The organism is Sphingobacterium faecale (genome assembly GCF_016746095.1).
Taxonomy (GTDB): Bacteria; Bacteroidota; Bacteroidia; order Sphingobacteriales; family Sphingobacteriaceae; genus Sphingobacterium; species Sphingobacterium faecale.
On the sequence record NZ_JAERTY010000008.1, the window covers coordinates 115,344 to 171,469 of the forward strand.

64 protein-coding genes and 4 tRNA genes (2 of these 68 cut by a window edge) are annotated in these 56,126 nt (G+C 38.7%); 24 read left to right on the forward strand and 44 right to left on the reverse strand.

Features of this window, described 5'->3' with window-relative positions:
- The 8 genes from JKG61_RS14290 to JKG61_RS14325 all read right to left on the reverse strand — a co-directional run.
- On the reverse strand, window positions 1-593 hold the beginning of the coding sequence (locus tag JKG61_RS14290; RefSeq protein ID WP_202103637.1) for an MFS transporter. 610 nt of this gene lie to the left of the window's left edge; 593 of the gene's 1,203 nt are visible here — the first part of the coding sequence; it begins with the start codon at window positions 591-593; its stop codon lies beyond the left edge, outside the window.
- Between the two features lie 81 nt (window positions 594-674).
- Window positions 675-1,595, reverse strand: a complete 921-nt coding sequence (locus tag JKG61_RS14295; RefSeq protein ID WP_202103638.1) for a helix-turn-helix domain-containing protein — start codon at window positions 1,593-1,595, stop codon at window positions 675-677.
- A 21-nt stretch (window positions 1,596-1,616) separates the two neighbouring features.
- Window positions 1,617-2,456: a GNAT family N-acetyltransferase gene (locus JKG61_RS14300; RefSeq protein WP_202103639.1), complete on the reverse strand. Its 840-nt coding sequence runs from the start codon at window positions 2,454-2,456 to the stop codon at window positions 1,617-1,619.
- A gap of 95 nt (window positions 2,457-2,551) precedes the next feature.
- Window positions 2,552-3,133, reverse strand: a complete 582-nt coding sequence (locus JKG61_RS14305; protein ID WP_202103640.1) for a TetR/AcrR family transcriptional regulator — start codon at window positions 3,131-3,133, stop codon at window positions 2,552-2,554.
- Window positions 3,134-3,206: 73 nt separating this feature from the next.
- The gene (locus JKG61_RS14310) at window positions 3,207-3,800 is read right to left on the reverse strand and encodes a flavodoxin family protein (protein ID WP_202103641.1); all 594 of its coding nucleotides are present in this window, start codon (window positions 3,798-3,800) and stop codon (window positions 3,207-3,209) included.
- A 143-nt stretch (window positions 3,801-3,943) separates the two neighbouring features.
- A complete protein-coding gene (locus JKG61_RS14315; RefSeq protein ID WP_202103642.1) occupies window positions 3,944-4,549 on the reverse strand; it encodes an NAD(P)H-dependent oxidoreductase in 606 nt (201 codons plus the stop codon).
- Window positions 4,550-4,631: 82 nt separating this feature from the next.
- Window positions 4,632-5,498 (reverse strand): alpha/beta fold hydrolase, encoded by an 867-nt coding sequence (locus JKG61_RS14320; protein ID WP_202103643.1) that lies wholly within the window; start codon window positions 5,496-5,498, stop codon window positions 4,632-4,634.
- A gap of 86 nt (window positions 5,499-5,584) precedes the next feature.
- Entirely contained in the window at window positions 5,585-6,142 is a 558-nt protein-coding gene (locus tag JKG61_RS14325) for a TetR/AcrR family transcriptional regulator (RefSeq protein ID WP_202103644.1), read from the reverse strand.
- Between the two features lie 104 nt (window positions 6,143-6,246).
- On the opposite strand from JKG61_RS14325, the gene JKG61_RS14330 reads away from it, so the two are divergent.
- The 6 genes from JKG61_RS14330 (at window position 6,247) to JKG61_RS14355 (ending at window position 10,548) form a co-directional block, all read left to right on the forward strand.
- Entirely contained in the window at window positions 6,247-6,810 is a 564-nt protein-coding gene (locus tag JKG61_RS14330) for a carboxymuconolactone decarboxylase family protein (protein ID WP_202103645.1), read from the forward strand.
- Between the two features lie 39 nt (window positions 6,811-6,849).
- Entirely contained in the window at window positions 6,850-8,136 is a 1,287-nt protein-coding gene (locus tag JKG61_RS14335; protein ID WP_202103646.1) for a pepsin/retropepsin-like aspartic protease family protein, read from the forward strand.
- Between the two features lie 64 nt (window positions 8,137-8,200).
- Window positions 8,201-8,638: a carboxymuconolactone decarboxylase family protein gene (locus JKG61_RS14340; RefSeq protein ID WP_202103647.1), complete on the forward strand. Its 438-nt coding sequence runs from the start codon at window positions 8,201-8,203 to the stop codon at window positions 8,636-8,638.
- Window positions 8,639-8,663: 25 nt separating this feature from the next.
- Entirely contained in the window at window positions 8,664-9,377 is a 714-nt protein-coding gene (locus JKG61_RS14345; RefSeq protein WP_202103648.1) for a cyclase family protein, read from the forward strand.
- A 32-nt stretch (window positions 9,378-9,409) separates the two neighbouring features.
- Window positions 9,410-9,889 carry a DinB family protein gene (locus JKG61_RS14350; RefSeq protein ID WP_202103649.1) on the forward strand — a complete coding sequence of 160 codons (480 nt, stop codon included), beginning with the start codon at window positions 9,410-9,412 and terminating at the stop codon, window positions 9,887-9,889.
- A gap of 104 nt (window positions 9,890-9,993) precedes the next feature.
- Window positions 9,994-10,548, forward strand: coding sequence for an HXXEE domain-containing protein (locus JKG61_RS14355; RefSeq protein ID WP_202103650.1), 555 nt, complete (start codon window positions 9,994-9,996; stop codon window positions 10,546-10,548).
- Here JKG61_RS14355 and JKG61_RS14360 read toward each other — a convergent pair.
- The 4 genes from JKG61_RS14360 to JKG61_RS14375 are packed head-to-tail and all read right to left on the reverse strand — an operon-like array spanning window position 10,545 to window position 12,213.
- Window positions 10,545-10,829: an acyl-CoA thioesterase family protein gene (locus JKG61_RS14360; RefSeq protein ID WP_202103651.1), complete on the reverse strand. Its 285-nt coding sequence runs from the start codon at window positions 10,827-10,829 to the stop codon at window positions 10,545-10,547. The genes JKG61_RS14355 and JKG61_RS14360 overlap by 4 nt on opposite strands.
- 3 nt (window positions 10,830-10,832) lie before the next feature.
- Complete coding sequence (locus tag JKG61_RS14365; protein ID WP_202103652.1) at window positions 10,833-11,063, reverse strand: acyl-CoA thioesterase; 231 nt, start codon at window positions 11,061-11,063, stop codon at window positions 10,833-10,835.
- 11 nt (window positions 11,064-11,074) lie between these two features.
- Window positions 11,075-11,848 carry an MBL fold metallo-hydrolase gene (locus tag JKG61_RS14370; protein ID WP_202103653.1) on the reverse strand — a complete coding sequence of 258 codons (774 nt, stop codon included), beginning with the start codon at window positions 11,846-11,848 and terminating at the stop codon, window positions 11,075-11,077.
- An 11-nt stretch (window positions 11,849-11,859) separates the two neighbouring features.
- Window positions 11,860-12,213, reverse strand: a complete 354-nt coding sequence (locus tag JKG61_RS14375; RefSeq protein WP_202103654.1) for a YciI family protein — start codon at window positions 12,211-12,213, stop codon at window positions 11,860-11,862.
- Between the two features lie 169 nt (window positions 12,214-12,382).
- On the opposite strand from JKG61_RS14375, the gene JKG61_RS14380 reads away from it, so the two are divergent.
- Complete coding sequence (locus JKG61_RS14380; protein WP_202103655.1) at window positions 12,383-12,706, forward strand: winged helix-turn-helix transcriptional regulator; 324 nt, start codon at window positions 12,383-12,385, stop codon at window positions 12,704-12,706.
- A 36-nt stretch (window positions 12,707-12,742) separates the two neighbouring features.
- Here the strand turns inward: JKG61_RS14380 and JKG61_RS14385 are convergent, their stop codons facing one another.
- The 9 genes from JKG61_RS14385 to JKG61_RS14425 all read right to left on the reverse strand — a co-directional run bounded on the left by JKG61_RS14385 (window position 12,743) and on the right by JKG61_RS14425 (window position 19,260).
- Window positions 12,743-13,192 carry a YybH family protein gene (locus JKG61_RS14385; protein ID WP_202103656.1) on the reverse strand — a complete coding sequence of 150 codons (450 nt, stop codon included), beginning with the start codon at window positions 13,190-13,192 and terminating at the stop codon, window positions 12,743-12,745.
- Window positions 13,193-13,345: 153 nt separating this feature from the next.
- On the reverse strand, window positions 13,346-14,350 hold the full coding sequence (locus JKG61_RS14390; RefSeq protein ID WP_202103657.1) for a quinone oxidoreductase family protein: 1,005 nt from the start codon (window positions 14,348-14,350) through the stop codon (window positions 13,346-13,348).
- Window positions 14,351-14,427: 77 nt separating this feature from the next.
- Window positions 14,428-15,078 (reverse strand): SDR family NAD(P)-dependent oxidoreductase, encoded by a 651-nt coding sequence (locus JKG61_RS14395; protein ID WP_202103658.1) that lies wholly within the window; start codon window positions 15,076-15,078, stop codon window positions 14,428-14,430.
- Between the two features lie 12 nt (window positions 15,079-15,090).
- Window positions 15,091-15,720, reverse strand: coding sequence for an NAD(P)H-dependent oxidoreductase (locus tag JKG61_RS14400; RefSeq protein ID WP_202103659.1), 630 nt, complete (start codon window positions 15,718-15,720; stop codon window positions 15,091-15,093).
- An 11-nt stretch (window positions 15,721-15,731) separates the two neighbouring features.
- Complete coding sequence (locus JKG61_RS14405) at window positions 15,732-16,466, reverse strand: GNAT family N-acetyltransferase (RefSeq protein ID WP_202103660.1); 735 nt, start codon at window positions 16,464-16,466, stop codon at window positions 15,732-15,734.
- 6 nt (window positions 16,467-16,472) lie between these two features.
- Window positions 16,473-16,925 carry a DMT family transporter gene (locus tag JKG61_RS14410; RefSeq protein WP_202103661.1) on the reverse strand — a complete coding sequence of 151 codons (453 nt, stop codon included), beginning with the start codon at window positions 16,923-16,925 and terminating at the stop codon, window positions 16,473-16,475.
- Between the two features lie 54 nt (window positions 16,926-16,979).
- Window positions 16,980-17,579: a Crp/Fnr family transcriptional regulator gene (locus JKG61_RS14415; RefSeq protein ID WP_202103662.1), complete on the reverse strand. Its 600-nt coding sequence runs from the start codon at window positions 17,577-17,579 to the stop codon at window positions 16,980-16,982.
- Window positions 17,580-17,597: 18 nt separating this feature from the next.
- On the reverse strand, window positions 17,598-18,092 hold the full coding sequence (locus JKG61_RS14420) for a hypothetical protein (RefSeq protein ID WP_202103663.1): 495 nt from the start codon (window positions 18,090-18,092) through the stop codon (window positions 17,598-17,600).
- Complete coding sequence (locus JKG61_RS14425) at window positions 18,082-19,260, reverse strand: FAD-dependent monooxygenase (protein WP_202103664.1); 1,179 nt, start codon at window positions 19,258-19,260, stop codon at window positions 18,082-18,084. Before JKG61_RS14425 ends, JKG61_RS14420 begins: the two co-directional genes overlap by 11 nt.
- Window positions 19,261-19,494: 234 nt before the next feature.
- On the opposite strand from JKG61_RS14425, the gene JKG61_RS14430 reads away from it, so the two are divergent.
- The 3 genes from JKG61_RS14430 (at window position 19,495) to JKG61_RS14435 (ending at window position 21,152) form a co-directional block, all read left to right on the forward strand.
- Entirely contained in the window at window positions 19,495-20,205 is a 711-nt protein-coding gene (locus JKG61_RS14430; RefSeq protein ID WP_202103665.1) for a hypothetical protein, read from the forward strand.
- Window positions 20,206-20,429: 224 nt separating this feature from the next.
- Window positions 20,430-20,636 carry a phosphotransferase gene (locus JKG61_RS23330; RefSeq protein ID WP_394371090.1) on the forward strand — a complete coding sequence of 69 codons (207 nt, stop codon included), beginning with the start codon at window positions 20,430-20,432 and terminating at the stop codon, window positions 20,634-20,636.
- Window positions 20,637-20,960: 324 nt separating this feature from the next.
- Window positions 20,961-21,152 carry a quinol oxidase subunit 4 gene (locus JKG61_RS14435; protein ID WP_202103666.1) on the forward strand — a complete coding sequence of 64 codons (192 nt, stop codon included), beginning with the start codon at window positions 20,961-20,963 and terminating at the stop codon, window positions 21,150-21,152.
- A gap of 71 nt (window positions 21,153-21,223) precedes the next feature.
- On the opposite strand, the gene JKG61_RS14440 is transcribed toward JKG61_RS14435, so the two are convergent.
- From JKG61_RS14440 to JKG61_RS14460, 5 genes are all read right to left on the reverse strand, one after another.
- Window positions 21,224-21,634, reverse strand: coding sequence for a BrxA/BrxB family bacilliredoxin (locus JKG61_RS14440; RefSeq protein WP_202103667.1), 411 nt, complete (start codon window positions 21,632-21,634; stop codon window positions 21,224-21,226).
- Window positions 21,635-21,780: 146 nt separating this feature from the next.
- Window positions 21,781-22,002 carry a hypothetical protein gene (locus JKG61_RS14445; protein WP_202103668.1) on the reverse strand — a complete coding sequence of 74 codons (222 nt, stop codon included), beginning with the start codon at window positions 22,000-22,002 and terminating at the stop codon, window positions 21,781-21,783.
- 100 nt (window positions 22,003-22,102) lie between these two features.
- Window positions 22,103-23,239 (reverse strand): clostripain-related cysteine peptidase, encoded by a 1,137-nt coding sequence (locus JKG61_RS14450; RefSeq protein ID WP_202103669.1) that lies wholly within the window; start codon window positions 23,237-23,239, stop codon window positions 22,103-22,105.
- Between the two features lie 263 nt (window positions 23,240-23,502).
- On the reverse strand, window positions 23,503-26,697 hold the full coding sequence (locus tag JKG61_RS14455; protein ID WP_202103670.1) for a collagen-like triple helix repeat-containing protein: 3,195 nt from the start codon (window positions 26,695-26,697) through the stop codon (window positions 23,503-23,505).
- 140 nt (window positions 26,698-26,837) lie between these two features.
- Window positions 26,838-27,077, reverse strand: a complete 240-nt coding sequence (locus JKG61_RS14460) for a hypothetical protein (RefSeq protein WP_202103671.1) — start codon at window positions 27,075-27,077, stop codon at window positions 26,838-26,840.
- Window positions 27,078-27,406: 329 nt separating this feature from the next.
- Here JKG61_RS14460 and JKG61_RS14465 point away from each other — a divergent pair, with 329 nt between their 5' ends.
- On the forward strand, window positions 27,407-28,021 hold the full coding sequence (locus JKG61_RS14465; RefSeq protein WP_202103672.1) for a S24 family peptidase: 615 nt from the start codon (window positions 27,407-27,409) through the stop codon (window positions 28,019-28,021).
- Between the two features lie 120 nt (window positions 28,022-28,141).
- Here JKG61_RS14465 and JKG61_RS14470 read toward each other — a convergent pair whose 3' ends face one another.
- The 3 genes from JKG61_RS14470 to upp form a co-directional block, all read right to left on the reverse strand.
- Window positions 28,142-28,693, reverse strand: a complete 552-nt coding sequence (locus tag JKG61_RS14470) for an AAA family ATPase (RefSeq protein ID WP_202103673.1) — start codon at window positions 28,691-28,693, stop codon at window positions 28,142-28,144.
- A 69-nt stretch (window positions 28,694-28,762) separates the two neighbouring features.
- A complete protein-coding gene (locus JKG61_RS14475) occupies window positions 28,763-29,236 on the reverse strand; it encodes a ribonuclease H-like YkuK family protein (protein ID WP_202103674.1) in 474 nt (157 codons plus the stop codon).
- Window positions 29,237-29,390: 154 nt separating this feature from the next.
- Window positions 29,391-30,038 carry a uracil phosphoribosyltransferase gene (gene upp, locus JKG61_RS14480; protein ID WP_202103675.1) on the reverse strand — a complete coding sequence of 216 codons (648 nt, stop codon included), beginning with the start codon at window positions 30,036-30,038 and terminating at the stop codon, window positions 29,391-29,393.
- A 144-nt stretch (window positions 30,039-30,182) separates the two neighbouring features.
- On the opposite strand from upp, the gene uvrB reads away from it, so the two are divergent.
- Window positions 30,183-32,210, forward strand: coding sequence for an excinuclease ABC subunit UvrB (uvrB, locus tag JKG61_RS14485; protein ID WP_202103676.1), 2,028 nt, complete (start codon window positions 30,183-30,185; stop codon window positions 32,208-32,210).
- Window positions 32,211-32,235: 25 nt separating this feature from the next.
- Here uvrB and JKG61_RS14490 read toward each other — a convergent pair whose 3' ends face one another.
- Window positions 32,236-32,667, reverse strand: a complete 432-nt coding sequence (locus JKG61_RS14490) for a hypothetical protein (protein WP_202103677.1) — start codon at window positions 32,665-32,667, stop codon at window positions 32,236-32,238.
- A gap of 398 nt (window positions 32,668-33,065) precedes the next feature.
- Between JKG61_RS14490 and proB the strand changes: the two genes are divergently transcribed.
- The 3 genes from proB to JKG61_RS14505 are packed head-to-tail and all read left to right on the forward strand — an operon-like array spanning window position 33,066 to window position 35,783.
- Window positions 33,066-34,097, forward strand: a complete 1,032-nt coding sequence (gene proB / locus JKG61_RS14495; protein WP_202103678.1) for a glutamate 5-kinase — start codon at window positions 33,066-33,068, stop codon at window positions 34,095-34,097.
- A 45-nt stretch (window positions 34,098-34,142) separates the two neighbouring features.
- Entirely contained in the window at window positions 34,143-35,390 is a 1,248-nt protein-coding gene (locus JKG61_RS14500; RefSeq protein WP_202103679.1) for a glutamate-5-semialdehyde dehydrogenase, read from the forward strand.
- Window positions 35,391-35,396: 6 nt separating this feature from the next.
- Complete coding sequence (locus JKG61_RS14505) at window positions 35,397-35,783, forward strand: hypothetical protein (protein ID WP_202103680.1); 387 nt, start codon at window positions 35,397-35,399, stop codon at window positions 35,781-35,783.
- Between the two features lie 10 nt (window positions 35,784-35,793).
- Here JKG61_RS14505 and JKG61_RS14510 read toward each other — a convergent pair whose 3' ends face one another.
- Window positions 35,794-36,930: an acyl-CoA dehydrogenase gene (locus tag JKG61_RS14510; RefSeq protein WP_202103681.1), complete on the reverse strand. Its 1,137-nt coding sequence runs from the start codon at window positions 36,928-36,930 to the stop codon at window positions 35,794-35,796.
- A gap of 146 nt (window positions 36,931-37,076) precedes the next feature.
- Between JKG61_RS14510 and JKG61_RS14515 the strand changes: the two genes are divergently transcribed.
- On the forward strand, window positions 37,077-37,712 hold the full coding sequence (locus JKG61_RS14515; protein WP_202103682.1) for a peroxiredoxin: 636 nt from the start codon (window positions 37,077-37,079) through the stop codon (window positions 37,710-37,712).
- Between the two features lie 173 nt (window positions 37,713-37,885).
- Here the strand turns inward: JKG61_RS14515 and JKG61_RS14520 are convergent, their stop codons facing one another.
- The 9 genes from JKG61_RS14520 to JKG61_RS14560 form a co-directional block, all read right to left on the reverse strand.
- On the reverse strand, window positions 37,886-38,974 hold the full coding sequence (locus tag JKG61_RS14520) for a S1C family serine protease (protein WP_237249486.1): 1,089 nt from the start codon (window positions 38,972-38,974) through the stop codon (window positions 37,886-37,888).
- Window positions 38,975-38,979: 5 nt separating this feature from the next.
- The gene (locus JKG61_RS14525; RefSeq protein WP_202103684.1) at window positions 38,980-39,570 is read right to left on the reverse strand and encodes an RNA polymerase sigma factor; all 591 of its coding nucleotides are present in this window, start codon (window positions 39,568-39,570) and stop codon (window positions 38,980-38,982) included.
- A 334-nt stretch (window positions 39,571-39,904) separates the two neighbouring features.
- Window positions 39,905-39,978, reverse strand: a tRNA-Asp gene (locus JKG61_RS14530).
- 32 nt (window positions 39,979-40,010) lie between these two features.
- Window positions 40,011-40,084 (reverse strand) — tRNA-Asp (locus JKG61_RS14535).
- Window positions 40,085-40,147: 63 nt separating this feature from the next.
- Window positions 40,148-40,221 (reverse strand) — tRNA-Asp (locus tag JKG61_RS14540).
- A 73-nt stretch (window positions 40,222-40,294) separates the two neighbouring features.
- Entirely contained in the window at window positions 40,295-41,368 is a 1,074-nt protein-coding gene (gene prfA / locus JKG61_RS14545; RefSeq protein ID WP_021069838.1) for a peptide chain release factor 1, read from the reverse strand.
- A gap of 168 nt (window positions 41,369-41,536) precedes the next feature.
- The gene (locus JKG61_RS14550) at window positions 41,537-41,866 is read right to left on the reverse strand and encodes a DMT family transporter (RefSeq protein WP_021069839.1); all 330 of its coding nucleotides are present in this window, start codon (window positions 41,864-41,866) and stop codon (window positions 41,537-41,539) included.
- Window positions 41,867-41,957: 91 nt separating this feature from the next.
- Window positions 41,958-42,521: a Crp/Fnr family transcriptional regulator gene (locus tag JKG61_RS14555; protein ID WP_202103685.1), complete on the reverse strand. Its 564-nt coding sequence runs from the start codon at window positions 42,519-42,521 to the stop codon at window positions 41,958-41,960.
- Complete coding sequence (locus JKG61_RS14560; RefSeq protein ID WP_202103686.1) at window positions 42,509-43,258, reverse strand: UDP-2,3-diacylglucosamine diphosphatase; 750 nt, start codon at window positions 43,256-43,258, stop codon at window positions 42,509-42,511. The genes JKG61_RS14555 and JKG61_RS14560 overlap by 13 nt, the downstream gene beginning before the upstream one ends.
- 173 nt (window positions 43,259-43,431) lie before the next feature.
- Here JKG61_RS14560 and JKG61_RS14565 point away from each other — a divergent pair, with 173 nt between their 5' ends.
- From JKG61_RS14565 to JKG61_RS14580, 4 genes are all read left to right on the forward strand, one after another.
- Window positions 43,432-45,579 (forward strand): prolyl oligopeptidase family serine peptidase, encoded by a 2,148-nt coding sequence (locus JKG61_RS14565; protein ID WP_202103687.1) that lies wholly within the window; start codon window positions 43,432-43,434, stop codon window positions 45,577-45,579.
- A gap of 5 nt (window positions 45,580-45,584) precedes the next feature.
- A complete protein-coding gene (locus JKG61_RS14570) occupies window positions 45,585-46,154 on the forward strand; it encodes a Crp/Fnr family transcriptional regulator (RefSeq protein ID WP_202103688.1) in 570 nt (189 codons plus the stop codon).
- Between the two features lie 182 nt (window positions 46,155-46,336).
- Window positions 46,337-47,050, forward strand: a complete 714-nt coding sequence (locus tag JKG61_RS14575) for a pirin family protein (protein WP_021069844.1) — start codon at window positions 46,337-46,339, stop codon at window positions 47,048-47,050.
- 218 nt (window positions 47,051-47,268) lie between these two features.
- Window positions 47,269-48,738 (forward strand): DUF3943 domain-containing protein, encoded by a 1,470-nt coding sequence (locus tag JKG61_RS14580; protein WP_202103689.1) that lies wholly within the window; start codon window positions 47,269-47,271, stop codon window positions 48,736-48,738.
- Here the strand turns inward: JKG61_RS14580 and JKG61_RS14585 are convergent.
- From JKG61_RS14585 to JKG61_RS14595, 3 genes are all read right to left on the reverse strand, one after another.
- The gene (locus JKG61_RS14585; protein WP_202103690.1) at window positions 48,735-49,295 is read right to left on the reverse strand and encodes a GNAT family N-acetyltransferase; all 561 of its coding nucleotides are present in this window, start codon (window positions 49,293-49,295) and stop codon (window positions 48,735-48,737) included. The genes JKG61_RS14580 and JKG61_RS14585 overlap by 4 nt on opposite strands.
- Window positions 49,296-49,371: 76 nt before the next feature.
- Window positions 49,372-50,709 (reverse strand): trigger factor, encoded by a 1,338-nt coding sequence (locus tag JKG61_RS14590; protein WP_202103691.1) that lies wholly within the window; start codon window positions 50,707-50,709, stop codon window positions 49,372-49,374.
- A 73-nt stretch (window positions 50,710-50,782) separates the two neighbouring features.
- Window positions 50,783-50,864: transfer RNA gene (locus tag JKG61_RS14595), tRNA-Leu, on the reverse strand.
- Window positions 50,865-51,144: 280 nt separating this feature from the next.
- Between JKG61_RS14595 and JKG61_RS14600 the strand changes: the two genes are divergently transcribed.
- The 3 genes from JKG61_RS14600 to creD all read left to right on the forward strand — a co-directional run bounded on the left by JKG61_RS14600 (window position 51,145) and on the right by creD (window position 53,658).
- On the forward strand, window positions 51,145-51,765 hold the full coding sequence (locus JKG61_RS14600) for a hypothetical protein (protein ID WP_202103692.1): 621 nt from the start codon (window positions 51,145-51,147) through the stop codon (window positions 51,763-51,765).
- A complete protein-coding gene (locus tag JKG61_RS14605; protein ID WP_202103693.1) occupies window positions 51,762-52,064 on the forward strand; it encodes a winged helix-turn-helix domain-containing protein in 303 nt (100 codons plus the stop codon). The genes JKG61_RS14600 and JKG61_RS14605 overlap by 4 nt, the downstream gene beginning before the upstream one ends.
- 115 nt (window positions 52,065-52,179) lie before the next feature.
- Window positions 52,180-53,658, forward strand: a complete 1,479-nt coding sequence (creD, locus tag JKG61_RS14610; RefSeq protein WP_237249487.1) for a cell envelope integrity protein CreD — start codon at window positions 52,180-52,182, stop codon at window positions 53,656-53,658.
- A 75-nt stretch (window positions 53,659-53,733) separates the two neighbouring features.
- Here creD and JKG61_RS14615 read toward each other — a convergent pair whose 3' ends face one another.
- Entirely contained in the window at window positions 53,734-54,369 is a 636-nt protein-coding gene (locus tag JKG61_RS14615; RefSeq protein WP_202103694.1) for a DUF6266 family protein, read from the reverse strand.
- Between the two features lie 484 nt (window positions 54,370-54,853).
- Here JKG61_RS14615 and JKG61_RS14620 point away from each other — a divergent pair, with 484 nt between their 5' ends.
- Window positions 54,854-56,126 carry the 5' end (the start) of a M16 family metallopeptidase gene (locus JKG61_RS14620; RefSeq protein WP_202103695.1) on the forward strand. Its footprint extends 1,667 nt past the window's final position, so 1,273 of the gene's 2,940 nt are visible here — the first part of the coding sequence; its start codon is at window positions 54,854-54,856; the stop codon falls past the right edge of the window.

Genomic DNA, 56,126 nt, shown 5'->3' on the forward strand with positions numbered 1-56,126 from the left:
TCTTTCATGGTCTCGCCCCCGGAGATTAGTTCAATTACGAATATTAGAAAGCCGTATCCTCCTAAAAATATAAAATTGGACTCCCAGCCCCAACGTGTCTGAAAAAATCCTCCTAAGAAAGGAGCGACAATGGGAGCAAGTGCCCACACGACTGAAAACATACTGGTATATTTCTTTAAACGGGTACCACTAAATAAGTCTACGAAATAAGCCCGTTTACTCACGGCGATCACACCGGATGCTATCCCCTGAATAATGCGCATGGCATAAATAAAGTAAATATGATCGCTATATGCGATACCCAGACTTGCCATACTGAATAGAAAAAGGGAGAATAGGCATGGTAGATATCTTCCATACCGATCTATCAATCCACCGATCATAAATTGGGTGATGCCATAACTTATAATGAAAATAGGTAGGGTTAACTGGATAGCTGAAGGTGAAACATTTAGCTGTAAGGCCATATCAGGTAACGAGGGGATGTAGATATCCATAGCCAGTCCTGATATCGGAAGCAGACTGAATGCGATAAATGTATTCCAGCGCTCATTGCTCTGGTCTACTCTTCTGAGGGTAAATGAATTTTTCATTTAGCAAAATTAAATCCCCATTGATTTTTTCGCTAAAACACAACAAATAGATCATTATACAAATCAAATATTTTGTGAGATTTATCTATCTACTCTGAATTCCCTAGGTGTAGAGGCTGTGAGGCGTTTGAAATATTTGTTGAAGTGAGAAGGATAGTCAAATCCCAATGCATAGGCTATCTCCGAAATATTCCAATTTGTATTGCGGAGCAATGTCTTTGCTTCCCTGATGATTTGTTCATTGATTATCACTGTCGTTGTTTTTCCGGTATTTTTTTTTAGAACACTGTTCAGATGATTTACATGTACATGGAGCTTCTCTGCAAAATATTTTGGAGTTAGTAGTTTCAATGGTTGATCTGTTAGGTCTACCGGAAACTTCTTATGAAGTAACATAAAAAAACCTTCTACAGTTCTATCATGTATTTTTAAGACCGATGAATATTGTGGCTGTTGTAAACGTGCGGCTTCATGAATTATCAATTGCAGTAATGTACGGGCCATATCCCATTTAAAAGAATAGTCACTCGTTACTAGTTCTTGGATTGTTTTGAAATAATGAAGCATTCGTTCCTGCTGGTCCAAGGAAAGTGTTACTACAGGGTGTATTGCAGTATTAAACAAGGAACTGGCGTATTGCAGATCGGGCAATAATACTCCTGAAATAAAATGATGATCAAAAACGCAAGAAAACCGACCTGTTTCGGTAGCACTAAATTCGACAGAAGCAGAAACCCAGGGATTGGAAAGAATAAGGCAAGGCCCATCGATTGGGATTTCTTCATTATTGTAAATAAGTAATCCTTTTCCGGGGTTTAAACCTGTAGTTAGGCATATTTTGTAATAATCTCTCCGGCTATAAGGTGTTCTTGCCGTCTTTGCGTATGTTTCCTTTACATTTATGTGTTCTTGCCTGGAAAATACTTGGAGCTTTTTAGAAAGGGAATCTTCTTTCTGTTCATAAAGTTTGGGAAGCTTTTCTTTAGGAATATGTCCATCCATAAAAAGTTGTCATTATAGAGGTTACAGTTCTTTTATCATTTCATATTGTTTACCGCTGATCGCTATACTTTTTGCTTTCAAAAAATCGACAATCGAATCGCAAGCGGTATCTGCATTTATCAATTTTGTCTTTGTATTATGATTCAGTTTCTGCATTTCTTGAAGTAAAAGGGAGCCTATGCCTCTTCTCCTGCAGGTTTTATCAACTGCGATATGCGCGATATCTCCAGAAATAGCATCGAAAACACAATAGCCGACCAGTTTTTTTGCTTTAAAAACACCAAGGTTGGTAAAATGTTCCTTAGCCCGATTAATGGATTCAAGACTGTTTTGCCAAGATGGATTAAAGTCCCATAATTGTTCAAGGGAATCGTAGTTAACATCATTAAGGAGTGTAATTTGGAAGTCCTTATTCTCTTCAATTACTTTATTTGTATCCCATACAAAATAGTTAAACTCTCGGGTTATCGTAAAACCTAGTTTTTGATAAATAGAAAGAGCCTTTGTATTGTGCTGTAAAACTTCCAATAGATAGTTTTTTATCTTCTCCATTCTTAGATAAGGGATGGAGTATTCGAATATTTTTGTAGCTAAACCTTGTCCTCTATAATTTTTTGAAGTTCCTGTACCTGTATCATAAGCCGTCTTTAAGCCGTTAAACATTCCGATACCATTTAATGTAAATGAAACCAGTTCCTCTCCATCGAATGCGCCAAATGAAAGTTTAGGGTTAAAACCTCTTCTTTTTAACATGTTTTCAAACTCAATGGCGTTCAGTTGCATGTCATAATCGAAAAATGCGGTATCAAACGATTTATAAAGTGTATTAATGTCTAAATTTTCCAGTGATGTAATGTTCATTTCTTAATAAATTAAAATGAATTAATTTTATTCTTATGCATATGTCCTTATATCAACGAAAGTAATTGTGTATTACAATAGCTCATCTTTGACTGCTAATTGAGAATCTTTAATACAATCTCAATTGTACTTTTCAACAGATTGTCAGATATGCCAGACCTGATGCTTACTCTTATACCTATAATATTATTGTATATAAACAATGCCAATTGATTTGATGGCGTTTTGTTTGAAATTAAGTTCTTGATTTGACTTCGCGCAATCAGATCAGATAAAGCTTCTATAATCATTTTATTGTTTTTATCAATAACATATTGAATCTCTCTGTCGTAATTAGAGAATTCAACATTTGTATTGATAATAAAGCAACCGTAAGGTTTTGTTTTTAGTGATTTTGGTGTAATTAAACTTCTTAAAAAATTACCGATTGTGGTTTTAGCATCATTTGATGAATCAAGTGTGGACACGAAGGAGGCTGTGTCTGTGTCAACATACCTTTTTAATGCTTTTAAAAAGAGAGATTTCTTGTCGCCATAAGTATTATATAAACTTGATCGACTAATTCCCATTGCTCCTACAAGTTCTTGAGGTGAAGTGGCTGAATATCCTTGTTTCCAAAATAATTCAACTGCTTTTTGCAAAATCTCCGATTCGTCAAATGTCTTTATCCTTGCCATAAACAATAAATACCTTTTTTATATAAAAGTATAAGTTATTCTGGAATTTTAGTTCCAGAATAACGTAAAAAAATTATTCGCCTTTTCCATATTTAAACTGCAGAGCAGCCGTTGCTACACGAGTTCCTAACCATGCACCTGTTTCCAGGTCGGCTTCTGGCGGCGCAAACTCAGCGCTAACATCATAATCTGATTGGGCTGCGGCTCCTGTATGAAATCCATGTCTATTTAAGCTGTTTTCAGTTGTGAACGATCCATTATGACCACTTTTGATACCTAAATTGATCCAGTGCATGTGATGTTGTGCAGCAAAATTTGCGAGGTACTGCAATGTAAATTGCTTATCACCTGATCTTGAAGCAGCGTTTGTAAATCCTGCAGCCAGTTTATCTTGCCAAGCAGACTTTCTGAAAACATTTGGTGAGGTTGCATCCATGAACGCTTTGAATTCAGCAGAAACAGATCCCATATAAGTAGGCGATCCAAATATAATACCATCTACTTTTTCAAGTTCTTCCCATTTTGTCTGAGCTTCTTCTACGTTTAATAATAGTGATGAAGCATCATCAACCCTATTTACACCTTCGGCAACAGCTAAAGCAAGTTTTTTCGTGTGCCCATTACCACTATGGTAAATCACTGCGATCTTTACATTTTTAGTTCCCATACTATTTGCGAATTTTAAGATTAAAAAATTATTTATTTTCAATTTATAGTCTATTTTGTTCTGCCTCTTATTGTTTTAGAATAATAGATGTCTACTAATTTTAACTTGTTTTATTATTACGAATTGATTCGTGTTTGTATATCTTATTTTTTCTTGATAAAAGTGCCTGATCCAATGTCTAAGGATGCAGCTATGGCTGTTTTTTCTAAGGTATTTATTCTATCATCTTCACTAAACTCATATAGAGGTCCTATGAAATCATTTTTTATATCCGATACACCACAATATTCTAAAATTCCCTTTTGTAATTGTGTCAGTCCACTCGATTGATATACATCTTCATATGCAGCAAGGGATAAATCACCGGCTGTCGTAATGATTCTTGCAGTTTTTGAATTTAACAGGCCATGGTTTTCCCCGTCTTTGTTACTTTTAAAAGTAATGCCAGGTAAGAATGCTCTATCAAAAAAACCTTTCATTAATGCTGGCATACCAAGCCACCAAAGGGGATGAATCCAGACTTGGTGTTCGCTCCATTTTATATCTTCTATGGCTCTTATCAAATCTGGTTCTAGGTCCATTCGTTGCCGATAACCATATTGTAAATTGGGATTGAACTTTAGATCGCTGATAGGGATATACCTGACTTCTGCACCCTTGTTAATTGCTGAATTGATATAGGATTGTGCCAAAGCCGTATTAAAGCTTTTTTTGTCTGGATGTCCATTGATAACTAGTATTTTTTTCATTTACTTATTTTCACTAATGATTATTACTGAATTGTATGACTTACTGTTACGATAAATTTCTATATCATTTTATAGTGACATCTTATTCTAATATTTTTTTTCTTAAAAAATCATCTATCCGTTTTCCTATTTCATGATGAAACTCTTCCAGTGGAAAATGTCCCGTGGGGTAGAACACATATTCTACGTTTTTGAGATCGTCTTTGTATTTTAAAGCCCCTTTCTTAGAGAAAAAAGTGTCATTTTCACCCCAGATAATCAGAGTTTCCGGTTGTATTTTCCGAAATAGCATCTGCCATTTTGGATACTTGGGTACATTGTTCTGGTAATCGTATAAAAGTGTCAATTGTATTTCTTTATTCCCTTTACGGTCTAAAAAATACTGATCGGTATAAACAATAGCGGGATCAATAAGCAAACTGTCTGTTACTCCGTTGTAGTATTGAAATTTTGTTCCTTCTAACGTGAGTAACTGTTCTAAATTTGCTTTATTCTTCACTGTGGGGTTTTTCCAATAGTCAAAAAGTGGCCGTGAACTTTCTGTAAGACCCTCTATGTATGCATTTGCATTCATTACGATCATTTTTTCCAATAATTCAGGTCGTTTTTCAATAATTCTAAATCCAACAGGTCCTCCGTAATCGTGCATCAGAAAGCTTGCTTTTTCGATAGCTAAAGTATCTATAAACCTTTCCATTACTTCGGCAAGATGATCAAAACTATAATTGAACTCCTTGGCAGAGGGCATACCACTCAGACCAAACCCTGGATAAGTGGGAGCAATTAAGTGATATTTTTCCTTTAGGTTATCAATCAGATTTCTAAACATAAACGAAGAAGACGGAAATCCATGTAACAATACTATACTGGGGTAATCCGGATCCCCGGCCTCGATATAAAATATATTTACACCGTCTACTAAGACGTTCTTATAAGTGATTGAATTCATTTTATCATCCGTTGAGATATGCTGAGATTGGCTATTTGTCGAAAAAAACAGCAGCAAAATACATGCATATACCATTACTCCGTGTGTCATTCCTGTCCATATTGTTTTAACAGTTTAATCATCATTTCAAGTGCGTTATCAATAGGCCAGACATCCTGTTGCACCTGAGTCTGGATAATAGCTCCTTCATAAAGTACGAATGCAAAGTCTGCAAAGGAGCTATCTGTAGCTTCATCTAATAGTTGGTGAAATATATTCCGGGCACTTTCTTTATTTTTTTTTATAATAGGAAGTAGGTCCTTATCATCGCTGGATATTTCGGATAATAGATTGTGAAAATGGCATCCTCTGAATTCATTTTTAATCACGTCATTACGTAGTCTTTCATAAATTTTGGTAATCTTCATACGCACGCTCGAATCATCTGCAATTAATTCTAAATGGTTGGACACATATTCTTCTGTCAATTCTTCCAGATAAGTGCTGCATAATTCTTTTTTGGTAGAGAAATGCTGAAATAAAGTTGACTTAGCTACATCAGCTTCTTCAATAATCTGATTGATACCCGTTGAATTATAACCCTGTTTGTAAAAAAGTCGCTTGGTTGTATCCAATATCCTGTCTCTCGCTTTTTGCTTTTTCATATCAAAATAATTTATGTCAAAGATACAAATAAAACAGACAAGTCTGTATTGTTTTTGGTTTTTATTTTTTACCTTTGGTTTCAAATTAATTTAATATTCAGATTATGGAGGGTACACAAACTTATCTCACATCGATCGAAAAGCCTCGAAGCATCTTAATGAAATTGGTTTATTACTTTACGAAAAAACAATTGGGTAAAGTGATTACACCGATTAAAGTGCTTTACGCTCGCTTGCCCATCTCTTTTGTTCAGGTGAATAACCAAATGAATAAACTGGACAGAAAAATATCCATACCACAATCATTAATATATCTCATCCGCAATCAGGTAGCACGGATTAATGTATGCGAATTTTGTATGGATATCAGTGCCTATCAAATTCTGAAAGAGAATCTGGGACTGGAAAAAGTGGAGGCCTTGTATGAATACGAGACCAGTCATTTATTTACCGGTGCTGAAAAAGCCGCACTTAATTATGTTTCTGAATTAACAAGAAATAAAAGTCTTCAGCAAGAAACGGTTGAGGAACTCAAAAAGCACTTTACTGAAAGAGAAATTTGCGAAATTGTTTTTTTGGTATCAAGCGAACATTTTTACAATATGACCAATTTAGGCCTTAACATACATTCGGACAGCATGTGTGATATTACAAAACGCAGATCCTAGTTATTAAGTATAGATTTCCATAACATTTACACTATTTCAATGAAAACCATAAGTCTTAATTTAAAATCGGTTAATTGTATTTTAATCACACTGTTATTGTTCTGTCAACATACATTAGGACAATCAAAAACTCCAGTGTTTAATAATATTTATATGCTGATTGAGCAGAAAAATTTTTTTTCAGCGAGAGATCTTTACAAGAGTCAACAATCAACCCTGACAGAACCTAATCAAAAAATAATAGAAGCCATACTTGATAATGCTTTTAATAACTTATCAGAATCTAATATAAAAATAGATAAACTAAATGATCAATATCGGAATCTGCCGGATTCTATTCAGCTTAAACTTGACCGTGTGCAGACTGATAATTATATAAAATTATTTCAATATAAGAATGCGGAAAATGCCTTTTCAAAAATTTTAAACAAGCATGCAAAGTTGCTTTCAGGTGAAGAATTGGACGATGTAAAAAACAGTCATTCTATCTGGACAACCTTAGCAAACGAAAATCCACAACGGGTATTTATCTCGGAAACAAACATTTTAAAACTATTTAAAGATAAAGTGGGATTGAATAATCTACGCATATCTACGGCAAATAATGCTTTTGATTTTGTTTTTGATACAGGAGCTAATTTATCTACAATTTCAAAGTCAATAGCGGATTCACTGGGTGTAAAACTTTTCCCTTCGTTTATTTCTGTAAAGGCAATTACAGGACATGAGGTACAGGCGCAATTAGGTATATGCCCGGAAGTATCATTGGGGACCATCAAAATAGAGAATATTATTTTCTTGGTTATGGACGATGAGGCTTTGTCCTTTCCGACAATTAATTATCATATAAAAGGTATTCTAGGTTTTCCAGTCATTACAGCACTTCGTGAAATTAAAATTACGAACGATGACTTTTTAATAGTTCCTAAGACTGCTGACGATAGGAATGTCGTTTCAAATATGGCTTTTGATGAACTTACACCTTTGATTTTTATTGATGGAATGCACTTTTCTTTTGATACTGGAGCAAGCGGTAGTATTTTATACAGCAATTTCTTTAGAAAATTTCAAAAAGAAATAGACATGAAATATACGTCGGGGAAGATCAATCTAGGTGGTGCCGGTGGAACCAGAGAGTTTGAGGGTTATATGGTTTCTTTGGATTCATTATATGACAACGGAGTTCTCTTTCTTAATAATGTACCGGTACTGAAAGAGAAAATAATCGATAGAGAAACGGTGTATGGGAATATCGGACAGGATTTTATTAAAAACTTTTCTGCTATAACTATCAATTTTCAAAATATGAATATAGAATTCAACTAAAATACAATATACGGAGCTTTATAAAACTAATAATAATTTTTTTAAATGGTTAAAAACTAGAAAAATGGATCAACGATTAAATTTACCGGAATTAGACCCAAAAGCTTTTCAAGTGATGCTGGGAATTGAAAAATATCTTGCTGAAAGTGGGCTGGATAAAAAACTACAGGAACTTATTAAAATCAGGGCATCGCAGATAAACGGCTGTGCTTTTTGCCTCAATATGCACACGCGGGATGCGTTGAAAATCGGAGAAACAGCGCAACGAATATTTTTATTAAATGCCTGGAAAGAAACGGATTTATTTACCGAAAATGAAAAAGCTGTATTAGCCCTTACGGAAGCGATAACACTTATTGCAAAAGGCCCCGTCTCGGATGAAGTTTACAATTCGGCGAAAGTATATTTTACAGATAAGGAATTAGCAGTTATTATGATGGCTATTGTGGCAATAAACAGCTGGAATAGGATTACGATAACAAGTAGAACACCATTAGATTAGCCCAAAATAGAAATAACATGATATTATGGATAAAAAAGAAAAAATTGATAGGAACGAAAATAAAGGAGCTAGTTTTCTAGTCGATCTTAGCCATACGATTGAAGATGGACTCGTAACCTATAAAGGCCTGCCTGCGCCTGTTATTTGTGATTATTTAAGTAGAGAAGAGTCGAGAACACGTTATGAACCCGGAACGGAATTCCAGATAGCAAAAATTGAAATGATATCAAATACCGGAACATATATAGACTGTCCGTTCCATAGATTTGAAAATGGAAAAGATCTTTCAGAAGTAGAATTGGAACGGTTTGTTGATCTCGATGCTATTGTAATAAGTATTCCGTTCTCACAGACTAAAGAAATAAAGAAGGAGCATTTTATTAATTACGACATCAAAAAACGGGCTGTGCTGATTCGTACGGGCTGGGACGAAAATTGGAATACCGAACAATACTATGAAAATCACCCTTATTTAACCGCTGAAGCTGCAACATATTTAAAAGAATGCAAGGTTCAACTGGTCGGAATTGATTCTCATAATATTGATGATTCTTCTGGAAATTCCAGACCTGTACATACCATACTTTTGGGGGCTGAAATTTTAATAGTAGAACATCTGTGTAATTTATCGCTTTTACCTCGGGATGGATTTACATTTAGTGCCGTTCCGCCAAAATTTAAGGGTGTTGGCACTTTCCCCGTAAGAGCGATGGCAAAAGTAAATACGGTAAGACTTTGAAATCAGGATATTCATAAAAAAGCGCTTGAAAAATGAGAAACAACATCATAAAGGGTATTATTCGGCAGTTACAGGATAATCTGGACGGAAATAATTGGCTTGACGAAAGTTTTAAGAAAAAAATAGAAGGCATCGATGAAAAGTTGGTATTCTACCGACCTATTCCGGAAGTTCACAGCGTTGCAGAACTGATTGGACATATTACAATCTGGCGTACAGAAAGTATGCAAAAACTTCAAGGTATAGCATCTTCGTTAACTATGGAGAGCTCGGAAAATTGGAGAACGAATGAAGAACTGAGAAAAATAGGATGGCAAAAACTGAAATCAGACCTATTTTCCAGCCAGATAGACCTGATCAATTTGATTAAGAATAAAACGGATGAATATCTGGAGCAAAAACATTACGCTCCGGGATATTCATACCACTATATTATCGAAGGATTGATCCATCACGATATATATCATCTAGGGCAGATAGGAGTTACCCTTAAATTACTTGGCAGAACTTAACGGCTTAGCTTTCAATACTGGCATGTTTTTTATATGCCATAGTTTCTCTATTTTTCAACAGATAATTGATTAACCGAATGAAACAATTTCAAACCATTAAGTATATGGATAAAAATAAAATAATTCCCTGGATAATTGCCATCGTTATGGTGATTGTTTTTTCTGTAATATCAGAGGGATACTCACTGATTTTTACATTTGTACCCGCAGTACCAATTGCATTGTGGCTTTATTTCAAAACCTGTTATAAATCGACAAGCAATGTTTCTATCTTGCCTTATTATCTGTTGGGAGTAGGCTTTCAGTTTATCCATTTTGCAGAAGAACATGCCTTTGGTTTTGAAAGACAATTTGGGGTACTTTTTGGAGGTAGCCCTTACGATCACAATACTTTTGTAACCTTTAATATGTTTGCCTACCTTCTGTTTATTTTAGGCGGCATTGCATTCTATAAAAACTGGAAACCCTTACAGATGTTTGCGATGTTTTTTATTGTTTACGGAATGGCTGGTAATGCAATAGGTCATATCGTTTTCTGTGTTATGGCAAAAGGATATTTTCCTGGGATTTATACGTCATTTCTTAATCTAATACTATTTCCCTTTCTTTTGGCCGAACTCATTAAGACCAAAAAAAGAGCATTGGAGGAATTTAGTTAATAGGCTGGTGGCTGTCTGTTTTCTATCGATTCTTGTCGTAGGAATATTGCTCTTTCGTCAAAACTAACCTCTTGAGGCAAGGGACAGACGATGCTGTTGAAAAATTGGAGTAATTCCTCGGAGTGTTGATGGCTCTTTTTTGTCCTTAGATTATAGTGGGTAAATCTACTCCATAATACGGCTTTGATGGTCGTTTTATCTTCATCCCACATAATTGCTTCAACAAACAGACTTTTGTTTGTTACAGAAAGTAGTTTTGTTTGAATGGTAACCCTTTCCATAAGTTAGGCGACCGAAAAATAGCTGATCATATTCTGCGATACAACCCAGGATATACCTGTTTCTTTTGCCATTTTATAAATGTCAAACTCATAGTATTTTAGCAGCTGATCTTCCCAGGCATTGATGATGTAATCAATATAACGGGAATTGTTTAGGTGATTAAAAGGATCACAATCAGAAAAGCGGACTAGCATCTGGCTTTCTAATATTTTTTCGTTTTTATTTAATTCCATTTTTTATGGTGTTACTGATTTATAGTTAATACTTCTCCGTCATCCGGTATATGTACTTTTTGGGAAAGAGCCATTGTGCTAAATTCTTTCCTGAGCTGCTCTCTGCTCATGGGGCAGTGGTTTACAGCTTCTAAATGATTGATTATAACTTCATATGGTGCGTTCTGTACAAAACTTTCAATTTCATCCTTGCGCATGAGAACCGGTTTGAAAATATCGAATTGCGCTGCGCCACCAGCCACAACAGCAATATCTGGTTTTAAATCAGTCAAAACATGATGAACATCTTTTGTGTAAATTGTATCCGCACTTAGATAAATTGTTTTTTCATTTGGCAGTTCAATATAAAATCCCATTACATTTCCCATAAGTTTAGACACATAGCCATACCCATGAACTGCAGGAATACCTTGTATTTTTCCACCTAAAAAAGCTGATTCTTTCCAATATTCTACGTTCTGAATAATGTTCAATCCTTTTTTGCGCAATACGTTCTCATCTTTTGCACTGCATATTGTTGGGATTTTTTTGTCTCGAAGGAATTTAATCGCAGCACCATCCAAATGATCGGGGTGGAGGTGTGTGAGCAAACAGTGGGTCGTTTTTTGAATGATGCCCATTGCACCGTCGGGTAGATCCACAATTGGATTTCTTCGGGCTTTTGATCGGAAAAAGACAAATGAGGGAGCTGATTCCCCCTTTTTACCCAACATAGGATCGACAAGAATAACCCTGTTTGCTGTTTCTATGACTAATGTAGCATTTCGGATATGATGAATTTTCATGGTTGTCTTTTTTAAACCTTATACAAAACAGACTCTACTACCTGTGGAATTTCACGAACTTCTACCGTCCCTCCATATAGAAGAACAGGACAGGATTTTGCTAGCACTAAAGCATCTTGCATAGTATATGCCTGAAGAATAACGTTACTAACAGTCTTTAATACATCAGATTGAGTAAATTCTTGTTTCATCGCTTTATCAACGCCTGAAATAGTATAGCCTGATTCTGGAAAGGAATAGCTTCTAACGCAAATACCTTCCCATTTCCATTGTTGTACCAACTCATCCCATTGTGGATTTATTTCTTTTGCATGTTCTGTATCATAGGATTCCGGAACGCTGACCAATAAACTAAATTGTTTCATGATAAAATATTTTTATTGTTATACGTATGCTTTTCTTAAATAAGATTAGGGTTCATGTTTACATCTTTCTGATACAAAGGTATTTGTAATAATATACTTTTGAAAGTAGTATATCTAAAGTATATTAGTTTACTTTTGTATAGCTTTTTGAAATCAAAGGAATTAAGAGATGAAAAAAAATGAAATAATTTGTCCGGTTGAATATTCCTTCCAACTTTTAGGAGGAAAATGGAAATTGCCTATCATTAATGTATTAGCAAAAAGTGGAGTTATCCGATTTAAAGAACTGGAAAGAACGGTAGTCGGTATAACTCCGAAAATGCTGACCATACAACTAAGGAGCTTAGAAGCAGATGGTTTGGTCGAGCGCAAAATTTATGCAACTGTACCACCAACCGTTGAATACAAATTATCAACTGTTGGGAAATCCATCAAACCTATGATAGAAGAAATGGAAAAATGGGGTTTATACCATCAAAGCTTAAAGGGATAAGCTCTGACTCATTTTCTAGTTTTCGTCCAATCCGGATTATTTTAAATAAACTTCTCTTCTGTCAGGTACATGTTGTGCTGCTGCCAGCCACCATTGTTCGTTTTCTTTTACCAAAACAAATAAAGCCAGTTCATCAAAACTTCCGGGCTTTATGTTCTGGTTTGATATATTTGGTATTTTAGATATTCTTCTTACATAAGCTATTGCCACTTGCTCTGACACGAAACGTATATTTTCTGCTTCGTATTTGGCTGCTCCTTTGACAGGGGTTACAGAGGAGAACATCTGTTTGTGAATGGAATGGATTTGGTCGTATCCATTTGCAATGGCTGCAAAAGGACTTCCCCATAGAATATCTTGGGCAAAGCGCTGGTTGAATAACGCTACATTACCGTTTTCAATTGCTTCTTGTAATTCAGATATGAAAGTCTCAATTTCTGAAGTGTCATGAGACTTAAAAATATTTGGCCTAGTTTGATTTTGCATAGTTTTTAATTTTAAATTATTTTTTCTCGTTAGTGTTATATGTAACCGGAATATGCATTTATAATGGGGGGCTATTAAATTATAGATTCTAAGCTTCTTTTGTTTCTTTTCTTTGATCGGAGATGGCGTATAAAGAAGAGGTAATAAAAATTTTTAATCAATCGTCATTATCAATTTCTTTCCATTTGTTTGGTTATTTTCCATCATTAAATGGGCTTTTTGGACAGTTTCTATACTTAGTTTTCCAACAATATTTATTTCTGTTGGACTTATTATATCTTTCTCAATTTTATCAAAAAGCTCTTGTAAAGCATTTCCGTAATATTCAAATTTTTCATCGCTATTTTTTAAAGCTGGAGCATAATTGGCAATATTTAGAATAGTTGTAGCTTTATCAAATAATTGCTCCTTAGCTTTTTCTGTCGCAAGAAAGGTTACGTCTATATATGTACCGAACACGGTAATAAGTTCGACACATATTTCAGACATTGTACCTCCAACCAGATCTATTACGTATTCGAATTGTCCGTTCTTTTTACTTAATACATCAATTACATCTTCATTTTTATAATTGATGATGTTTTTTTTTCTGATCCCAATGCTTTTCAAATGACTGATGCTTTTATTGTTACCGGCAGTTGTGTAGATGTTCATATTTCCGTTAGCTAATAATAGCTTAATAAAAATTGTTCCCACACCACCTGCTCCTCCTGCTATAAAAATTGGCTTTTCTCTCGGAATAGTTACGCGTTTGAAACTTTGCAAAGCCGTCATGCCTACCATCGGTATTGCCGCAGCTTCTTCAAAGCTTATTTTATCGGGATTTTTTGCTAAAAGCTTTGCTGGAACACTGATAAACTCCGCATAAGTACCATTGGAAGCCAAGCTACCCACATAAGCAGAAACTTTGTCACCAATATTAAAGTAATTCACGTCTTTACCAAGCTTTACTATTTCTCCAGAAAATTCTCTTCCCAAAATCGGTGATTTTAGCAGTTTACTTTCCGTAGAACCTTGTCGCATTTGGTAGTCAATAGGATTAAATGCCGTTGCTCTTATTTTTACAAGGACTTCATGAGCTTGAATTTGAGGCTGTTCCAGTTCCTGAAACTCGAAATTTTCAACGCTTCCAAAATTTTTAAGGGTAATTGCTTTCAATTATAGGGTCTTTATATAGTCTTTGATGTTAATCAAATATTGAATTAAAAAACAGACGTTATTTTGCTTATTATTACTTACAGTATGATCTCATTCACACTTCTATCTAGATATAATTCCCAGAATATTTTCGCTATTATATCCGGGTTATGTAAATGCTTCTCTTTAGAAACATACCCTTGAACCAAAATGGTTCCAATAAAAATGCCTGTGCTGGAAAGTGTTTTAACGATACTTTGTGTCAAGTTTCTCAATGCTGATTTTCCTAATGATAAAGAAACGAAATCCTGATTAGACTCAATCGCTATTCCGCCACCAGTCACCAATATTGCTCCGCCCGAAGACGCTAAAGTTTTTTTAAATATTTGCACAATAGGAATAAGTGGTGCTACATTCACTTTGAAGTCTTCAACCAAATTGGCAATTGTTTCCTGAAAAATATTTCCCTGTATTATATGTGCCGCATTATAGAGGATGCAATCTATGTTTGGATTACTTTCCAAAATGTTCTGCATTGAACTGCTTAATTTTTCTGCATCCGCTATATCGCAAGCAATAATCTGAACATGATCATCAGTCCCATTTAATTTTTTCTTTATTTTTAGAAGACTTTCCATACTTCTGCTGACCAGAACAACTTTAAAATTATTCCTAAGAAATCTTTCAGCAACACTGAGGCTAATACCTTCTCCAGCGCCAAAAATGACAAGTACTTTTTTTGCATTCATATACACGCTCCTTTATATGATATCAAAAAGTAATTCGACAGATTTTCTTACTTTATTTTCATGCTGTGTATTGTCTGTGATATCTCTATATCCTGTGGTTGCAATCACACAAGCGTTCAAATTTTTCTTCTCCAGATTCAGGATCCTGTTGTAGGCATCCGGTTCAAATCCCTCCATCGGGCAGGAATCTATTTTCAGATCCGCACAGATTGACAATAACATTCCAAGTGCCAGATAAGTCTGGTTTTTAAGCCAAGTCGTTGTTTCCTCAGTAGATTTTTCCGCAATTTTAGATTTTATAAACGCACCATATCCTTCGATACTTTCAAATGCTGTTTCCTGAATTATTGATTTGCGTTCTATATAGTCGTCTACTAACTGATCTGTGACAGATTGATAATTGCAGAATACAAATAAATGAGAGCAGTCTATTATTTGCTCTTGATTCCATGAATGGGGCATTAATTGTTCTTTTAATTTCTGATCTTCAATAATCAGTACTTTATAAAACTGTAGCCCATAAGAAGAAGGTGCCAATTGAATGCTCTTTTTTATAAACTCTAAATTTTGTTGAGTTATTTTTCGATTTCTGTCAAATTTCTTGGTGGCATATCGCCAGGCTGCATTTTTTAAAAATTCCATTTTTCTCTTCTTTATTGTTTTAATATATAATTGGTCATTATAAAATCTTCGGAGAATCCCATCCGTAGGTATATCGCTTTGCCCATAGGAGAAGACTGTAGTGTAATTAGACTTATGTTTTCATCAATTGCCTGATTAATCAGGTTTGCCATGACTTCTTCCGCAAAACCTTGTTTTCTGAATTCCGGAACAATGCCCAACCCATGAATTCCGAGTGTATTCTGGGTCGGATAAGTGAATACTGTACCGATAATGCTGTCGCCATAATGAACCAGATAGTAATTTATCAGGTGGTTTGTTTTTTTTATGATAGCCGCTGGAATTCTATATCCAAAGCTCATAGGGTATATAACTTGCCATTCGGCAGCCTGTTTCTCTGTCGATATTTTAGCTAAGGTTATCCTATTGTGATGATTTATCTTTTGCAGATGCGCAAGAGACATCCCGATCTGTTGGGATTTTATTTTGAAACCAAAGGCTTCAAACAATAGGTCGCCCTCCTTGTTTTGAAAGTCACTCCAATAACTAAGCGTAGGAAGAACCGGTATATTTTTAATAACCTGACTAGCTCTGCTTAGTATTTCTTCATTTACATTGTTGGAGAACCATATCCTATTGGGCCATTCTGCACTGCCTATCTGACATCGGTTAAGGAAATCACGGGATTCCAAAGCGTGAAAAGTATTTCCTACAAGCTCCCATACTGCGGTTAAATTATCAATATTCTTTTCTTGTCTTTCTTTCATTATACTTTATTTTGAATTGATGAAAAATATCCCAACTACCATAGCTATCGCTCCTAATATTTTTTGAAGAGTGATAGATTCCATCGGAAGGTTGAACCATCCGAAGTGCCCTGCCAGCATAGAAAAAGCTAACTGTCCGCACAAGCCCAGGGAGATCATCTTTGAAACACCTAATTTTGGAATGGTAAAATAATAAGCTGTGATTCCGATCACACTAAATAATCCTCCGACAAACCACATATACCAAGGGATTACTCTTATTGTCTGGTTACCAGGTAGGTTTTTCGAGAAAAACAGAAATAAGAACACCAATCCAAAAATCAGACTGGAAAAGGAAGTAGAGATCGAGGCGAGAATCGGTTTTTTTAGATCATGCCCCAATTGTGTATTGAACCCCGCCTGTATTGCTAAGCAGACTCCTCCTAAAAATGCCGTTGCTTGTAAAATCTGTAGTTTCATAGGGCAAAGTTATTTTAAACAATTCACGGGATTCTTTACATATGTTGAGAGTCGTTATTTTTCTTTCAGATCTTTGCGTATTCTGCTTAACTGCGTAGGAGAAATTCCTAAATTAGATGCGATATGCTGTAACGGAATTCGTTTATCAATGTTGGGATGAAGGGCTAGAAATTTTAAATATCTGGCGGTTGAATTTTCCATTACTAAAGAAATTTCTCTCTGTTCCTTATCAATTATCCAGTTTTTTTCGAGGTATGCGATATAGAAATTTTTAAACTCAATATTGTGGTCAATAAGCGCCCTATAACTATCATAGTGAATACTTATCAATGCTGTTTCTTCAATGGCCTCGAGTGTAAATTCTGACGGAGTATTAAGAAGCGCAGACACAGTGGAACCGGCAAACTCATTCTCTAAAAAGATATTTTTATTATAAGTGTTTCCCTCTTCATCTACATAATAGGCTATCACCGCACCTTTGCAAATAAAGTACAGCTGTTTTGATACTGTTCCAATTTGAAGAAGTATTTCGTTTTTCTTTACTAGCTTAAACTTTATAATACTTTCAAACATAGCAATCGCCTCCTCAGTTAATGGATGATACCCCAAGACTACTTGTTTAAAATCATCAAAATATTTTTTTAATTCATCCATAAGCAATAGGCTGTCATTTCAACTTCTAGTTTTGCATTGTTTTTTTCTGTATGAAATTGTAAGGGCAATCCCATTGACGAGGATAAGTCCAAATAAGGTATTTCCTATAGGTGCCCATCCGTTTTCACCTGTTAAAAAAAGCGTAAGAACAACTTTACCAATTAGCGTTACATTCACTATTAGAAGCCCCCATTTTAAAGAGTGATGCCAGAAAGCAATCAGAATTGCTATTACAAATAATAACATAAAAGATATAGTTGCTATTGCTGATTTGGGGTGTGCTAATAATTCCTTTTCTAATTCAAGAATTTTTTGCATTTGAGGATTTATTTCTTTGGGAGAAGGAAACCATACCATGCTGCTCATCATCACCAAGAATAAAATTAAAATCCAAAACAACCTTCGTTTATAAGCTACATAACATAGTAGGATCAAAAAAATTGGTCTTATATACCAGCTTAGTGGGTTGAGGTGTCTTTGGAATGCCCATTCTAATAATTCATTAAAATCCATTCTTCAATATATTGCGGTTGCTTATTGATTTTTTGGAAAAATTGTCTATGTAAGATATATCAAACATTTTGTCCATCTGTTTCATACGGATTGATTCGGGCATTAGCTTTATAAGTTTGTTTCTAAACCAAATACCAAGGTCGTTCTCCATATGTGCCATATTGCCAAGTTTCCAACTTGTGTTTACAATAGTATGTGCTTTATTTATTCTTAATGCTTCATATTGTAAAAATGTCTCAGTAATAGTTTTGCTTCGTTCTAATAGTTTTCCGATTGCGTAAGCATCTTCTATAGCTTGACAGGCACCTTGTCCCATATTAGGGGTTGTTGCGTGCGCCGCATCACCAATAAGACAAGCATTTCCTTTTGTCCATTGCTTAAAGGGAGATAGATCTATAATGTCATTAAATATAATATCACTGATCGCTGTTTTTGAAATTATATGAATAATGTCTGGGTGGAATTCACGAAATAGGCTTGTAATGTCTGGTTCTTTATCTAACAAAGATTGATTCACAACAGCATACCAATAAACTTTTTTATCGGTTATTTTTGCGAAACCAAAGCGTTTACCTTTTCCCCATGATTCAAATGCTTCATGTCTGTATTTTAAGTCCCAATCCAGCTCTACTACACCTCTCCAGCACCTTTGCCCCGTGTCTCTTATATTTCCGGAATCGAATAATTGATTCCTAACTACCGATTTTATACCGTCTGCGCCAATAATAGCCTCTGCATTCACCGTTGTTTCATCTTCAAAAATCAGTTTGAAACCATCCTTTTTTTCAATTTTATTTAATCTTTTTGATAAATGAATATTTTGAAAGCCTACTTGACTTGTAAGTATATTTAATAAATCCGCCCGATGAATAGCAACGTTATATACACCATATTTATCTTCAAATCTGTCTAGGTTAGTTTCAGAAAGGGTAATAAGCTGGGAATCCGTAATCTTGACATTAGATATTTTCATGCCAGCATCTTCAATCTCCTTGTGAATACCCAGTTTTTTGAAAACTTGCATTGCATTATTGGCCAGTAAAATACCTGCGCCAAGATGTTTAATGTTGTCCGCACTTTCATAAATTGTAGGTTCTATACCTTGATTCCGTAAGACTATAGCTGTTGTTAAACCCGCTATACCTCCTCCTATAATGGCTATTTTCATAATACTTTTTTTATTCATCTTATACTCCAGCCGATTCGTTAAAATGTAATTTATCGATAAAGAGTATACATGACCAGACTGTAAAAGCAAATGTATGAAACAAAACAGACAAGTCTGTATTGTTTTTGATTTTATTTTATACATTTGTACGAAATTGATTATACCGGTCTGTGAAGTCTAGAACTAAACAAGAATATTTTATTTACACATTTTTAATGATTAAAGAACTGTTTTATGGAACAAAAAGTATTTAAAGAAATTCGCTTCTTGAAAATTTATGCAATAGTCACCACGTTGGCATTTGTTGCTTTATTTGGTTTTTCGTTTACCAAACCTGAGAAAGACGATGTAACAGTATTCAAGGAAATTTCTGCTCAGCGGATTAATATTGTAAGTCCACAAGGGAAACTGAGGATGGTTTTAAGTAATGCTGAATTACAGACTCCAGGAAAAATGGATGGCGTACAATTAACGGATAGAGAAAGACAACAGGGAATTATCTTTTTTAATAAAGACGAGGACGAAGTCGGCGGGTTAGTCTTTGATAATGGAGGATTAGTGCTTTCTGTTGATAAATGGAAACGCGACCAAATTATGCAATTACAGTATTTTGAAGGGGAAAATGAAGCTGCAAAATATGGCCTTCAGTTTTGGGATCAGGGAGGAGATTTAGGTTTCATAAAGAGAATTGCGATACGTGATTCTTTGACTAAATTAAATTATGATGACAATAAGATTGAAGAGATTTTGACTAGTATGAATGGACGCCTTTTAATGCCGCAAAGAATGTTTGTAGGAAAGTCGACAAAAGACGAGATAGGATTGTTCATAAAAGATAAACTAGGAAATAACAGAATAAGGATATACGTGGATAAAGACGGCCGAGCTCGCTTTCAAGCCTATGATAGAGATGGTAAATCAATACCATTTAATCATCTCTATTAAGTCCTATTACAAAAATACCGTTGCCTAGATAACCTCCTTATCTGGTTAATAGAGTTTTCTAGCTTAATACGGACTCATCAGTGGTTGAAAATTCAACTTTTGTACCTAATACTCGGTGAGTGAAAAATAAAAGATATAAATAGATGAAATATATAATTACAAAAGATCTACTAAAGCGTTTACTTCATAGTCAATTTCCTTAATGAGCACATCTACCTGTTGAGTTGGTTACACCTGAAGGGAATGATAATTCCACTTTTCGTTTAGGGGATACAATACTAGTAAGATTGCCTAATGCAGAACTTTTTGCATCTCAAATTGAAAAAGAAGCAAAATGGTTGCCTTTTTTAGCTCAAAAGCTATCCACACCTATTCCCCATCCGCTAGGGATGGGGAAATCAGAATATCCGTATTCCAATAAAGAATCGTAAAGAAGTGGTCCTTCATCGTAAGGGCAAACCCCAGTTCATGCTGGAGAGCTTGGTATTATTCTTAAGTAGTATGTCACGCTACCTTATCTCGTGTCACGAAAAGCACGTGCAGATGCCTTATTCTCCACATCGTAGGGAGCAGGTAGGGCTATGAGTAGAAAAAAAGCAAAAGACAGTATGACTTCATTGGCGATGAAGAAGCTGATAGCGCAATCTGGAGTGATTTTGATTGGAGGCACCGTCTAAGAAAACCCGTCAGCGTATAAAGACATTGATTTAGTTGGTCTGATATTTGCCATGCTGTGTCGTAGAAAATGTAAACGTATGATGAAGATAAAAATAAGTGTAGTATTAGCTGTATTGATTGCGTTTGGGGTTAGTTCTTGTTATGTCAATAAGCACCCTCATGGGCATGTTCCTCCTGGGCAGATAAAGAAAGCGCATGGTGACAAATCTGCTAAAGCCCACGCGCCTGGGCAACAAAAACACAAACGCGGAAAAGGGCATAACCGATAATAAAGATATAAAAAAGGTTCCGCCATATAGCGGAACCTTTTAGTATTTAAAAATCAAAATAAAGCGTTCGCTTAGCAATACTCATCAAATGCAGCAACAAGATTGTCTGCAATCATTTGAGCAGGCCTTCCTTCAATCATGTGTCTTTCGATCATGTGTACCAGTTTTCCGTCTTTGAAAAGTGCCATAGCCGGAGATGATGGAGGAAATGGAAGCATGTATTCACGAGCCTTGTCTACAGCATCTTTTTCCATGCCAGCAAATACGGTTACTAATTTAGTAGGGTGTTTTTCGTTTTTTACAGCTGCTTTGGCTGCGGGACGGGCGTTAGCTGCAGCACAGCCACATACAGAGTTGACAACAACGAATACAGTACCTTCTGCAGGTATTGCAGCATCAACCTCTTCTACTGTTTTCAATTCTTGAAAACCTGCGTCTACCAATTCTTGGCGCATTGGGGCAACTAAATATTCTGGATACATCGGGATATAAATTAAATTAAAACTGAACTATAGAATATTGTTGTTTTAATCAATATGCAACATAATACTCTTATGTACAAAGATAAGTTATTATACTGCACCCAGCAAGAGGTTATCCTCAGGATAATGTCAGATTATGTTGTAGTCTATTGGTAAAGCTTTAATTCAAACTGGATTTTTGTTTTTTTGTTATTTGTTAAAATCAAAGTATGCTTCGTAGAGACGGGTGTTTCTTGTCCCGCTACGAAGTACTTTAGTGGTTTGCTCAGTTTAAAACCTTTTTGTTTTAATGCCGACAGCATCATTTCCAGACGAGCTAGCTGGTTTCCTTCTTCTGTTTCCAGTTGTTGTAATATTGCCCCTCTCATAAAATCTTTATTTAAGTTCTTTAATAATTGTGCTTAGTACAAAATTAAAGCTTGAGAGCGCACATTCCTATACCCAATTGTGAGTATTTTTCAGTCAATTTTAGTCAAAAAGGGTGTTGAAGCCACTGTCTTTGTACCATTTTAGCGATTTGTAAAAGTCATGAGCAGGACCTTCGTTTTCTGTTGATGGAATATAGCAGGTCAGGCCCGAGTTTTTCTTTATTTCTATATTGTTAAACAATGGAGTGTTAGCTTTAAAAATTACCACTTTTTCTAAGGCACTTTGAATAGTGACCAGAGCGTCTGTATTGTAGTTCTGTGCGATAAAGTCTAAGAAATCAAAGGCGATCAAAGGATTGCCTATTCTGTCGAAGTCCATACGCTGTATATTGGCACGGTTGAAATCCGTGTGTGTTGGTGTCTGTGTTTGTAGTGTAGCTTTTGTTTTTGAGGCAAGTGCTACTAGTTGGGCCGCATCTATAATGGATACTGTAGCTGATCGGTATGCTCCCGATTGTGCGTTGTAATGGTCGAAGTATTTTGTAGCAATGGTTTTGTAGTGTTCCGGTCCTGGTAAAAATAGATCGTTTGTTATTTTGTCGTACGGCATACCGTTGGATACGACTTCGCCAGGAGATGCAATGAAGTATTTTGCTTTATCTTTTATTTCATAGAGCACTTCTACACTTGCCATGGAACATGCGTCGAACATAATAAAGTCAAAATTGTTAGGCAGAGCATTATTCAGATCTGTAATGTCCATAACGTGACCGTTGTCGTCACCAAAAGACTTGAGTTTGATTCCCCCTTGGCTTGCAGGTACCCATCCTGTGGCGTGTGACCACAGTATAAGTCCATAGGATGTAGCTGGATATAGTTCTTGCGTTTCTCTAATGACGGATTTCATCACTGTAGGGTCTGAGGAACTATACGGGGGGTAGTCTTTAATTTTTACTAATTCACCTTTTGCTTGACTGTTCCTTTTTACTTCATAAAGTGCCGGTGAGCCGTTTTTTAGTTTGGCATAGATGATTAGGTTGCCGTCAATATCGCCAATAGCATCTTCCATCTGTGCAATGTTGATTCCAGCTTCTGGGTTTAAGCTGTTGTTAGCTGCCAAATAAACCAGTACCGTCCGAAATTTTTCCTTTACTTCGGGTTCTATGGGATTCTTGTCTCTACAGGCCGATGTTAAAAAAAGTAGGCCGCATAAGAAGTATAGAAGCGTCTTTTGCATTTTATGTGTATTTGGTCATGTAATATAGTGAATTATTACATGATGTTTTTCTCTTTTGCTTTAGTATAAAATCTTAAAGAGAAGTATAAGCCTATACAACTGCATAAGAGAAAGACTAAAGTTTGGATAAGTTCACTATTCATTTTTGATATTAGGTTAGATTCTGTTAGTTTTTACTTTTTGTATTTAAAAAAGGGCGGCAATCGCCGCCCTCTTTCAAGATATGAACTTTTTATAGTTGCATGTGGTGTTAAATGTTAGACTTAATTTTTCTCAATAGTAATTTTTACTACTTGAGTGATCTCATCATTGTTAATAAATCCATTGTTGTATTTGTTAGGAAGCGTGATAGTAGCTTCTACAATGATGTTTTTGGTAATGGTATTCGCACCTGAATTTGTCCACACTACATTAGCTGAATTAGTTACAAATGGAATAGTTGTACCGTAATTAACTACTGTAAGAGATGTGCTAGAAGGTAAGTTGTTAACTCCTATAACCCCAGCTGCGTTTCTCGTGAATATAGCTGTGTTTGGACTGTCTTCATAGTATGCTTTGATGGATACAGTATTGGCGTTGAGGCCTTTAAGTGTAGCTAATTGAGTCGCATTGAAATTACCATTTAGACCGAATCTGTTCAAGCGCTCATTGTTGAATGTTGCATTTGTACCATTATAAACAGTTGTGTTCGGGCTTGGCAGGTAGTTGTCTAATCTAAAGAACTCTCTCAAGCTTACACGGATTGGATCATTCCCGTTGTTTCCAGATGATTTGTCTGTAATAGAAGTAGCTCCATTTTGTAATACTACTATCGGTTTAACAGGGTTTTTGAATTGCACTTGAACTATTTCAGATTTATATGCTGCTGTGTTGCCGTTCAAGAAATAGTCAATCCGTACATTAAGTAGGTTTTTAGTGGCGCCTGTATTCCACCCTGCTACATAGTTGTATGCATTCAGCGTAGGCACGATGTTTGTAACAAGATTGTTGCCGTTTGCTTTAAGATGGAATTGTTGTCCTACTGATGGATCCTGTGTTCCTGAAGCTAAGTTTCCAGAAACATTTGAAGAGGCTATACCGGTACCAAATCCAGCGACTGCGTTGTTTAATACAGTGTAACTATGTGTAACATTAGGGCCGGATATTCCATTGTTTATCTGAAGGAATTCAGACATATCTCCGCCCATGTACCAGTCGTTTGTTCCTAGCTCTTTACCAAATATACGTAGATTGCCATCTTCTATGAAGCCACCTTTCTTAACGTGAGTGATCGTACCGTTTATGCCAACCGTTACAGTTATTTCTAAATTAACAACAGGTAAAGTAGAGTTTGATGCACTTGGTACATAACGACCTTTCAATACATACGTTCCTGGGTTAACTTTAGTTTGGTCAACTTCAACTTTTCTAGTAACGTTCTGGTTTGCTGTGTTCATGTCATGAAGTAAGAACCAGCCAGCAGGAACAGCGCCTATAGTTGAAGAGCCAGCAGGATTAGCAGCAGTTCTTTCGGAGCTGTCGTGGATCCAAGTGTAAGAACTATGGAATGTGGATGCTGAACCTCCTGTAATATTGTAAGCTTGATCTAAAATAGTGCTTGGTGATACAAACGTTAGATCTTTGGTTTGGCTAGACGCAGATGTTAATGACATGCTAGCAGAGCCTGAAATGTTAACTGCATTAACTGAATATTGAGTAAATGCAATTTTGATATAGCGTGACGTGATTGGTGTACCAGTAGCAGAGGTGCTTGCAAATAGATCAACTTTCACAATAGCGTAGTTTCCAACAGCGGCGTGATTGTAATGCCCAGGAGTTGATTCTTTTACGGTGATTGCGCCCGTTTGCGTATCTAGGTTGAGCCAGTTCCCTTGTTGAGGATGTGTTGCGTTAGCTGCAAGAGAGAACCGTAGGTCGTAGCCTGCAAGACCGTGGTCATCCATTGATACTATTTTATCTCCTATTTGGGTACGAGCAAAGAAACCTCTCAATTCTTGTTCTAATTGAACAGCACCCTTATAATTTGTGTTGTTTTGAGGGATGTTCTGATTTGGAATTACTTGTGCCGCATTCTCAAAAATATTAAGTGTGAAGTGAGCATCATTTAACTCAGCTTCAGCAGGTAGGATATTTGTGTTTACACTTGGGCTTGAAACGGCTACAAAGCTATTCCCGTTGAATGCATTTGTGTTATAACCTGATACTAAATCTACTTTAGAGTTAGTGTTAACAGCTTTTTCAATCGTTACCTCATCTTTTTCGATGATTTCCTCTTTCGCGATGTTGAAAGGAGAAGCTACAAATCTTTGAGCCTCGGCTACGGCTGAATGCAGGTTCTTGACCTGAAGAGCTATAAATAGATCTTTAGTACCGTCGTTGTACGAATGTCTCGGAAACAAAGAATTTGATCCAGTATTCTTCGCAAGAAGAGGACGGTATTTAACTACGATGTCTCCAAAGTTTTTTACAACTCCTGCATTAACAAAGTTCTCGTTTATGCCTGAATGCCCTCCTGAGCGGAAAGATACCTTTTCAGTTTCTTGCGATAATAAGCCTTCTGCTTGATAATTTGCAATAGCTACACCAAATGGATTCAAGTTATATTTGATTTCCGCGTAACCTTGTAATAAGGTGTTTCTGTTATTCTCGTCGTCAACAATACGTGGGAAAAATACAACTGGAGTATTGGAATTAGTAAATGAAGGAACTAAAGTTAAGCTAGAAACCTTAACTGCTTCTTTTGATAAAAATACAGTTGTAGGTGCTTCTGTAGCATCAGTAAATACAACATTATATCCACCATCAGTTTCTGTTATGGTAATGTCACCGGGATAAGCTTGTATACCAGTGGATTGATTTCCAAAATACCAGTAGTATTTACCGTCAGACGCTTTTTTAATCTCTGGAGTTTCTCCCTTGTCTCCTGGATCTCCCTTGTCTCCTGGATCTCCCTTGTCTCCTGGATCTCCCTTGTCTCCTGGATCTCCCTTGTCTCCTGGATCTCCCTTAGGTCCTTGTGCTTTGATTCCTGTTTTTATAGTCCAAGTCGTTCCTCCGTCAACACTACCTTCCCATTCACCTGTAGTAGAGCTAATACGCCACATTGTTCCCGGTGTGCCTGGATCTCCTTTGCCTCCTGGGGCGCCTGGATCTCCTTTACCTCCTGGGGTGCCAGGGTCTCCTTTTGCACCGTTTTTAATGGTGTATTGTGTGACTTTTCCAGAAGGATCTTTTAAATGAAAGATAAATCCATCAGGGATTGCTTCAACTTTTTCAACAACATTGTTGGCAGCAAGAGCAGCAAGGTCTTTTTTGAGACCAGCAATATCAGAAGTATTCTGATTGATGCTTTGTTCAAGACGCGATATGTCATCGTCGTACTTTTTACAGCCTTCGAGTACTACTGCGCTGCTGATTGCAATAGCTAAGGCGACTTTGGATAGATTTCTAATTTTCATGTTTTACTTTTGAAATTTAAATTCGTTAAATGCTCGAAATTGATTGTACATTCATTCCTTTTGTGTTATCTGTTTGTGTTATATTTTTTGTAAAAGTACAATATAATATTGTAATACCAAATAAATTTTTAAAAATATATTTACGGATATGTTTTTAATTCAAATTGAAATGAATGTATTTGGCCATCAATGTCGGTTACTTGTACTTCAAAAATGGTTTTTTTGCTTTTTCTGTTTATCTTAAGATGTTGTTTAGCATACTCTTGATCTTTTAAATTTATTTTTTTTAAGTTCAAAAGACTGATAATATCCTTTTCCGTTATTTCTTTAGATTCTGTCTGTAAAGTGTTTTTATTCTCATTTTCTTTTTTAAAATTCATGGTCTTGCTGGTTAATAAATGGTCCTGGTTTGATGACTATGTTTTATTTAACCCTATCTACATACGTTTATTATTAAGCTCTGTAGTTTTTAAACTACGCAAACATACAATGTAAAATTGATTTATACAATCATTTGTTGTTTTTTTTGTTATTAAATATGATTTTCTTAATTTGGCCTAATATTTGATTCTTTGAGTGCGTGAAATCATTTTATGAATGGTGAAGCTTGTGAAGAAGGAAGAAGTGGAGTTGCGGCTTTTGTTTAGTGTGAGGATTTGCTGACAAAAGGTTGATGTTTTTTTTTGATACTGTTTATATAAAATAATATATGTCTAACTGGGGTCGCTTAGATCAAGTAATACAATATCTAGGGTTGAATGTAAATTCTTTTTCTAAAGAAATAGGGTTAAATAGAGCGGAGAGATTATATCAGATAAAAAAAGGAAATTATGATATCAGTAAGAATCTTGCTGGAATTATTGTGTCTCGATTTCCAGAGTTAAACGAGGCTTGGTTGTTAACTGGAGAAGGAACAATGCTGAAGGTTGCAGAAGGTTCTCCTAAAATTCCACTGTACAGCTTCAGTTTGGATGATTTTAATACTGATGTTTCACAGATGCAGGTTGTTGAGGAACTGGAAATCCCTATTCTATCAGGCAGTGATTTTGCATTTGTCCACCAAGGTGATTCTATGAGTCCAGAGATTGAGCATGGTAGTATGGTCTTTGTGAAACAGGTTGATAAGGACGCGATTGTTTTTGGAGACATTTACCTGATCATATCTGAGAAAATGAATATAGTGCGTTTTATTCGAGGCTTAGATGATAAGAGCTGGCGGTTGGTTGCAAAAAATGCTACAGATTTTGACGACTTGATAATTGATATTCTACAGGTTAAAGCTGTTTATAAAGTGAAAGGCGTACTCTCTATGATTTCGATGTAGGTAGGGGGGATCAGTAGTCAGGGATCAGTAATCAGTAGTCAGGTGTTAGTGTCTAGGGGTTAGTAGTCGGTGATTAGTAACCCGTGGTCTGTGAGGAGGAGGGAGGATCTTTCAATAATCTTAGTAGGTGAGTAAATCGTTGATGAATTTCCTTGTTACTTGAAGTCCATTCTGTAGTCTTTGGTCGTTTAAACCAGAAATTATTGTGTATTTTGCGTTCAACGCATCTAACTCTTTTTTCCAGATTTTCATAAAATGTTCTCTTTCCTCTGGGAAGTCTCTCAAAGGATCATTCTCCCAAGGGAGGTCGATGTCCATGAGCAGGTATAGATCGTATCTTCTTTGTGTAATCTCCGATGTTACTTCGTATGGGGTGTGGCCAAATAAGTGATCGCACCATATTTTTACGGTCATGATCGTGGTGTCACAGATCAATATGTTATTTTTCGTTTGAGAGGATATTGCTTCTTCTAAAGCAATCTGTCCGTAGAACATGTTGGTTTCGTCCTGTAGACTGTATTGGTTCTGGAGATTTTTACAGTAGTATCGAGCATATTCAGGTACGTAAGAGCTGTCTAATACCTTGGAAAGATGTTGAGCCATGGTTGATTTTCCGGTTGACTCAGGACCGACTACTGCAATTTTTAGTAAAGAATCCTTGTTATTGTTCATGGAAGAACAATATTAAGCATTTTTTTTGAGTAATCTAAAGCCGTTAAACCTTTTGCTTTCTTATCATTTTTATTGCACTATTTTGTTAGCACAATTGGTGCTGGCAAAAGATTCTGGTTTGGCTTTGAATACAAACCCCATCCCGAGAATATATCCCATAGCTTCTTTTAGCGCAATATTTGACTCGAAATTTGGATTCGTATTGATGTCGGCATGTACTTCCAGATCGATCGCATACTGATCTAAAATGGGACACAGATGGTAAGCTGTTTCGATGGATTTTTGTACTTCTAAAAGCATTCGTTCTTTGATGCTCATGTTGTGTGCTTTGCGGTCTTTGTGGATAAACATAAATCCGCCCTTATGTTCGCGGAGAAATACCACTACCGTAGCAAACTCGGCAGTTCCACGTTTTACCTGAGAATCTGTCCCTATGAAAACCTTGAGTTTGTTTCCTAATTTATTTTCTCTGAGGATTGCCGCTTCAACAGCATCCATAATGGGGAGGCGAAGGTGTTCGCCATTGTATTTTTGCCATTCCATAAGATATGTTTTTGTTGTTTGAATATACTGATATCGTGTTCATTGATTGTTAATTGTATGTTGTTTTTAAGTTATGTGTTCAGCGGTGAAATGGTATAATGCTGAATGTGTAGATCTGCAGATTCGCGAATCTGTCTAATAAATGAAAATCTATCTAGTGCTCTTTTACGCCATAAGCCAGGTCTCCGGCATCACCAAGGCCGGGGACAATATAGGATTTACTGGTCAGCTCATTATCGACGTCTCCGACCCAAATCTGTGCCTCAGAGATAAATGCTCTGACATGATCAAGCCCTTCTTGGCTAGCAATAATAGCTGCAATATGCAATTCCTTGATATTATACTCGCTTAAAAGCTCTCTACAGCAAAGAACCAAGCTCTTGCCTGTGGCCAACATTGGATCGGATACAATCACTATTCGTTCGTCAAGGTTTGGCGTGTTCTCATATTTGCGGTGAATTTCGAACTCTCCACTTTTTTTGGTATGTCTATAGGCTGCTATAAAACCAGATTCTGCCTGATCGAAAACATTTAAAAACCCCTGATGGTATGGTAATCCCGCGCGAATCAACGTTATAAGGACAGGCTGTTCTATCAAAGTGTGCATTTCTGCAACACCTAGAGGAGTTTCAATCTCCTGAGGTGAGTAGGTAAAAGTTTTGCTGATCTCGTAAGCCATTACTTCGCCAAGTCTTTCGATGTTCCGGCGGAACCGCATGCTATCTTTTTGGATTTCTTTATCCCTAAGCTCTGAAATGAAATGATTGGCGATGCTATTTTCTTTTGTCAGTATGTGAATCATGGTAATGGTATTTATTTACCAAAATACAAAAAAATATTGAGTTGTAGTTAGTGATAAGTGGTGGCATGCATTACATTTTATGTTTTTTTGGTGTATGCCATATCTTACAGCTAAATTTCTTATTTTTACATAAGAAGGGACACTATGAAATTTCAACTTACGTCAGAATATTATCCTACCGGAGATCAGCCACAAGCGATAAAAGAATTAGTACAAGGAGTAAACCAAGGAGATACTTACCAAACCCTTCTTGGGGTGACTGGTTCCGGAAAGACCTTTACGGTTGCTAATGTCATTCAGCAGACCCAGAAGCCGACCTTGATACTAAGTCATAATAAGACGTTGGCAGCACAGTTATATGGAGAGTTCAAACAGTTCTTTCCAGAGAACTCAGTAAACTATTTTGTATCCTATTATGACTACTATCAACCGGAGGCGTTCATAGCATCGACCAATACCTATATCGAAAAGGATCTGGCAATCAATGAAGAGATTGAAAAATTGCGGTTGGCAAGTACCTCTGCCTTGATGTCTGGCCGGCGGGATGTCATAGTGGTTTCGTCTGTATCCTGTATCTATGGTATGGGAAATCCCGATGATTTCTCGAAGTCAATCTTCCGGTTTGGTGTAGGGATGACTGTATCCAGAAATGCATTTTTACACAAGTTGGTAGAGATTTTATACGCACGTACGACTACGGAGTTTAAGCGCGGTACGTTTCGAGTCAAAGGAGATACAGTAGATATCTATCCAGCGTATTTGGACAATGCCTATCGGGTTTCTTTCTTTGGGGATGAAATCGACGAACTTAGCGAAATAGATCCGGTTACTGGTAAAACGTTGTTGAAACATGAGACTCTATCGCTTTTTCCAGCAACCCTGTTTGTAACACCCAAGGAGAAATTTACACAATCTATTTGGGCGATACAGGAAGAAATGGTACAACGCAAAGCCCAACTTGAAGAGGAAGGGCGGATGTTGGAGGCCAAACGTTTAGAGGAAAGAGTCAATTACGATTTGGAAATGATGCGAGAACTCGGCTACTGCTCGGGGATAGAGAACTATTCCCGCTTCTTTGATGGTAGAGAGCCTGGGATGCGTCCCTTCTGTCTTCTGGATTATTTCCCCGAAGACTATTTGGTGGTCATTGATGAAAGCCACGTCACATTGCCACAATTGAGGGCTATGTATGGAGGTGACCGTTCGCGGAAGATATCGCTCGTAGAGCATGGCTTCAGGCTTCCGGCAGCGTTGGACAATAGACCGCTTAACTTTCCGGAATTCGAGTCTTTAACAAATCAGACCATATATGTCTCGGCGACACCCGGTGATTATGAATTGCAACAAACCGAAGGAGTGGTAGTAGAGCAGGTGATTCGTCCTACGGGATTGTTAGACCCAATTATAGAAGTCAGGCCCGCTATGAATCAGGTAGATGATTTTTTGGAACAGGTAGACAAAACAATAAAAGAAGGAGGTCGTATCCTAGCTACAACGTTGACCAAACGTATGGCGGAGGAGTTAACGAAATATATGAGTCGCCTTAATATCAAGGTACGCTATATCCACTCGGAGGTCAAAACCTTAGAAAGGGTGGAAATATTACGGGGACTGCGCCTAGGGGAGTTCGATGTATTGGTGGGTGTGAACCTGTTACGGGAAGGGTTAGATCTTCCGGAGGTAACCCTAGTGGCTATTTTGGACGCCGATAAGGAAGGCTTTCTGCGATCAGAACGATCTCTTATACAGACGATAGGTCGTGCAGCACGTAATGACAAAGGCCGTGTGATCATGTACGCCGATAAGATGACCGACAGTATGCGTGTGACAATCGACGAAACCAATAGAAGACGGGAAAAACAGATCGCTTATAACGTGGAGCATGGGATTACACCGCGTACCGTGGGAAAAACAAGAGAAGAGATTTTGGAACAGACATCAGTAGCCGACTTTAAAGGTGAGCAAAAACCATATGTCGAACCTGAGCCAAGTGTTAGCGTAGCTGCTGATCCTTTAATAGCTTACATGAGTGAAAAAGATCTCAAGAAAGCGGTCGATACCGTTCGTAAAAGAATGGAGAAAGCAGCGAAAGAGATGGATTTCCTAGAAGCGGCCAAGCTGCGTGATGAAATGTTTACTTTGGAAAAGTCTTATGAAGAGCGGTTTGGATAGATCTTTATCCAAATCGCTCTTGGTGTTATTTCTTTTCCTGATATAAGGCGGTTTTATTTAGACTTAAAGTCCAACAGTTGGAGTCCTTAACCAAAGTAAACCTGCCATTGGTATAAGTTGTGGTGTTGCGTTGATTCAGCATTATACTGTTCTGTTCTTCTGGAATGAATACCTCAGCTTCATTTTTGGAACTATCCACCAAGAGATAGGCGGAAGTTTGATAGGCACTGGACGTATTCAAGGTGTGTAGTGCGATTCCCTGCTCAAAGGGGCGTATACATTCACCGCGTAATTGGGACCAAGTGTAACCTGCACTCAATAGGCAACCGTGTTTGTCCTTATCCGCTCCCACAGCGGCTAAAGAGTCAGCTCCAGCATTGGATGATGAAACTTTTGATGATTGACAACTGCTCGCAAAGATCACATATAGCAATAATAATGACATATGTGTTTTCATAGTAGATGTTTTTAAGTGTCAATAATTTAATGCTCTATTTAAGCACTATAACCTTTCTGATTCGTGAATCTATCTTGTAGAGCAATTAATGTTCCTAATTTGAATTAATCGGATCAATTGATTCTTTTTTTTGCGGTTAAAATAAGAATATACATTAGCACGCCTCTTCTGAAAGAAATTTTATGAAAAGATAACGTTGAAGGCTTCTGTTTTGTTTGTTGTATTTTAAAATAAAATTCTCTAAGTTTATTCTTTTTCAAATGAAATGGTTTATTCTTTAGTAAATTAATAAACTGAATCAGGAGGAGCTAACCACCCGCTCAAGTGATGATGCAATCACACTATTGGGGGGCTCACGGAAAAATAATAAAATTAAAATACGTTAATTGATCATTGGGATGAAGAAACCAGTACTGGTTATTAAATTTGGATCTGCATCTATCACAACAGATGGAGAAGTAGACGAGCGGATTGTATTGGAGATTGCACGTCAATGTGCTGTTCTCCAATCGACTTATAATATTGTATTGGTATCCTCGGGTGCTGTAGCAGCGGGTCGACGTTTTATTCCGAGATATACGGGGACATTGGAACAACGCAAAGCTGCGGCAGCAATAGGAAATCCATTATTGATGCGGATCTATTCTACCTATTTCAAACCTTTTCGCATCGCACTGGCACAAAGCCTTTGTGAACGCCACCATTTTTCAAATAGGGGGCAGTTTTTACAGTTAAAAAGTACGTATGAGACCTTGTGGAAGAATAATATTATCCCTGTAGCCAATGAAAATGATGTAGTCAGCAATAAAGAACTGAAATTTTCAGATAATGATGAGCTGGCAACATTGATCGCTGTGGGCTTTGGAGCAGAACAGCTTTTGTTCAGTACTTCGGTGCCTGGTGTGCTGGATGACAAGGGAAATGTCATTCCTTTAATTGAAATCATCGATAAAGACGCACTCGCTCTGGCCCGTAAGGAAAAGTCAACGGTGGGCCTAGGAGGTATGACTTCTAAGTTAAACTTTGCCCGATTGGCAACCCAGATGGGTATTCAAGCTGTTATTTTTAGTATGCAGACCCCAGATGGTATTTTAAAGGCTATCTCGGGAGAGACGGGGACGGTGTGTCTGGCGCAGAAGAAGAAAGTTTCTTCTCGAAACAAATGGCTGGCCAGTGGCAGTCTGATCGCAGGTCTGGTCAAAGTAGATCAAGGTGCGCTGCAAGCGATTCAACAGCGGAAAAGCCTATTGGCTGTCGGTATCGCTGAGGTGGTGGGAGAATTTGAAGCAGGGGAGGTCTTTCAGATTGCAGATCGCGAGGGGGTGGTGCAGGCTGTGGCCAAAGCAAAAATCGATTCCGTTGCTTTGAAGAAATCAGATACCAAGAAAAATATAGCATTGGCACATGCAGATGATATCGTGCTATTGTAAGTTGAATAAGAAGACGCTAAGCATAAAATAATAAAGAGGAAGGAAATGAACACTATACAGCAGCAATTATCCGATAGCCGTGTTGCGAAACAAGCTATAAATGAATTGCGAATCCAGGATAAGCAACGGATATTAGAGCGGATCGCATCGCTGTTGCAGATCCATAGTAATGAGGTCTTGCAACAGAATCAACTCGACTTAGAGCGGATGGAGAATGACGATCCCAAGTATGACCGGCTGAAGTTAACAGTGGAACGGATTGAAGGGTTGGCCCAAAGTGTGCTGGATATAAGCAGACTGGCGGATCCTACTGATCGGTTGTTGAGCACAAAGAAACTTGACAACGGGCTCTTGGTCGAAAAAAGGACGGTAGCACTAGGCGTGGTGGGGGTAATTTACGAGTCGAGGCCCAATGTTACGATCGATGTTGCTGCATTGTGCATACAATCGGGAAATGTATGTCTGCTGCGAGGGGGGAGTGATGCATGGTATACCAATCGTTATTTGGTAGGTCTCCTACGGCAGGCGCTGGTGGAGTGTGGTACAGATCCGAATATTGTACAATTATTGCCTACGGAACGGGCTTTGGTCAATGAGCTGTTGGAAGCTGTGCGCTATGTGGATATCATTATCCCGCGTGGATCGCAGGGGCTGATTGATTTTGTACGTCAACATGCGAAAGTACCTGTGATAGAAACAGGGGCTGGGGTCTGTCATACATATGTCGAAGCCAGTGCCGACTTGGCCAAAGCAGCTCGTATTGTCGCGAATGCCAAGATCTCACGGCCTTCGGTATGTAATGCCCTGGATACGGTACTCGTAGATGACAAGATCGATCAGCAGTTTATAGAACAGCTTATACCATATTTTTCAGAAGCTGCGGTTGATGTTTTTGCTTCGGACAAGTTATATGACATTTTTAAAAACGCAGGTTACCCTTTTATACACCGTGCAGACGATGCTGATTTTGGGCGTGAATTTTTAGATTTGAAGTGTTCGATCAAAGAAGTGGACGGTTTGGAGGAGGCACTGACGCATATTGCCCATTATTCGTCCAAACATTCGGAATGTATTGTGTCGCAAGATTCAATTAAAATTACGAAATTTATGCGGTCTGTGGATGCAGCAGCAGTGTATTCCAATGCCTCGACCCGCTTTACCGACGGAGGGGAGTTTGGTTTAGGAGCAGAGATCGGTATTTCTACACAGAAACTGCATGCGCGAGGTCCTTTTGCCTTAGAAAAATTAGTGACAGAAAAATGGTTTGTCACTGGCGACGGACAAATTAGATAATTGCTCATGGGAATTCGATACGAAAAAGACACCATACTGAATTGGATAAATGAGATGGGAAAGTTTCTCCGGCTTTTGGTGGAGAAGTGGGAAGGATTAGAAGAGGTCTCCGCACCGGTTGATATAGCTGCGGGCTATGAAGATTTCTTTAACGAAAAAAGAGATTATTTTGTGCGTATCAGCGATGCTGAACTTGTAGCCTATAGCGAGAGCCTGGAACAGGAGCAGATCCGTCCTTTAGCGCAGCTCCTGATGTACGATGGATTGATGAACAAGGACAATGGATTGCTGCGGAAGGCAAAGGCTCTATTTGAGTATCATATGCAACAGACCGGTAGTTTCTCTTTTGAAGACTACGGCTTTCTCCATCAGATTGAAAAAAATATCCGTTAGCGCTATGGCGTTAACGGAGTACTTCTCGGGCTATTACCAAGCGTTGTATTTCTGAAGTGCCTTCATAAATCTGTGTGATTTTAGCATCGCGCATCAGTCGTTCGACGTGATATTCTTTTACGTACCCATATCCACCATGTATCTGTACTGCCTCTACGGTATGTTTCATGGCTACTTCTGAAGCATGCAGTTTGGCCATGGCTGCCTCTTTGCCATAGGGCAATCCTTGGTCTTTGGTCCAAGCGGCTTTATGGGTCAATAATCGTGCAGCTTCAATCTCAACCTCCATATCGGCCAGTTTAAATTGTATGGCTTGGTGTGTCGATATCGGTTTGCCAAAAGTTTTTCTTTCCTTGGCGTATGCTAGTGCAAGGTCATACGCTCCAGCAGCAATTCCCAGGGCTTGTGCCGCTATACCGATACGACCGCCATCCAGTGTCTTCATCGCAAACTTGAATCCGAAGCCATCCTCGCCAATACGATCCTCTTTGGGTACGATGACATCTGTGAATAACAAAGAATGAGTGTCCGAGCTCCGTATGCCCAATTTGTTTTCTTTGGGACCAATTGTAAAACCAGCTGTTCCTTTCTCTACGATCAGCACATTAATCCCTTTATGCCCCAGTTCGGGATGCGTCTGTGCGATCACCAGATAGATATCTGCATTTCCACCATTGGTAATCCAGTTTTTTGTGCCGTTGAGCAGGTAATGATCTCCCATGTCAGCAGCAATAGTGTGCTGGGAGGATGCATCTGAACCCGCCTCGGGCTCGGATAGGGCAAAGGCCCCAAGTTTTTCCCCCTTTGCGAGGGGAACGAGATACTTTTGCTTTTGTTCTTCGCTACCGTATGCCTCCAGCCCCCATAGTACCAGTGAATTGTGAGCGGACATGATGACGGCAGTGGAAGCATCTACCTTGGCTATCTCTTCGAGGGCCAGTACATAAGCAAGGCTGTCCATACCTGCGCCACCATATTGGTCGGAAGTCATGATTCCCATAAATCCCAATTCCCCCATTTTTTTTACGAAGTCTGTAGGGAACAGCGCTTTCTCATCCCGCTCGATGACATCTTTTTTTAGCTCTTCGGCAAATTCTCTGGCCGCATCACGTATCATTCTATGCTCTTCTGATAACTCGAAATTCATGGTGTATCGTCTATTTGGTTCTATCAAATATAATTAATTTTATTATGCATGCATAATAAAATTGTAAAATTTATTCCTAATTATTTGGTGGCTATCTAAAAGTCTACTATATTAGTAGAATATATAGATTATTAAATTTTATCCATATGAGTTTAAGACTAGGTGATGATGCGCCAAATTTTAAAGCGCAAACAACAATAGGTGATATCGATTTCTACGACTACACCGAAGGTAGCTGGGCGGTATTATATTCCCATCCTTCCGATTTTACGCCAGTGTGTACTACAGAACTTGGCCGTACGGCACAGTTGAAGTCCGAGTTCGAAAAACGAAATGTTAAAGTGTTGGCCTTGAGTGTCGATGCTGTACAGGACCATCTGGAATGGGTTAAAGATATCAATGAGACCCAAAATACAACGGTAGATTTTCCGATCATTGCAGACGAGGATCGTCACGTGGCAGGACTGTATGATATGATCCATCCCAATGCTTCCACGACCTTTACGGTACGCTCTGTATTTGTTATCGGTCCAGACCGCAAGATCAAATTGACACTTACTTATCCCGCGTCTACTGGTCGTAATTTTTACGAGATCCTTCGCGTTATAGACTCCTTACAGCTTACTGCTGAATATTCTGTGGCAACGCCTGCGGATTGGAAAGATGGGGAAGATGTTATTGTAGTTCCGGCGATTAAAACGGAAGACATTCCAGCGAAGTTTCCGAAAGGTTTTACGGAGATCAAACCTTATTTAAGAGTTACACCACAGCCTAATAGATAACCACCGTTTTCAGGTGATAAATACAGGCCCAAGGGAAAGTCAATGTCAAGTACCTATTGCACTCAAAATAAAGCAGCTGTTCGTTTTCGGAGCAGCTGCTTTACTATTTGGATTATCCTAGGTATAACCTAATTGGAGATAATCCTGGTTTTGATTTATTGAAACAAATTTGACTAAAAGACCTTTACGATATAGATGTAGTCTTGCAGTTTCTTGATCTGCTCCGTCCGTGGGAGCGTTGATAGCATGTTTTTATTATTTAAGAAGATGTTGCCTTTTAGCGAGTCTGCGGGGATCTTGTTGAGTGTTTCTACAAGTTCTTTAGTTTTGATCGCAAATGCAGCACCATCTATTCCTTTTTGCTTACCTGATATGATTCCAATAATATTTCCCTGGTTGTCCAGTACAGGGCCCCCACTATTTCCAGGATTGACAGGGATGGAAATTTGGTACGCTATAGTGTCGCCGGCATACCCTGTATTCGAACTTAAATACCCTTGTCCATAAACCGCTTCGTCTCTAGGGAATCCCAGTGTGAAGATATCCTCACCCAGTTCTGAACTTTGTTTCTTGAATGTGTAGGGTATATTCTTCAAAATTTTAAAACTTGGATCGGCGATGTGTAAGATCGCAAGATCTTTTTGCGGATCGGTGTAGACAATCTGCGCCTTATAGGCCTGTCCTTTTACATTCTGAAGGTGTACAGAGTCTGCACCGTTGATCACGTGATAGTTAGTGACAACATATCCATCACGGGTCAGCATGAAACCGGTTGCACCGAAGTGTATGGAGGACGAGTTCTTATTTTTGTCGTTGTTAATGTTTTGTATGGCTTTATGCTGTTCGGTCACGTTCTTTTTGACAGAGTTCATCTCTCGGCGCAACGCACTATAATCCGTATTTGCTTTTTTGATGTTTGCGAAATATCCCGTGATCCATAGGGTAGAAAAAACAGAAATCAAGGCCACCGCTGCAGCGACTCCAGCATTTACCTGTAGCTTACTCCATAGCGACGTTGTCTTTTGACCTGTTTTATGATATTTAGTTGCTTCAAAAGCATTCCCTTCTGCGATGAGCGCCTGTTGGAATGCATGGCGCATCTCGTTCTTTTCTAAGTCCTGTACAAACAAACGATGCTGTTCAAATACTTCCGAATAACTGGGCTCTGTCCGACAGAAGCTCTCGAATGCTATAGCATCTTCAGCAGTAAGTTCGCCTCGTAAATATTGATCGGCCCACTCGATAAAATCATGTCTTTGCATACTACTCACTTTTCAAGAGATGAATTAAAAAATATCTTTTTGAGCCGTTGTAGGCATTTGTACTTTTGTGTCTTTGCATTGTCGGTGTTGGTATAACCAAATTTGTCCCGTATGTCTTGCATGGACATATTCGCAATATAGAAGTCTTTCAGGAGGGTCTGGCAAGGCTCGCCCAATTGTGATAGTGCCTTATTCATCTGATCAAACTTCAGCTCCGTTTCCTCGTGTCGCTCCAGATCATCCTCTATACCTAAGAGATCTTCAAAATCAGAAATATCAGATGTATTGGCCGAATTTCCTTTTCGTGTCAGCTGTTTCAGCCAAAGTCTTCTGGATACTGCGTATAAAAAAGTTCCAAGTTTACTACTTAACTCAAATTTTTGTTGAGTAATCTTATCGTACAATACCATCACCGCTTCCTGAAAGATATCTTTCGCTTCATCCTCAGATCCACTGTTGTTAACGATCATTCGTGATATCAAAGGAAAATAGATCTTATAGATCTTATTGATAGCTCTGCTATCTCCTTTTGATACCCCATCGACAATCTCCTGGTCTGAAATTTCTGTGGGAAGTATTTGTCTTATCTTACTCACTTATTAATACCTTAAAATTCAAATAGTAACCCTTGTCTTTGTGAAATTAATAAAGAAAAATAGTTTCCTGCCTTTCTTAAAGCTTTTAATCTCGGACTGGGATGCTTTCTGACCTTGAATATACGCACTTTTGTAAAAATACTTAACCAAACCTAACAGTATTTTTGATGAAATACGAATGAGGCTCTTAAAAAAATGCTATAGACTTGTTAACGAATAACTTGTTGTTTAAGTATGTTGTCTTTTGTAAAAAAAGAGGTTTATTGAAGAGAAATAGGTGGAGGGAGAAAACAAAAAAAGGCATCCTCAATGGACACCTTTATTGTTTTCTTAGCGGTCTGGACGGGACTCGAACCCGCGACCCCATGCGTGACAGGCATGTATTCTAACCAGCTGAACTACCAGACCTAAGAATTTTAATTGTTGTTAAAGATATTTAGCGGTCTGGACGGGACTCGAACCCGCGACCCCATGCGTGACAGGCATGTATTCTAACCAGCTGAACTACCAGACCTAAATTCTTTATTATTACTATTTTTAAGAACGATGAAAAGACGATTCTTTTCTTTGTTTTTAGCGGTCTGGACGGGACTCGAACCCGCGACCCCATGCGTGACAGGCATGTATTCTAACCAGCTGAACTACCAGACCTAAACCCTTCTTGTGAGAAGGTGTGCAAATATAGCGCTTATTTATATAAATCCTAATTTTTTTTAAAAAAAACTTAGTTTGTAGCGCCCTCCTTCATCTTTTCAGCGTTTTCAGCAAACTGTAATGCATCTATAATCGGCTGTATATCACCGTCTAGAATTGTCGATAAATTGTAGGTAGTCAAGTTAATTCTATGCTCTGTAAATCTTCCTTGCGGATAGTTATAGGTACGGATTTTTGCGGAACGGTCACCTGAAGAAACCAAAGTCTTTCTTTTTGCAGCAATGTCGCCGTTCTTTTTATTCAGTTCTATCTCGTAAAGTTTCGTACGAAGCATCTCCATCGCCAATTCTCGGTTGGCCAATTGGGAACGTTCAACCTGACAGACAACAACGATTCCGGTAGGCTTGTGCGTCAATTGCACTTTTGTTTCTACCTTGTTTACGTTCTGACCTCCGGCACCACCCGATCTGGAGGTATGCATTTCAATATCACCTGGGTTGAGCTCCACGTCCACTTCTTCAGCTTCCGGAAGGACGGCAACGGATGCAGCGGATGTATGTACCCGGCCTTGTGTCTCTGTATCCGGGACACGTTGTACGCGGTGTACTCCAGACTCATATTTCAATTGTCCATATACGTCTTCACCGATTACCTTTAAGATAACCTCTTTATACCCACCGGATGTACCTTCTGTAACATCCATTACCTCGTTGCGCCAGCCTTTGGTTTCAAAATAACGGGTGTACATGCGGTATAAATCTCCTGCAAATAGTGCTGCTTCATCACCACCGGTACCGCCACGGATTTCAATAATCGCATTTTTGGAGTCTTCTGGATCTTTTGGAATTAGCATCAGACGAATTTCTTCCTCTTTCTCTTCTCGCTGGACCAGTAGGATATCTTGTTCCTCCTTGGCCATCTCCCTTAGCTCCTGATCCTTCTCATTGACCAATATGTCCTTATTGGTGTCTATATTGCTGATTATATTCTTGTAAATATGGTACTGTTCTACAATTTTTGATAGGTCTTTATATTCCTTGTTCAATTTTGCAAAACGCTTCATGTCATTAATGGTATCTGGATTGCTGAGTTCAGCTTCCACTTCTTGCCACCGTTCTTTAATCGCTTGTAGTTTTTCTAACATAGTTCTGTTTGATAAGTATTAACCACCAAGGGGGCAAATAGCTTAAAATAGCCCTTATATATCCTGTTTAAAGAGGATATCCCTCGGAGGGTTTTGCATCCAAAAGGTATTGCGTCCTTTTAGAGAGTGCAAAAATACTGAAAAATATGGTTTAAAAAGAAGGAATTATTAATGACTTGACACAACTTTCAGTCCTATTATAGAGGCGATTAAAGTGAAAATGAAGAATATTCTCCAAAACTCGGCAGGCTCTTTAAAGAAAATAATTCCCATTAATACCGTGCCCACGGCTCCGATGCCCGTCCATACCGCATAAGCCGTGCCCAGAGGAAGGCTTTGTGTAGCTTTGATAAGCAATCCCATGCTTAAGAATAAACAGACTACAAATCCAGCATACCACAACATAGAAGCGCTGCCAGTAGCCTCTTTGGCCTTACCCAAGCAAGTCGTAAACCCTACTTCAAAGAGTCCGCCCAAGATTAAAAATATCCAGTTCATTTTTTTTGTGCAAAGGTGCTGGTTTCGCTACACATATTTTTTAACAATTGTTAAAAAAGTGAGCTCTTGAGTATACGGTTTTAGGCCATCGTTACTTGATCTCGGCTCTGATCCGCGAAAGCGTCACTTGGGTCACGCCCAAATAAGATGCAATATACCCCAGTTTGATGCGTTGCACAACGTTAGCCTCTTTGGTCAACAGATCACCGTAACGCTCTGCCGCCGTTTTAAAAAGCGTTTGCATCAAGCGCTGCTCGATTTTCAAAGTTTCTAATTCGGCAAGCTTTCTTCCCCAATTGGCAATAGGAAGCGATTGGTTGTAAAGTCGTTGTAGTTTTGATACAGGAATCCGATATAAGACACAGTTTTCCAAAGTGTCGACAATCTCATAGCCAGGTGTTCCGTGTATATAACTGTTCAGTGAAAGGATAGAATCTCCGGGAAAGCAAAAATCCAAAACCGCTTCTTTCTGTTCTTTTGGATAATAGATGCGGCAGATACCTTCGGTCAGGAAGTAAATATATTTGGCGGTTTTATCCTTGTCAATCAGGATGTTGTTTTTCTCCAATTGGATCCGCTCCGTAATCCGGACCAATCGATCCAGTTCATCCATGGGTAGTGCGTATATCTGTTGGATTGCTTCTACGAGTTCCATCGTTCCAGATTAAGGCTGTGGCCGTCCCATACAGCGTAGGTATAATAATTGATCCATTCCCCCAAATTGATGATCTTAGAACCAGCTCCTATTTCAAGCTCATAAGGAAAGTGTCGATGACCAAAAACAAAATAGTCGTAGTGCTGTGTTTTTAGTGCCTCCTTTGCGTATTGGATAAGCCACTCTTTATCTTCGCCCAAGAACTGCTCATCATTGCCATTGGAAATACGACTATGTTTGGACCATCTCTGCGCTATTCCTATACCCAGATTGGGATGTAGACGTGCAAAAAGCCATTGGCAGAAAGAACTCCTAAATATTTTCTTCAGAGTTTTGTATTTCCTGTCTCCAGGGCCCAGGCCATCCCCGTGGTGTACATAGCAGGTCTTGCCGTTTAGGTTCAGCACGAGTTCATTGTCTACAATAGTAGCTCCGATTTCTTTTTTTAAATAGCCAAACATCCACATGTCGTGGTTGCCCTTAAAGAACGTTATTTTAATGCCCAGATCAGCCAGCTCGGCCAGCTTGCCAAGAAATCGAATGTACCCCTTGGGAACGACAGTACGGTATTCGAACCAGAAATCAAATACATCTCCTACCAGATAAAGCTCGGAGGCATCCTGTTTGATATGGTCAAGCCATTTCACAATTTCTCTTTCCCGACTCTCGGACTGTTCCCTAGGGTAAGAGCCCAGGTGAAAATCGGAAGCGAAATATATTCTTTTAGCAATTTGCATGTTGGTGTAAAACTACCAAAATGCCCTGATTTTACAAACAGCTTTCCGGAGCAGCATTGCTGCTCCGGTCTGATCAGGTACTGTGAATTGCCTGTAAGACGTTCTCCGAATAGCCTATGAAAGTTTTAAAGCCAGAAATATTTCGTTAGTTTTGTTAGAAACAATGATCGATTATGACAAAAAATATTGGTTTTATGATGCTGTCCATGGCATTGGTAGCATGTCAACAAAATAAACAGATTGACTCCGTGAAAGATATTACACTACAACCGTATCCGGTCTCCGAAAAGGTCGACCAAAAGGATGATTTTTTTGGGATTACAGTAGAAGATCCTTATCGTTGGCTTGAAGACGACATGTCCGACAAGACTAAGGCGTGGGTAGCGGCTGAGAATGAAGTAACACAGCATTACCTCAAACAGATCCCTTTTCGGGAAGCCATCACACAGCGCTTGGAGAAATTATGGAATTATGAGAAATATTCAGCTCCGTTTGTAGAAGGTGACTATACTTATTTTTATAAAAATGATGGTTTGCAAAATCAGTCCGTACTCTACCGTAAAAAAGGTGATGAGGGTACAGAGGAAGTCTTTTTGGATCCGAACAAGTTTTCTACAGATGGTACCACGTCTTTAGCTGATATCAACTTTAGTAAAGACGGATCGCTCGTGGCATATCAGATATCCGAGGGTGGTTCGGATTGGCGCAAGGTCATTGTATTACATGCTGCAGACAAAAGTGTGGTAGGAGATACCTTGATCGATGTCAAATTCAGTGGCCTCGCATGGCGCGGGAATGAAGGGTTCTACTACAGTTCCTATGACAAACCTAAATCGGGCTCTGCACTTTCAGCGATGACCGATCAGCATAAGCTTTATTTTCATAAACTGAATACCGCACAAGCCGCGGATGAATTGGTATTTGGTGGCGAGAAGACACCACGACGCTATATCGGTGCAGGCTTGACTGAAGACGAGCGTTTCCTTGTAGTAACAGCGGCCAATACCACTTCAGGCAACGAGTTGTATGTCAAAGATCTCGCTGATACGACAGCGGATTTCGTTACCATTGTGGACAATTTTGAGAAAAATCATGCTGTCTTAGACAATGATGGCGATCGTTTTATTATTTATACGGAGCTGGGCGCACCCAATGGTAAGATCGTAGAAACAGTGCTTGCTGATCCGAAACCAGAGGGGTGGAAAGATCTGATCGCTGAGACTGAAAATGTGTTACGCCCTTCTATAGGAGGTGGTAAGATTTTTGCTTCTTATTTGAAAGATGCAACTTCATTGGTACAGCAGTATGACCGTGAGGGAAAATTGGAGCGTGAGATTACATTGCCAGGTGTAGGTACTGCCAGTGGATTCGCTGCCAAAAAAGCGGATAAATCCCTTTATTATAGCTTTACCTCTTATGTTAACCCCGGGACGATATACAGCTATGATATCGCTTCTGGCAAATCTGCTGTCTATAAAAAGTCGGCGATTCAATTTGATCCGTCCCAGTACGAATCCAAGCAGGTATTTTACACTTCTAAAGACGGAACAAAAGTACCTATGATCATCACGCACAAAAAAGGAGTCAAATTAGACGGTACCAACCCAACGTTGCTGTATGGCTATGGTGGGTTTAATATCAGCCTTACGCCATCATTCAGCACGGCGAATATTATTCTCTTGGAGCAAGGCGGCATATATGCCGTAGCAAACTTGAGAGGAGGAGGCGAATATGGGGAAAATTGGCATGTCGCCGGTACAAAAATGAAAAAACAGAATGTTTTCGATGACTTTATCGCTGCTGGAGAATATCTTATCCATGAAAAATATACCTCTTCTGAGAAGCTTGCTATTGCAGGAGGATCCAATGGAGGTCTATTGGTCGGAGCATGTATGACCCAGCGACCTGAATTGTTTAAAGTAGCTTTTCCGGCCGTAGGGGTGTTGGATATGTTGCGTTACCATAAGTTTACAGCTGGTGCAGGTTGGGCATTTGACTATGGGACGGCGGACGACAGCAAAGAGATGTTCGAGTATCTGTACAAATATTCTCCTTATCATGCGCTTAAAGCGAATACCGCCTATCCAGCAACTATGGTTATGACGGCAGATCACGACGACCGGGTGGTTCCGGCCCACTCTTTCAAGTTTGCCGCACGTCTACAGGAGTATAATGTAGGAGACAATCCGGTATTGATCCGTATCGATACCAAAGCCGGACACGGAGCCGGTAAATCAACGGCTATGCAGATTGCCGAGCACGCGGACAAATGGGCATTTATGTTCCAAAATATGGGAATGAGCTATAGTGAAATTAAGTAATACCCATGGTTGATCATCTTATAAAACACATCAACAGTATCACCCCACTGTCGGCAGAGGAAGAAAGTATCGTTGTAGAACTGGTGCGTGAAAAGACATTGGTGCGGAAGCAATTTTTGCATCGTGCTGGTGAAATTGCCCAATATTCTGCTTTTGTGGTGGAGGGGTGTTTACGGTCTTATGCCGTTGATCGAAATGGCTTTGAACATATTTTGCAATTTGCTCCGGCGAATTGGTGGATATCAGATATGTATTCTTTTGTAAAAAGTCAGCCCAGCGAATTGAACATTGATGCCTTACTGGAAACGAAAGTTTTGTTGTTGAGCCGCTCTTGTCAAGTCAGTATTTTTGATCGTATTCCCAAATTGGAAAGATATTTTAGAATTCTAACGGAAAATGCACTGGCAGCGAGCAACCTTCGAACGATAAATTACCTCAGTCTTCCGGCCAAGGTCAGGTACGAGAAGTTTTGTACGATGTACCCTACGCTGATCAATACGATATCTCAAAAATCGGTCGCCTCTTATATAGGCATCACGCCGGAGTTTCTCAGCAAGCTGAGAGGCGAATACTAGATTCAAAAATGGGCTGCCTTACTCCAAGGTAGCCCATTTTTTCAAGAGCGCTCCCGATAACATGGGGATCGGTTCATGTCTGTTGGTGATTCAATAACATTATGAAAGTTTTATTAATCTATATTAAGAATGGTGTGGCCTGTTACTGCGTATATTTGTAATACACAATAAAAGGAGGAAAAATGGCACATACAGTTTTGTACAGATCCGATAGTCGGGGACATGCTGATCATGGTTGGTTAAAGAGTGCGCACACATTTAGCTTTGCAGGATATTATGATCCTGAACGCATTCATTTTGGTGCGCTCCGCGTGTTCAACGACGATTATGTAACTGGAGGCAACGGCTTTGGCCGGCATCCGCATGATAACATGGAGATTATATCCATTCCATTGGAAGGCGAGCTGGCGCATCAGGATAGCATGGGTAACAGTGGTACGATACAGCCTGGCGAGATTCAGGTTATGAGCGCAGGAACGGGCATACAGCACAGCGAGTTTAATGCAAGCGAAACCGATCCTGTAAAATTTTTACAAATCTGGTTGTTTCCCAACCAACAGAATGTGGAACCCCGTTACGATCAGATCCGTTTAGATCCGGAAAATAGGAAAAACAGATTTCAACAGCTTGTCTCGCCTGATCCGAATGATGAAGGTGCTTGGATACATCAGGACGCGTGGTTTCATATGGTTGATTTAGATCAAGACAAAGAGGTCGAGTATGTATGGAAAGCAAAAGGCAATGGCGTCTTCTTATTTGTCCTGGAAGGAGCAATTGAAGTCGAAGGAAGTGTACTGTCGAGAAGAGATGCTATAGGTGTTACCGAGGCAGATCGTATGACAATACGTGCTACGAAGGGAAGTTCCTTATTGCTTATTGAAGTTCCTATGCTTTAAAGAGACAAAAGATTTGATGTAGTAAAACAGAGGCTGCTTTTATAGCCTCTGTTTTCGTAAAATGTCTTTTCTATAACATAGCATTAGTACAAATTTTATAAATTTAGCGCAACCGACAAACAATGCTTTTTCAATCTTGTTTCTGTTAGGAGAAGGAGGGATGACAGGAACCCACAGAAAGCATATGATGTTTACTTCTAAAAAATAAAAAAATACTAATGAGAACAGGTCTATTGCTATTGTTTCTTGCCGTGTTGCACATCAGCTTTACGAGAGCGGCTGCAGAAGTGCATAGCGTAGATTCATTACCGGCGTCGGCAATTGATTCCGTTGTATTTCCCCGGCCGTTATGGAAACCTATAGATTTGAAGATTCAAGATTCGTTGATCAGACCGCTTGATCCGAAGCGTCCCAAGCATTTTTGGCGAGCCGGTACAGAGTGGTTCTTGACCCAGGCTTTTCCGGCAACCTTTAACCGTTTTATAACCAAAGATCCCTATTCCTATATCACGTTCAAGAATTTCATTCAGCATCAGCGACTAAGTGCTTGGGATTGGGATGATAATCAATTTACGACAAATCAGATCGACCATCCTTATCACGGTCAGCTGTACTTTAATGCCTTCCGAAGCAATGGATATAATTTTTACCAATCCAGTATAGCGACATTTGCAGGCTCTTATATCTGGGAGACGGCAGGGGAGACACAGCACCCTGCAATCAATGATCTGGTCAATACGACCTTTGGCGGAATTATTCTGGGGGAGATGACCCATCGGGTATCCCGTAATATCTTGGCCCGGAGTCGGCATGGGCATAACGTTGTGGGCAATGAGATTGTGGCACTATTGGTAAATCCGGTCAATAGTCTGAATCGTTTACTCGATGGCAAATGGGGTAAGCGTGTAGATGATTATTATCTGGTTGACTCTTCGGTGATCAGTGCAGAGATTGATGCTGGATTTAGGCGTTTCGATGCTAAGGAAGGAGATTTTTTATCTAAGGGGAAAGATTCTTTTTATACCAGGTTACGCTTTAAGTACAGTAACGGTGAGCACAATTATAAGCGACCTTTTGATCAGTTTTCGGTCAATCTTGAAGTGGGGAGTGGTGACAGTACTTTTATCAATGCCGTCAATGTGCATGCGCTACTGTATGGTGCCAAATTCTTTAAAACGAAGAAAGGAGATCATTTCGGAACTCTGAATGCACACTACGATTTTTATAATAACGATGCTTTTTTCTATGGAGCACAGAGTTTAAACTATAACTGGCTGTCCGAGTTTACTTACAAAAAAAATAATAAGCTGAATCTAAGTCTGGGGGTAGGGGCTGTTCTTTTGGCAGCAGTGCCTGATCCCTATTTGTTGTACGGTGCCAGTCGTAATTATAACTATGGATCTGGAGCCTCTTATCGTTTTAAAGGGGAGCTCAGTCTATTGAACCGACTGTTATTTACAACAGATTACAATGGCGGTATTTTTTATACGATCAGCGGTACCCCGTCTTATTACATCTTGCATGCAGGTACTGTCGAGGGCAGTTTACGTGTTTTCAAACGATGGTCCATTAACCTACGATCAGGCTATTTCTCCCTTCAAGGCGAATTCAGAGACGAAAAGTATCCCGATTTTTATCGGGAATTTCCGTTTGGATCGGTTTCCATCGGCTATAATATCCGGTTTTAGGCCTGACGGTATTGCATATGTTCCATCCTTTTGCCAAAAATGGAGATCTCGCGCTGCACGACAAATCCCATTTTTTCGTATAGCCGTTTGGCATCTGGATTGTCAAAATCGACAAGCAATCCCAAGACCTCTTGTTTTTTGTGGACAAACTCATCAATTACGTAGTTGATGAGTAGTTTGCCAATACCTTTTCCTTGGGCCAACGAACTTACCGCTATAGTATCCAGGTATATTTCTCCAGCCTGGGTTTCGTTGGCAACCTGGTAATCTATGGCGTAGCGGGTTTTGATATGCGCTAAAACCGGTTTGCGTAGCGCTTCGAGTTGTGCGCCTGGATACAGGCATATCTGTCCCAATATCCCTTCTTTATCTTCCGCTACGAAAATATACTGATAGGAGTACTGGTTGTCTTCCCGTTGTATAAGATCGCTCAGAAAACGTTTGCCTTCTTCGAAGTCTTCTTTCCCAATAAACTGATATACGATTTCGGTCATCGCAAGTATCATCAGCCCTGCTATTTGCGAGGCATCTTCTTTATTTGCTTTACGGATCTGCATTTTTTTTGTTTTATTGTTATATCTATAAAAAAAGGGCCAACATACCTGTTAGCCCTTCTCTTATCGTTAAGATTACTTATTTGTTATCTAGTTTTTCAAACTTATCGTAATCTATTTTTTTCGATTTTGTCTTAACAGTAGTTTTCAAGTGATCAAAAACCTTAAGTGCTTTTACTTCTTCGAATAGGCGGTTTGCTTGCTCTCTATCCGATAGAAGCTGCATTGCAAACTGACCCAATTGCTCATCTGTAGGCTCTTCGTTGATGTTGTACATCTTGATTTGACCGTAGATACGCTCTTTTGCTAAGTCAACAACCTCGTCGTATTTAACTTCCAAGTTGTTTGCTGTAACGATTCTGTTCTCGATGATCGTCCATTTCAAGTTGTTCACGAAGTCTGCAAAACCTTCTTCGATTTCTTCCGCTGAAAGGTTAGGGTTAGTCGCCTGTAACCATCTTTTTAAGAAATCCTCTGGGAATTTAGCTTCTACTTTCTCCATACCAAAAGTGTACATATCGTTACGTAGCTTCTGCGCAGAGTTTTGCTTGAATAGGTTTTCTACTTCTTCTTTTACTTTTTCGTTGAATTGCTCTTCAGTAGTTACTTCACCTTCTGGGAACAATTTGTCGAAGAACTCCTGATTTAGATCAGCTTCTTCTAAACGGTTGATGTTCTGTACCGAAAGTTCGAATTTAGTTACATCAAGATTTTCAGCCTCTTCTTCGGTAATACCTAAGATACGAGCGATATCAGCAACTTTGAATGCTTTTTTAATATCGATTTTAACTGTATCGTCTTTTTTAAGACCTACTAAAGATTTTTTAATTTTAGCGTCTTCGATTACATCCGTACGTACAGACGTAGTTTTTTCGATACCGTCTTCTTTTTCTTGTTTTAATGTCGCGTATAATACGTCACCTTCCTCAGAAACCTCTGGGTTAGTCATTTTACCGTAGCTGCGACGTAAGTTTTTAGTGCGCTCGACTAATGTAGCATCATCAGCTTTGATATCATACTCAACAAACTCGGTCTCTGCTGTGAAAGGAATGTCAAAAATTGGAGCAAGACCAATCTCATAGTTGAAATTGAACGTGTCTTTGTAGTCCCAATTGTATTTGTTTTCATCTTCAGCATCTACTGGAAGAGGTTGTCCCAATACTTCAAGTTTCTCTTCTGTGATATAGGCTGAAATCTTTTCATTTACAACGCGGTTGATCTCATCAAATAAAATAGCTTTACCGTAAGTACGTCTAATATGACCTACAGGTACCATTCCAGGACGGAATCCTGGTAATTTCGCTTTCTTTGCTTGATCTTTAATCGCTTTGTCGACTGCAGGATTATAATCTTCTGGTGTTAAATCAACGCTGATTTTTGCGCTGATATCATCGATTTTCTGATGTGAAATGTTCATACTTTTCTTTAAGCGTTATTTTCGCATTATAAAAAAAATCCCCCCGATGTATTTTGGTCGGGAGGATATCAAGTGCGGAAGAAGGGACTCGAACCCCCACGCCTTGCGGCGCCAGATCCTAAGTCTGGTGCGGCTACCAATTACGCCACTTCCGCAGTTAGGATTTCTTTTGTGCTACAAAGATAGAACTCAAAACGATATTTGTCAAGCCTTTTTTAATAAAAAAAGCATTTATAGTTCACTTTTATCTATAAACACCTAATATTCAGTTTGATTATTTTTAACGAAAAATAGATGATATAGTGTAATATCAGTAAGGAAAGCTTCATTCTACCTACTGCATGTTTTGTACTTGTCTTTTTGACCTCAAAAAAACACAGAAAAAATTTGTTGGTATCAAATATTGTATGTTACTTTGAATATCAAAGTACTTTTATGAGTCAACACGATTTAATTAAGGAGATAGGACAGATCAGGTCGCTCATGGAGCGTTCCTCCAAATTCATGTCTATAAGCGGTCTTTCTGGTATTCTTATCGGAAGCTATGCTTTAATAGGTGCTTTCTTTGGCTATGTTACGGTATATGGTGCGCGTACCGATTTTAGATACCGGGACAACTATATTACGGATTCTGGTATAATCGGTAAGTTGATTCTCATTGCGGCAGTGGTGTTGTTGGCATCTGTGCTTACGGCTTTTCTGATGGCCAGGCATAAGGCTAGAAAGAACAAGCAGACAATTTGGAATGCGACCAGCAAAGGATTGCTTATAGCAACGGCCATTCCTTTATTGACAGGAGGCGTGTTCTCGATGCTGTTAATATATAAAGGAGCATATGGTCTTATCGCTTCTTCCTTATTGATTTTTTATGGACTGGCATTGAGTGCAGCAAGTAGCTTTACTTTTAGAGAAGCCAGGTGGCTTGGTATTATGGATATTCTATTGGGATTATTCGCTTTGGCATTTCCAGGTTATGGTCTTTGGTTCTGGGCAACGGGATTTGGCCTATTGCATATTGTTTACGGAATTATAGTACATCAACGTTACGAGAAGTGAGTTTAGATCTATCCCTATACGATAAAGTGCTGGAAAATCGTGTCCGTTTGCAGATCATGAGTGTATTGGTCGCTAATGAACATTACGATTTTAATGCTTTAAAAGAACTCCTGCAGGTTACAGATGGCAATCTCGCTTCTAATCTCAAGAGTCTGGAAAAGGAGGGATACCTTATTGTAGAGAAAAGTTTTGTGGATAGAAAACCCAATACCAAATATATCCGTACCGACAAAGGACAAAAAGCCTTTGAAAATCATTTGACAGCATTGGAAAATTTGATCAAGCAGCAGTATAAATAAATTTTTTTGCCTACCAACTTTGAAAAGCAAAGTACTTTCTTTTAGAGATGGTGTATAATACAGACTTAGCACACATTTTATAACATACGAATAACATTTAAATAGAATAACAATCATGGAAAATGAAATTAAAACTCCTCCGCAACTCCCTAATTCGAGTATGACCGTCTTTGAGCGAATCAGTAATTCCGTCATCTTGAAAATGTTTGTCATCTTCGTGCTGCTGCTGATTATGATGATTCCCATGTCTTTGGTCGATGATCTGGTCCGTGAGAGACGGGATCGTGAACAGCAGGTTTCTTCCGAAATTGCCGCTAAATGGGGGCGGGATCAGGTCATTGCCAGTCCGGTGTTGGCTGTTCCTTATGATTATGTTAGTGAGGTAATTGAAAAGGATAGTAAGGGGAAAGAAGTTGTTGTACAACGTGTTGAACAGGATTGGATGTTTCTTCTGCCCAGTCACAGCCAAGTGCAGACCGATATTAAACCAGAGAATCTGAAAAGAGGCATTTATGAATCGGTTGTGTATAATTCAAATTTTACCATCAAAGGAAACTTCGCTGGTCTGGATATGAAATTGCTTCCTGTAGCGGCCGATAAAATGAGATGGTCAGAGGCACAATTGGTTTTTGGGATACAGGATGTAAAAGGGCTATCGTCTGATCCTGAATTGGAATGGGCAGGTCAAAAAATGCCATTATCGATGGATGTAAGGAACTTTCAGCTGTTTAATAACAACATGGCTGCCAATCTGCCTTTGACCAAAGGAGAAGATACCAAGTTTGATTTTCAGATTCGCGTGAAGCTGAGAGGTTCCAAATCAATCAACTTTTTGCCTTTGGCTAACCATACGTTGGTTCAGGCCAAGGGAAGTTGGGGAAATCCGAGTTTCAATGGAGCTTATCTGCCCGAAACCCGTGAGGTGACGGATAAAGAATTCAATGCATCATGGAATATCCCGAGCTTTGGAAGAAAACTGCCGCAGCAATGGTCTGGAGGAAATGACCGCGTGTACCGTTTTTCAGGTATGTCGCTTGCTGAGGCAAATTTTGATCATTATATAGAGACCACAGATGCTGCAGGTGTGGCCAGCGCGAATATAGAGGCAGCCACAGATATGGATATGGTACAGATCAACTTCCTTCCCGAGGTGAATAATTATCAAAAAACAACACGGGTAGCGAAGTATGGGATACTTGTTATTGTATTGACATTTGCATCACTGTTTTTTACCGAGATTATTAAAAAGCAACGCATTCATTTGATTCAGTATATTTTAATTGGCGCTGCGATGATCTTGTTTTACTCGTTGTTACTTGCCATCTCTGAACATTTAGGATTTAATATTGCCTATTTACTTGCCGCGCTTGCGACAATAGGTCTTATTGCCTCCTTCATTAAAATGATAACGAAGGATAATCGCACAGCCTTGTTGTTTACGGGGATTCTTGGTCTGTTTTATGGCTTTATTTTCGTGCTGATGCAATTGCGTGATTATTCCTTGATTGTGGGGACCGTCGGTGTATTTATTATTCTGGCTATACTTATGCGTATATCTACGAAGATTAACTGGTATCAGTTCGATAAGCAATGAAACTAGGTTCTGAAGGCATCAAGATGTATGTGACATACATCTTGATGCTACTTAAACGATTTTAGCAAAGGCTTGCTAGACGCAACCTGCATAAACAGAATCTGACATTTCTCCCGTAAAAACGTTTAGTACTCCAAAATAGATGTGCAATTGTTCTATTTTATGGTAATGATTGGGCAGTTGCCATTCTAATTGGCCATCGTTCACCGCAGCTGTACCTTCATAAAGGCTAGCCTCGTTTTCGATGTCATAGGCCAACAGTAGTAACTTGTAGTGTCCATCGTATCGGTGCCGATGTCTCTCCCATGTTATCATTAATTTACATTGTTCACGGTGTAATGAAGTAACAATTGGCAGATCAAGATTTCCTCTAAAGATTAATGCCTTTTCTGGGTTGATATAAGGGATAGTATCTTCATCATAATCAATTGCATTTTTGAAGAAATAAGACTGTGCAGCTTGAAAAGTACCGATTCGACTCCCCGGAGGTGCTATATTTTTGTAACCTAGCTTGATTATTTCTCCTATAGGGGATAAAAACTTAGATACCGCTTTCATACGATTACGGTTGATAATTGTTAATTCAGTAGGTTTACGTTTGACATAGCGCGGAAGCGATCGGATTATTGCTTGACCATTTAGTTCATAGCCTACAACACTTCCTACTTTTCCTGAGAACGGGCCGTTGATACCACCTTTTAGTATTGCCATAATTTTTGTTTTTAGGAGTACCGCATACCGAGAAGGTTCGGAACATGTCCTGTACTAGTTTATAATTAATTATTACTAAATATACTGATTATTCTGATAATATAGAAATATGATAAAGATTATCTAGAGTATTGCTAGTGATTTACCTCTATTAACCCTCTATAAAACCCCTATTTACCCCCTATAAAATCTCTATAATTTTATAAGGAGTAACGAACTTGATATCTACTTGGGGTTTAACTGAAAGGAAATACAGGTAGAACATAATGACCTAAGTTCATTTCTGAATAAATCCTGTGTAATTACGCTTAAAAGGTTCATGTTTTTGTTAATATTTTTGCATTCGGGATTTGTTTCCGAAAAATTTATCGAAAATAAGCAGCGTAGCTGAATTCATTGATAATAAGCCTAAATTTGACTGTAACCCTAACAGTGCCTTAGATAGATAGGTAGACTGTATATGTAAACTCAGCGAAGTACAAATATGAAGAAAGCTAAAGTTTTTTCAATGTTTGCGTTTTTGTTCATCTCCGTAGGAACGAGTCAAGCGCAAAAAGTCAATTACGAATGGAAACAAGGCGAGGAAGGCGGATATTCGTATAAATATGTCTCCAACGATCCCACACATTCAAGGTTCTATACCTTAAAAAATGGTTTGACGGTTATTCTTAGTCCCAGTAAGAAAGAGCCGCGGATCCAAACTTATATTGCGACCAAAGCAGGAAGTAAAACAGATCCTAAAGATCATACAGGGTTAGCACATTATCTCGAGCACTTATTGTTTAAAGGTACAGATCGGTTTGGTTCTTTGGATTGGGCAAAGGAAAAGCCTTTGTTGGATAAGATCGATGGTCTCTATGAAGACTATAACTCCACAAAAGACGAGGCTAAGCGTAAGGCAATCTATAAGGAAATCGATGAAGTCTCTGGTGAAGCCGCTAAGTATGCGATCGCCAATGAATATGATAAACTCATGAGCAATATGGGGGCAGATGGAACCAACGCTTTTACTTCATTCGAACAGACTGTCTATATTGAAGATATTCCCAACAATGTAGTCGACAAGTATCTTGCGGTACAGGCCGAACGTTTCAGAAGCCCGGTCTTTCGTTTGTTCCATACCGAACTAGAAGCTGTTTATGAAGAGAAAAACATCGGTTTGGATACGGACAACCGTAAGGCGATAGAGGCCATGTTCGAAGGGTTGTTCCCAACCAACAATTATGGACAACAAACGGTATTAGGCACCGTGGAACATCTTAAAAACCCTTCGTTGAAAGCTATCCGTGCATATTTTGACGCATATTATGTGCCCAATAACATGGGGGTCATCATGTCAGGAGATTTTGATCCTACAGCTATGATCAAGAAGGTGGATGCGGCGTTTGCTTATATGCAGCGCAAAGACGTACCTCCTTACAACTTTGCGCCCGAAAAACCGATTACAAGTCCTATCATTAAAGAGGTGAAGGGGCCTAATTCCGAGTTTTTATTCTTAGGATTTAGATTTCCGGGAGCAGCTACCAAAGATGCTCAGATGCTTAATCTTTTAGGAAGCATATTGACCAATGGTTCTGCCGGATTGATCGATTTGGACTTGGTAAAATCACAGAAGTTATTAGGTGCAGGAGCTTTCCCTTATATCCTAAAAGACTATTCGATGTTGATCCTTCAGGGGAATCCGTCTCAGGGACAGTCTTTGGATCAGGTTAAAGAATTGCTATTGGCCGAATTGGCGAAACTGCGTAAAGGAGATT

Bases quoted from the DNA above. Each gene is read 5' to 3' on its own strand.
- JKG61_RS14295 (WP_202103638.1), bottom strand. From the start codon at position 1,595: ATGGATGGACATATTCCTAAAGAAAAGCTTCCCAAACTTTATGAACAG.
- JKG61_RS14300 (WP_202103639.1), bottom strand. From the start codon at position 2,456: ATGAACATTACATCACTGGAAAATTTAGACATTAATACACTTTATAAA.
- JKG61_RS14305 (WP_202103640.1), bottom strand. From the start codon at position 3,133: ATGGCAAGGATAAAGACATTTGACGAATCGGAGATTTTGCAAAAAGCA.
- JKG61_RS14310 (WP_202103641.1), bottom strand. From the start codon at position 3,800: ATGGGAACTAAAAATGTAAAGATCGCAGTGATTTACCATAGTGGTAAT.
- JKG61_RS14315 (WP_202103642.1), bottom strand. From the start codon at position 4,549: ATGAAAAAAATACTAGTTATCAATGGACATCCAGACAAAAAAAGCTTT.
- JKG61_RS14320 (WP_202103643.1), bottom strand. From the start codon at position 5,498: ATGAATTCAATCACTTATAAGAACGTCTTAGTAGACGGTGTAAATATA.
- JKG61_RS14325 (WP_202103644.1), bottom strand. From the start codon at position 6,142: ATGAAAAAGCAAAAAGCGAGAGACAGGATATTGGATACAACCAAGCGA.
- JKG61_RS14330 (WP_202103645.1), top strand. From the start codon at position 6,247: ATGGAGGGTACACAAACTTATCTCACATCGATCGAAAAGCCTCGAAGC.
- JKG61_RS14335 (WP_202103646.1), top strand. From the start codon at position 6,850: ATGAAAACCATAAGTCTTAATTTAAAATCGGTTAATTGTATTTTAATC.
- JKG61_RS14340 (WP_202103647.1), top strand. From the start codon at position 8,201: ATGGATCAACGATTAAATTTACCGGAATTAGACCCAAAAGCTTTTCAA.
- JKG61_RS14345 (WP_202103648.1), top strand. From the start codon at position 8,664: ATGGATAAAAAAGAAAAAATTGATAGGAACGAAAATAAAGGAGCTAGT.
- JKG61_RS14350 (WP_202103649.1), top strand. From the start codon at position 9,410: ATGAGAAACAACATCATAAAGGGTATTATTCGGCAGTTACAGGATAAT.
- JKG61_RS14355 (WP_202103650.1), top strand. From the start codon at position 9,994: ATGGATAAAAATAAAATAATTCCCTGGATAATTGCCATCGTTATGGTG.
- JKG61_RS14360 (WP_202103651.1), bottom strand. From the start codon at position 10,829: ATGGAAAGGGTTACCATTCAAACAAAACTACTTTCTGTAACAAACAAA.
- JKG61_RS14365 (WP_202103652.1), bottom strand. From the start codon at position 11,063: ATGGAATTAAATAAAAACGAAAAAATATTAGAAAGCCAGATGCTAGTC.
- JKG61_RS14370 (WP_202103653.1), bottom strand. From the start codon at position 11,848: ATGAAAATTCATCATATCCGAAATGCTACATTAGTCATAGAAACAGCA.
- JKG61_RS14375 (WP_202103654.1), bottom strand. From the start codon at position 12,213: ATGAAACAATTTAGTTTATTGGTCAGCGTTCCGGAATCCTATGATACA.
- JKG61_RS14380 (WP_202103655.1), top strand. From the start codon at position 12,383: ATGAAAAAAAATGAAATAATTTGTCCGGTTGAATATTCCTTCCAACTT.
- JKG61_RS14385 (WP_202103656.1), bottom strand. From the start codon at position 13,192: ATGCAAAATCAAACTAGGCCAAATATTTTTAAGTCTCATGACACTTCA.
- JKG61_RS14395 (WP_202103658.1), bottom strand. From the start codon at position 15,078: ATGAATGCAAAAAAAGTACTTGTCATTTTTGGCGCTGGAGAAGGTATT.
- JKG61_RS14400 (WP_202103659.1), bottom strand. From the start codon at position 15,720: ATGGAATTTTTAAAAAATGCAGCCTGGCGATATGCCACCAAGAAATTT.
- JKG61_RS14405 (WP_202103660.1), bottom strand. From the start codon at position 16,466: ATGAAAGAAAGACAAGAAAAGAATATTGATAATTTAACCGCAGTATGG.
- JKG61_RS14410 (WP_202103661.1), bottom strand. From the start codon at position 16,925: ATGAAACTACAGATTTTACAAGCAACGGCATTTTTAGGAGGAGTCTGC.
- JKG61_RS14415 (WP_202103662.1), bottom strand. From the start codon at position 17,579: ATGGATGAATTAAAAAAATATTTTGATGATTTTAAACAAGTAGTCTTG.
- JKG61_RS14420 (WP_202103663.1), bottom strand. From the start codon at position 18,092: ATGGATTTTAATGAATTATTAGAATGGGCATTCCAAAGACACCTCAAC.
- JKG61_RS14425 (WP_202103664.1), bottom strand. From the start codon at position 19,260: ATGAAAATAGCCATTATAGGAGGAGGTATAGCGGGTTTAACAACAGCT.
- JKG61_RS14430 (WP_202103665.1), top strand. From the start codon at position 19,495: ATGGAACAAAAAGTATTTAAAGAAATTCGCTTCTTGAAAATTTATGCA.
- JKG61_RS14435 (WP_202103666.1), top strand. From the start codon at position 20,961: ATGATGAAGATAAAAATAAGTGTAGTATTAGCTGTATTGATTGCGTTT.
- JKG61_RS14440 (WP_202103667.1), bottom strand. From the start codon at position 21,634: ATGTATCCAGAATATTTAGTTGCCCCAATGCGCCAAGAATTGGTAGAC.
- JKG61_RS14445 (WP_202103668.1), bottom strand. From the start codon at position 22,002: ATGAGAGGGGCAATATTACAACAACTGGAAACAGAAGAAGGAAACCAG.
- JKG61_RS14450 (WP_202103669.1), bottom strand. From the start codon at position 23,239: ATGCAAAAGACGCTTCTATACTTCTTATGCGGCCTACTTTTTTTAACA.
- JKG61_RS14455 (WP_202103670.1), bottom strand. From the start codon at position 26,697: ATGAAAATTAGAAATCTATCCAAAGTCGCCTTAGCTATTGCAATCAGC.
- JKG61_RS14460 (WP_202103671.1), bottom strand. From the start codon at position 27,077: ATGAATTTTAAAAAAGAAAATGAGAATAAAAACACTTTACAGACAGAA.
- JKG61_RS14465 (WP_202103672.1), top strand. From the start codon at position 27,407: ATGTCTAACTGGGGTCGCTTAGATCAAGTAATACAATATCTAGGGTTG.
- JKG61_RS14470 (WP_202103673.1), bottom strand. From the start codon at position 28,693: ATGAACAATAACAAGGATTCTTTACTAAAAATTGCAGTAGTCGGTCCT.
- JKG61_RS14475 (WP_202103674.1), bottom strand. From the start codon at position 29,236: ATGGAATGGCAAAAATACAATGGCGAACACCTTCGCCTCCCCATTATG.
- upp (WP_202103675.1), bottom strand. From the start codon at position 30,038: ATGATTCACATACTGACAAAAGAAAATAGCATCGCCAATCATTTCATT.
- uvrB (WP_202103676.1), top strand. From the start codon at position 30,183: ATGAAATTTCAACTTACGTCAGAATATTATCCTACCGGAGATCAGCCA.
- JKG61_RS14490 (WP_202103677.1), bottom strand. From the start codon at position 32,667: ATGAAAACACATATGTCATTATTATTGCTATATGTGATCTTTGCGAGC.
- proB (WP_202103678.1), top strand. From the start codon at position 33,066: ATGAAGAAACCAGTACTGGTTATTAAATTTGGATCTGCATCTATCACA.
- JKG61_RS14500 (WP_202103679.1), top strand. From the start codon at position 34,143: ATGAACACTATACAGCAGCAATTATCCGATAGCCGTGTTGCGAAACAA.
- JKG61_RS14505 (WP_202103680.1), top strand. From the start codon at position 35,397: ATGGGAATTCGATACGAAAAAGACACCATACTGAATTGGATAAATGAG.
- JKG61_RS14510 (WP_202103681.1), bottom strand. From the start codon at position 36,930: ATGAATTTCGAGTTATCAGAAGAGCATAGAATGATACGTGATGCGGCC.
- JKG61_RS14515 (WP_202103682.1), top strand. From the start codon at position 37,077: ATGAGTTTAAGACTAGGTGATGATGCGCCAAATTTTAAAGCGCAAACA.
- JKG61_RS14520 (WP_237249486.1), bottom strand. From the start codon at position 38,974: ATGCAAAGACATGATTTTATCGAGTGGGCCGATCAATATTTACGAGGC.
- prfA (WP_021069838.1), bottom strand. From the start codon at position 41,368: ATGTTAGAAAAACTACAAGCGATTAAAGAACGGTGGCAAGAAGTGGAA.
- JKG61_RS14550 (WP_021069839.1), bottom strand. From the start codon at position 41,866: ATGAACTGGATATTTTTAATCTTGGGCGGACTCTTTGAAGTAGGGTTT.
- JKG61_RS14555 (WP_202103685.1), bottom strand. From the start codon at position 42,521: ATGGAACTCGTAGAAGCAATCCAACAGATATACGCACTACCCATGGAT.
- JKG61_RS14560 (WP_202103686.1), bottom strand. From the start codon at position 43,258: ATGCAAATTGCTAAAAGAATATATTTCGCTTCCGATTTTCACCTGGGC.
- JKG61_RS14565 (WP_202103687.1), top strand. From the start codon at position 43,432: ATGACAAAAAATATTGGTTTTATGATGCTGTCCATGGCATTGGTAGCA.
- JKG61_RS14570 (WP_202103688.1), top strand. From the start codon at position 45,585: ATGGTTGATCATCTTATAAAACACATCAACAGTATCACCCCACTGTCG.
- JKG61_RS14575 (WP_021069844.1), top strand. From the start codon at position 46,337: ATGGCACATACAGTTTTGTACAGATCCGATAGTCGGGGACATGCTGAT.
- JKG61_RS14580 (WP_202103689.1), top strand. From the start codon at position 47,269: ATGAGAACAGGTCTATTGCTATTGTTTCTTGCCGTGTTGCACATCAGC.
- JKG61_RS14585 (WP_202103690.1), bottom strand. From the start codon at position 49,295: ATGCAGATCCGTAAAGCAAATAAAGAAGATGCCTCGCAAATAGCAGGG.
- JKG61_RS14590 (WP_202103691.1), bottom strand. From the start codon at position 50,709: ATGAACATTTCACATCAGAAAATCGATGATATCAGCGCAAAAATCAGC.
- JKG61_RS14600 (WP_202103692.1), top strand. From the start codon at position 51,145: ATGAGTCAACACGATTTAATTAAGGAGATAGGACAGATCAGGTCGCTC.
- creD (WP_237249487.1), top strand. From the start codon at position 52,180: ATGGAAAATGAAATTAAAACTCCTCCGCAACTCCCTAATTCGAGTATG.
- JKG61_RS14615 (WP_202103694.1), bottom strand. From the start codon at position 54,369: ATGGCAATACTAAAAGGTGGTATCAACGGCCCGTTCTCAGGAAAAGTA.